Below are 57,671 nucleotides of genomic sequence, written 5' to 3'. Positions count from 1 at the left end.
CTGCCCACAAAAGGGTGGAGCACGGGGTGGGTTCGCGGGTGGGCAATGGGTGTGGCTGTTTTGGGTTTTTGGCACGTGGGCGGGGGTAGCTCAAATTTTTGGGAAAGGTCACAGCTCAAGGCCGGGCCTGGTTATGACCAGATGGGCTAGAGTGTCAGTATGCCTAAGGAAGCCCTCAACCAGGACGGAACCCCCACCGATTCCCATGGGGTTTCACACCATGATGCAACCGCAACCCCCACGGCGCAGTTGCCGCACCGCATCCTCAATGATCCGGACGTGCCCAAGCACCAGCAGCTGCGCGAAATCCTCGAGGAGCTATGCACCACCCAGCTACAACCTGGGGATATGTTGCCGGGCGAGCGCGTGCTGGAAGAAGAATATGGGGTTAGCCGCATCACCGTGCGCCGCGCCATCGGGGACCTCGTAGCCTCTGGTCGCCTGAAAAGAGCCCGAGGCAAAGGCACCTTTGTAGCGCACTCTCCCCTGGTTTCCCGCCTGCACCTGGCATCTTTTTCCGCCGAGATGGCCGCCCAAAATCTCAGCGCTACCAGCAAGATTCTAAGTTCTTCCCGCGGCCCTGCACCGGATGAAATTTCAGACTTTTTTGGCACCGAAAGAGGCACCCAGCACATCACCTTAAAGCGTTTGCGCCTGGGAAATGGTCGCCCCTATGCCATTGATAATGGCTGGTACAACTCGGTTTATGCACCAGACCTGCTGGAAAATGATGTGTATAACTCGGTCTATTCCATCCTGGACCGGATTTATGGGGTTCCAGTGACCCAGGCCGAGCAGACCGTCACGGCCGTAGCGGCCGACGAGGAGACGGCAAAGCTTCTCGACGTCACCCCCGGTGCCCCTTTATTGCAGATTTTGCGCCAATCCGTTTCCGGGGGAAAGCCCGTGGAATGGTGCGTTTCTTTATATAGAACTGACCGTTATTCTTTGAAAACCTTGGTCACACGCTCCGAAGATCTCTGACTTAAAGGCGAATGCGTGGCATGATGGTGTCAATCATGAGTACGTTCACTGACAATTCAAAGTCACCACAGGGTGAACCGCTGGCACCACAGAAACGTGCCCGGGGCAGCAGCTTCCGTACGGCAGCTGCTGCGAACACACTGCTCGTTGCTGCTTTGGCGGCCACGGCGGCAGTTGGCATGTACTCCTATAATTCTCAAGATTCTGGCTCTGGCCCCTCCACCAATGCCACCGCCACCGCCCCCTCAAGTGCTGCCACCACCACGGTAGTGGCCTCATTTACCACCGCTGATGTGGGACAATGTGCCACCTGGGAGGTCAATGATAATGGCCAGGTCACTGGCTTTGAGCAGGTCAGTTGCGATCAAGAACACCGCTTTGAAATCTCTGAGCGCGAAAACCTTGCCACCTACCCCAGCTCGGAATTTGGCCCGGATGCGCAGCCACCAAACCTAACCCGCCAGGCGCAATTGCGTGAAGAGCTCTGCCAGGCCCCCACCTTGGCTTATCTCAACGGCCGTTTTGATCCTTCCGGTCGCTACACCATCGCCCCAATTTTGCCACCGGCGGATGCCTGGGCTGCGGGCGATAGGACAATGTTGTGTGGACTCCAAGCAACTGATGCTTCTGGTACCCCACAAATTACGGTTGGACCTGTTGCTGCCAATGATCAAGCCCGAGTTTTTGCTGCTGGTGCCTGTATTCGAGTGGAGTCTTCTGCAGAGTTCAAGGAAGTTGATTGCGGCGAAGACCACCACCTGGAAGCTGTTTCCACGGTGAATCTCGGAGTGCCATTCCCCCAGGGCGTGCCCAGCACCGATGAGCAGAACAATTTCCTTGGCACCACCTGCACCCAGGCAGCCATTGACTACTTAGGCACCGAAGAGGCTGTGTACCAGTCCACCCTGCAGATGTTCTGGCCTACAATTACTTCCAACTCCTGGTTGGGTGGCTCGCATAGTGTGAACTGCTATTTGATGTCTCCATCTACCACCGGTGAGGACACCTTCAATACCCTTAATGGTTCTGCGCTGACGGGCTTTACCATTAATGGCGAGGTGCCACCGCCACAGCCAGCGCGTGATCCATTGCGCGATTCCTCCACTGATACTGCTGCAGCACCGGTAACAGTTGCAGCCCCGGTTGAGGCCAATACCCCATGATTGAGGTCAGCGATGAGCGCTTTGAGGAACTCGTCGATTTAGCACTAGACCAAATCCCGCAGAAGTTTTTGGATAATCTGCGCAATGTGGTCTTCCTCATTGAAGATTTCAACCCACGCTCCCCCTATATCCTGGGGCTTTATCATGGCGTGGCACTTCCGGAACGCACCTTTAACCACGATGGACTTCCTGATTCCATCACCATCTACCGCGGCGCTATTAAGAGCTACTGCAATTCTGAAGAGCAGCTCATTGAGCAGGTACGGGTGACGGTATTGCATGAGATCGGCCATTATTTTGGGCTGGATGAGGAGGACCTCCACCGCCTCGGCTACGCCTAAAACTCAGCCTAAAACTCAGTCTAAAGCCGAGCCAAAACCCTAAAGCCAAGCCCTAAAGCTGTGGCAGCGGGCTCCCAGTCCAGTGCACCACATCCCACTGGCCAAAACTCTTGCCATTGGGTTCTAGCACCACATATCGGCAATTGCCCAGGTAGGTGTTAAAAGCAAAGCTGGGATCAACACCAGAGGCATGGGTGGCCACAATGCGGATTACGGCGCCGTGGCTCACAATGGCCACATCGCGGTCTTCATCAAGATCATGGCTGTCCATAATCCGGTCCAGGGTGGGCTGGTAGCGGTTGAGCACGTCCTTATAGGTTTCGCCACCTGGCAGTGCAGCTGAAGGATCCCCGTGCAACCAGCCGTTGAGAGCGGAGGAATAGTGCATATGCGCTTGTTCATCACCACGCATCTCAAATTCGCCAACGTTGATCTCATGAATGCCTGAAACCACATCCAGGGGCACAGTTCCGGCAGGTAGCTCGCGGGCTTTTTCAAAGGTGGAGGTGGCAAGCACCGCGGTTTGCTGGGCGCGCAGCACAATAGAGCTATACACATGAGCCAGGCGTTCACCGGAGTAGTCGGCAAGTTCCGCGCCCACATCCAAGGCTTGTTGGCGGCCGAGTTCAGTAAGCTCCGCACCCGGCGGGCGAGTATCTAGCAGGTGCTTGACGTTGTTGTGGGTTTGCCCGTGCCTGAGCAAAATAATTCTTCCGGCCATGGCTTTTCTTAGAGCTCCTTTCCTGCGGTCGCTGCGCGCACCCATTCATCTGCTTTTCGCAGTCTAGCCAGTTGATCATCACCCGGCGCGCTATCTTCACTGCGGTTGGACGGCCAAGAACCCAAAAAGACGAGGTCTTCGGCGTGGAGATAAAGCGCGCGCAGAGCTTCGGCCACGGGGATGTCTTGAATATGGCCGGCGATATCCAGGTGGAAGCGGTAGGTGCCAAACACCTTGCGGGTGGGCCGGGATTCAATGCGGGTTAAGTCCACGCCGCGGATGGCAAATTCATTAAGTGCGGTTACCAAGCTGCCGGAAACATTGGGCAGGGAGAACACCACGGAGGTGCGGTCATGTCCGGTGGGGGCGGGTACCGCGGTGCGGGCTTGTACAGCTACAAAGCGGGTTCGTGCACCGCGCACATCGGCAACATCATCGGCTAGGCACTCGAGACCAAAAAGTGCAGCTGCTCTTTCTGGTGCCGCTGCTGCATCAACCTCACCCTCGGCCACCATTTGGGCGGCAGCCGCATTAGAACTTGCAGGTACATAATGTGCGGCGGGCAGATGCTGCGCCATCCAGTTTTTTACCTGCTGATAGCCGACCGGATGTGTTGCGAGCGTTTTTACGTCGAGAAGCGTTTTTCCTTTTTGCACCATGATGGAAAACGCAATGTCAAGCTCCTCTTCGGCAATGATTTGCACGGAAGAGCCCTGGTCAAGGGCGTCGAAGGTGGGGGTGACGGGGCCGTCCACAAAGTTTTCAATGGCCACCACAGCAAAGGCGGCGGTGCCTTCGCTCACGGCGTCGACAGCTTGTTGGGGGGAGTTGAGCGGCAGGGCGCTAATGGGGTGCGGGCCAAAAACGCCGGCGTCGGCAAATTTATATAGGGCAGCTTCGGTAAAGGTTCCTGCTGGCCCCAAATAGGCCACAACTGTCTGTGCGTCACTCATGGTTACACAGCTTAACCCGCGCCACTATGGTGGGTGTTCATGTCCGTTGCCCAACTTTCTGCCCGCCTGGCCACGCTCACCCCTGCCGAACACGGTTTTGCGTGGTTTGATCCGCATATTACTGCTGGCCACGGGGTTGGCCCGCTGCATGGGATGATTATTCCGGCCAAGGATCTCAATGATGTTGCCGGGATGCCCACCACTTTTGGTAATTCGGCGCGGCGCACGGTGGCGCAGACCACGGACCCTTTTATTCAGCAACTCATTGACCGCGGCGCCATTATTGCTGGTAAAACCCAGACCAGTGAGCTGGGCATGACAGCTTATTGTGAGCCAGTGGGCATGGCGGCCCCGGAAAATCCGCTGCTCCCTGGCCACACCCCGGGCGGTTCCTCAGGTGGGGCGGCGGTTGCGGTTGCTCGGACGCTTGTCGACGCGGCCCATGCCTCAGATGGTGGCGGTTCCATCCGGGTTCCGGCTGCAGCCTGTGGGCTGGTGGGTTTTAAACCCGCCCATGATTCCCGTGGCGGCAACCCTGCTACGCAGGGTTTTATCACCCGTGATGTAGCAACCCAGGCGCGGCTTTATGCCCTCCAACCCCGGCGACGCCGTTTAAGAATTGGCGTGCTGGGTGACCCTATTCATGCTGCATCCTCGGTGCACGGGGCGTTTATAGAGACCGTGGAAGCGGTGGCACATCTTTTGGAACGTGCTGGCCATGAGGTGGTTTCTGTGCCCCTTCCCTATGGCGCCTGGGCTTTTGAGGCTTATACGGAGGTGTTGATGATGAAGTCTGCGGCGATCACCCAGCCCAGAAGTGCGCTGGTGAATTGGCTGGTGGAACAGGGCCGTGGTTTATCCAGCGAGCAGCGCGGGAACTGTGTGCAGGCCTTTGATTCGGTGCGCGAGCATGTGCTGGAGGCCTGGGATATTGATGTATTACTCACACCCACCTTGGCTTTTATGCCACCACCGATTGGGTATTTTTCTGCGCTTGGCCCAGAACAGGATTTTTTGACCCAAACCCAGTGGACGCCCTGGGCCACACTTTTTAATATGACCGGCGGTGCAGCCATTAGCGTGCCGGTGGACGGGGTGGGTATTCATTTAGGCGCTATTCGTGCTGATAATGCCGATATTTTAGGCTTGGCCACGGTTCTTGAGGAGGCCGAAGGATGAGTATTCCTGCTGTTCCCGCTCTTCCCTCTGCTCCCGCAATGTCTGCTAAGCAGGTGCAGGTGGAGATTGCCATTGTTTTGGCCATCACCTTTGGCATGAGCGGATTGCGCTCTTTATTGCGGCTTATTGATGATCTCCTCTCCCCGGTAGCCCTTAATGAACAAACCGTGGCGCTTAATTCTTCTATGGCTGATTCCACCTGGTTGGACCTGGCCCTGCAGTTATGTTCCGCAGGTGTGCTCTTTGGCTGGGGAGCTTTAGCAATTTATCTATTGAGCCAGCCTTTTAAGATGGCGCAGCTTCGCGATGTCGGCTGGGGCGCAGGACTCGCCGCACTTATTGGAATACCTGGGCTAATCTTCTATGTCACAGCCGTGCACTTAGGGCTCTCCAAAGAGGTAGTCCCCACAACTTTAAGCAGTTGGTGGGAGATTCCAGTACTCTTGCTGTGGTCTGCTGCCAATGCTTTTGGTGAAGAAATTGTGGTGGTGTTGTGGCTATCCACACGTCTTAGACAACTGCACTGGGGTACCGTCGAGATCATTGCAGCTTCTGCCGTGTTGCGCGGTTCCTACCACCTTTACCAGGGAGTTTCCGCCGGTTTTGGCAATATCATCATGGGAATTGTCTTTGCCTATTTTTATTATCGAACCGAAAAAATTTGGCCCTTGGTTATTGCTCATTTCCTTATCGACGCCGTGGCCTTTGTGGGCTATTCCGCCATAGGTGGAAATTTAAGTTGGTTGGGTTTGTAAGCCTCACTTTATAAAGGTATATAAATAGGTTAAACCTCATAAAAATAACCTGCTAAATTTACAGGAAAACATGATCATTCCCAAAGGTAGTTAATCTGCGGATAATACGGCCAATGGTTGAATAATGTCGCTTTTCTCACTTTTTGGACACAAATTCACCAATATTTGGTGAAAACCGAGTTATTTACCCAGTTAAATCACCCCCATCACTAACCCCTTTTTCTTATTATTTACTCATAAACGCAGGTTGATACATTCGAAAAAGCTGAAAACTTAATAAAATAATTAATTATTGTCTGCGAATGTTTTCAATTAACGCAGAGCTGATAGCGTAACTTTTGTTCGTTAAAACGACGTGCCGATAGGTTTAGCCGATGTGAATGCATGAGCTATCACTTCTACGGAAATCCCAATGCGGCGCCATTCCCCTCGAACTTAGGAACGCCATGAAGAAGAATCACAAGCGGATTTCCGCAGCAGTCCTCAGCCTTGCTCTTGGTTTCACCGTCGCAGGAGCCCCCATCGTTGCACCAGTTGCTGGTGCTCAGGTTGCCATCTCTGCTGGAGATGCATCAACTGTTGATCTTGACGCAGATGTCTCCCTGACCATCAACAAGTTTGCTGGCGAGCCTGGTGCAACAACTGGTAACACACCCCTCCAGTCCATCTTCACAGTTAAAAAGATCACCCTCACCAATCAGCTAAACACTCTTGCTGGTTGGCAAGAAGTTGCAACAAAGCAGGCTGCGTTGCCTACCACCCTGCCTGCAGTTTCTACTGACATTGACGACGCATGGACCCTAACCACTATCAATGGCACTGCGACCATTTCTACAGCCATTGATGCAGATTTCACCGTCGGCGCTTACCTGGTTACTGAAACTGCACCTAGCGGTTACACTGTTTCCGCTCCATTCATCGTGACTGTGCCTTTCACCAATCAATCAGGTAATAACTGGGATTATGACCAGACTGTGCAGCCAAAGAACCAGACCGTCAGTGTAGAAAAGAACGTTACTGACTCCGGAGTAAGGCTCGGTACGGACCTCTCCTACACCATTTCTGCCTCGATTCCAGCCGAGGATCTCACCAGTCTTGTAATTGAGGATCCACTGCCAGCAGAGCTGAGCGCGGCAAAGAATATCGTCGTTACCACGACCAGTACCGGTGGTGCAAACGACCGTACATTGAGTGAAGATTTAGGAACTGGCTTGGGCGGGGATTACACCGTTACCCACACTGGTAATGACCTCAAGGTAACTCTCACAGGACAGGGCCTGAATGACCTCAATACCCTGCGAAACGGCGATTCTGGCCTGACACTAAATGTCTCTTTTGACGCCACTGTCATCGCTCTGCCAGGTGATGGTGTGATCTCCAACGACGCTATTGTCCGCTACCCTAATAGCACCATCAACACCGCAACTAGTCCCACCGATCCTTACCCAGGTACTGAAACCCGTCTCTCTTCACTCACCGTAACCAAGCAAGATTCTGCTGCTACTCCAGCAGCAATTACAGGTACCGATGGCCAAGCTTCAGCAACCTTCGAGCTCTGGCGCTGCTCCCTTGTAAGCGGAAAGTGGACCGTTACCGGCTCTGCACTCCCAGTGATCACCGACCCAGCTATAGACACCGCAGGTGAGCTGCCAACCACTCCTGTTACCAGCTTCAGCACTAACTTCAGCACTGGTATCGCAACTATCTACGGTGTGCAAACATTTAACTTCGAAAATGGTGCAGCAACTGCTGGAACCTCAACCACCTGCCTCGTTGAGACCAAAGCTCCTGCAGGCTACAACCTGAATCCTGAGCCAATTCCGGTTAACACCTACTCCAATGCAACCACTCCATCTGCAGCCAACTATGCAATGGTCGCCAACATCAAGAACATCAAGAATGACGACATCGTCAACCTCCCTGAGACCGGCGGTAACGGCACCATGTCTTTGATCGCTGCTGGTGTTGTCGTTGCAGCTGCCGGCGGTGCCGTCGCAGTTCGCGGAAACCGCGCACGCAAGACCAACTAATAATTTCCACCCCTGATTTAGTGCTCAACCTGCGGGAATAACACCAAATCAGCTTCGCGCGACCAGTCTCCAAGGCAGGTCGCGCGAAGACCGTTCAACAGTTAAGTAGCCACCATGGGCGTTCACACATTTCCAGCTCCCAGGCCTGCGTCTGCACAGACCAGCTCGCTTGGGTACAAGCTGCGCTTTGTTGTGGCGCCCATTGTGCTTGTTGTCATCGGACTCACCTTGCTGCTCGCTCCGGTGATGTCCACGCAGTACCACAATTGGCAGCAAACCCAAGCGGCTCGCGCGTATTCAGCTGAGATCCTCCAGCAGGAAGCAGCCGAGCGCACTGCCGAATGGGAAAGCGCCCAGGCGTGGAATGCCCTGGCACCGGCTCCACAGGCTCAAGATCCATGGAATAGCACCACCGATCACAACACTGCGGAATACCAAAGCTACCTCGAAGAACTAAATATTTTACCCACCATGGCCCGGGTGCGAGTGCCCGCGGTCGATATTGATCTTCCGGTGTATCACGGCACTGATGAGCTCACCCTCGCTCAAGGTGTTGGCCATCTTTATGGCACTGATCTTCCGGTTGGTGGTGTGGGAACCCATGCTGCGCTTACCGGCCACACGGGTATTAGCACCGCCAGTCTTTTTGACAACCTCATTGATGTTTCCCGAGGTGATCTGATTGCCGTGGATGTTCTCGGTGAAACCTTGACCTACCGCGTCACCAGCATCGCCACCGTTTTGCCTGATAACACCGAATCCCTCCGAGTTGATCCCAACAAGGATCTCCTCACCCTCATTACCTGCACTCCTTATGGCATCAATTCTCACCGCCTGGTGGTTACCGGCGAAAGAGTTTTTGGTGCCGAGCTCCCCGCAGAACCTGCTCTCAAAGTTCAACCCTGGATTCTCCTGGCAGTGGGCTTAAGCGCAGTGATCATCATTATCACCTTCGTGTGGATTCTTCGACGACTGAGAGGCCCCCAATGAAACGGGTTTTCCTGATTTTCATCGCCTTCATCGTGCTGCTTATGCCCACAGCCGCACATGCCCAAACCCGCGACTCCGGGGCAATTACGCTGTTCAAAGAGGCCAGCTCCTTTGACACCCCGGGGCAATCACTAAGCGGTATCGAGTTCCAAATCAACCGCCTCAGCGAGAGCCCGGACCTCAGTACGATCACCGTCGAACAAGCCATCAAAGGCGAGGTGCTTCTCGACGCGCCCCTGTTCGCGCGCACCACCGCCGAAGGCGAGCGCGGCGTTGCCCGCTTTACCAACCTTCCCCTTGGCTCCTACTTGGTTCGGGAAAACCCCAGCCGCGTAGGAGATATTTCCCGTTCTGTCACGGCCCCATTTTTTGTCACTATTCCTTATAACGGCTCCGAGGGCGCTGTTTATGATCTGGTGGGCCAGCCAAAGATTCAGCCCATCAACATCATCAAGAGTGCCAACACCAGCACGCTTCGCCCTGGTCAAAGCTTCAACTATGTTCTCGATGCCGTTGTTCCCATCCCAGATGCGGAAGGCAAGCTCTACCGCCTGGTAATCAAGGACCCCCTGCCAGCGGGACTTAGCTACAACGGTGAGCACCGCGTCGAAAAGCGTTCTTTAACGCTTAATTCCACGCTGCGCGAGGGTAATGATTACTCCATCTCTGTTTCTGCAGATCAGGAGGTTGTTTTGCGATTAACGGAGGCGGCGTTGGCGCAGTTGGCGGCCGATCACGCCCAGCACCTCGATCTGACGATTCGTTTCACCATCGGTGTCACAGCCTCGAATGACTTGGCTGATGGTGCAGAGCTGACCAACATCGGCTACTACTATCCCGATGGTTTCCCAGAGAACGCCGGAAACAATATTCCTTCCAACTCTGTCGCGCTGCGGGTGCGCTTGACAACCCCGGTGATAACGACCCCCCGAGATCCTTCCGATCCCACCAGCACCCGCGCATCTAGCGCACTTTCCCAGACCCCGACTCGACCCGACTCCACCACCGCCCTGGGTGCCGCAGGAGGCCCCGGCAGCGGTACCGATGCTTCAGGACGCTCCCTCGCCACCACCGGCGCCAGCGTCATCGCACTAACCATCCTCGGCGTCATTTTCGCAGCCCTTGGCATCTTCATCTTGTGGAGGAGACCTTCCAATGAAACCTAAATTTCCATCCCTTAGTTTCTTCTCACACAACGAGGTCAAAATGTTTAGAGCTAAAGTTTCGCGGATTATTGCACTGGTGTTGAGTATGGTTCTTATAGCTGGCGCAATTTCCCCTGCGCCGGCAAAGGCTCAGACTGCAAGCCCTTATGACCCGATTAAGAACTATCTACAAGATGCCTATTCCTATGGTTATGGCGGACTTTTGGATCTGCGCTTGCTTGCCGGATATCTCAAAGTTGGACAAAATGGCAGAGCACTTACCGTTGCAGAATTAAATGGAGCCAACCAGCAGTGGCAGACCCTTGTTAACGAAGGCCAGGCAGCAAAAACTTCCACTCTTGATCTCCAACTATTAGAGTCAATTTATCTTAACCTCGGAAGTATCCAGCTTCCCTTGGTCGGTAATGGTGGCCTACTTCAGTTCGTGCTTTCTGATGCTTCTTTGGGTGTAGCTCGAGAATTTGCCCATGCTCCATCTGCGAATAAAGCTATCGGCTCGGTTGGCGTTGTGAGCGATTCTGGTGCGCTTGGATTAACTCAGCCAGGTGCAGGTGCTAATGCCACGATTGATTTGCTTAGCTTGTTGAGCCTCAGCAATGGCAACATCACTCAAGGAATTATTGACGAAGCATCCATTTCCCTTGGGGCAGTGAGTTCTGCGGCAGAAAAGCCAAACTGGGGTGCAGGAGAAACATGTACGACTGGATACACTCAATTTGATAACCAAAATTTTCCTGCTTCCGATACATTAGTTGGCACAGAGATGGCTTCGCTTGCTGATGAAGAAAATGGAAAACTTTGCAGCAAATACCAAATTGCAGATGCAAAGGTTGTTATTGATGCACCGCTCGTGGGTGGTTTGGTTACTACGCTGCAGAGCACTCTGAATGGACTACTTGAAGGCGTAGAAACAACTCTAAACAGTACGCTGGGAGCCGGTGGTCTTTTAGAATTCCTCGAAGAGATTCCTCTCTTGGGAACTGTGCTGAGTCTACTAGGCACAGTAAATGCGACTGTCGACGTTCCCACCGCAAGTATTACAAGTGCGTTAGTTTCAGCGCCTTTATCAGATTCCACAGGATTAGTTTCAATCAATCTTGGAACTGGAGAAATTTCAATTGATGTAGAAAAACTTCATGCCGGAAACCTGAATAATCTTGCTCCAAACACCTCTTTGCTCACAGCAGGTGAGATATCAGAAATTACCGATACTATTACGAACTTGCTCACAGCTTCAAAAGAAGAAGAGCCCAATGGACTGAATGCCCGCCTCGATAAAGTCTTAAGAGGAGAAAATAAAAGAGGTGGCTTGTATGGAACTAAAGTGGATCTTACTCTCTGTGCACTTACCTGCACCTCGCTTACTGAAGTCACAATAAAAACTACTCTAGGCGGACTACTTAATCCCAACATCCAGAAAGCTTCAACTGAGGCTATCTACCTTGCAGCTCCCTATGACTACTACTTCAGTAAGGGCTCCATACTTGGACTTACAGGACCATTGATCGTCCAATTGCTAGGTGACGTCGGAACTCTAATTGAAGGTCTGCTTTTCGGTACTGGAACTAATCCCGGAGGTCTCCTCGGAGGAGTTCTCGGTAACTTGCAAACTGTGGTTGTCGAGCCACTCTTAGATACGCTTGATCCAGTGCTCGATGGTGTGTTGGCACCGCTCGCCAATTTGGTTGTCAACCGACAGTTTCTCACCAAAGTAGCCCACGGAAATGTCTTTACGGTCTCCGCGCTCGAAGTAAATGTCGTTGATCTGAATACCCCAAGCTCCGATGTGGTGCATCTTCCTTTAGCCACATCTTCGGTTATGGCTCAGCATTGGGTTCAGCAAAAGCTCACTTTCAATGTCGCCAAAACTGGTGACGGTAGAAACCTCCACAGCGGTGGATATTCCTATAATCTCAGCTGCAAGGTTGATAATCTGACAATTCTGGAGAAGATAAACGCTAACAAGATCAGCTACCCTTCGGGGAATGTTGGAACGAATTTCACTTACAACTCCAACTCTCTAGCCCTAGTAGGTGCCACAACCTCCACCGAAATCAACATTGAGGCTCAGCTACCGGTAGGAGCGGTTTGTGAGGTCTCTACCAACCCGTCACTTACTACTGAAGAGTATGCAGGTCTCCGTCCAACTGGCGATACGGCTACCCGTACTCCTTATACCTATTTCTTGGATACGGATAGTAATGGGCTTTACGTCTCTGATGTCTTAAACAATGCCCAATACCCCATCAACACCTGGGCAACGCTGACAAATCTCGGTGGATTGAGCACTACCGCCGTAGGTGATAAGTGGAAACAACACTCGCTGAAATTTGCTATCCGGGGAGATTCTGGCACGAGAGCAGACATCACTGTAGATACTGACCCGCAAAAGATTAATATCGTCCATGCTTACGAGATTGACACCCGCGACATTGTGGTGACCAAAGAAGTTGTTAACGGCGGACCAACAGGTCCTTATGAGTTTGAATATTCCACTGATGGCACTAACTGGAAAACAGCCACGATCGACAATGGCCAATCCTTCACGATTGAAAATGTTCCGCTCATTGCTATTAATGAAGCTACCGTAACAAACACTTCTATCCAGATTCGTGAAAAAGCTGCAGCACCGGCTAATGGCGGACCAGTAGTTTCCTGGGCTATTGCCAGCCCAGCAACTGCCCTGACCAATACAAATGATGGAACCTATTCAACTGCAGGTGATTTTCTTGCAAATCTCGGTTTGACGGTAGATAGCGCCACTACCCCGGCAATCCAGCTGAAGGTCACCAATACCTTCCCTGATCCAGTGAATGTCGATTTTGAGGCAATGCTTCCAGAAACTGGTCGCACCACCTTGGTATGGGTTTTGGGGCTGGGCGTGCTGGCGGCTATTGGTGCTGTGATCTTGTTTGTCCGCAGCCGGAGGCAGTAGGAAATGTCCAGGCATCGTAAAGAAGCTCCTCGAAGTAGTGCGGGTAAAGGTTCCCGCATTGCTTCCCTGATCCTGCTTATTATTAGTTTGCTAATTCTGTTTTATCCGATTGTGGCGACAGTCTTGGCGGACTATCAAAATAGTGAAGCAGCGCGCAGGTATGAGGAAGAGATTAATCAGGCTGCTACTCCGGAAATTATTGAGGAGCTTCGCCAACGAGCTGAGGATTATAACGCCAATTTGTGGGCCACTGATCATCCGGTAAAGAAGGAAGATCCGGCAGATCCTGCCTATCAGGACTATAAGCAGCAGATTCTAACCAGTGATCAGGCCTCGACTATGTCTCGCATTCAGATCCCTGATATTGGTGTGGATTTGCCTGTTTATCACGGCACTACTGATGGTGTGCTCTACCGTGGCGCAGGCCATATGTATAACTCTGATCTGCCCATTGGTGATGAGAGTTCTACCTCGGTGATTACCGCTCATACCGGCATGGTTAATGCGAGTATGTTCGATAACCTGGGCAAATTAAAAGAAGGCCAGCCGGTCTACATCAGTGTGCTGGGTGAAAAACTTCGTTACCGCATGACTGGTTCGCAGGTGGTAAAGCCGGAAAACTACGATGCTGTTACCTATGAAGCGGGTGTGGATAAACTCATCTTGATTACCTGCACCCCTTATGGCATCAACTCCGATCGTTTGCTGGTTACTGCTGTGCGTGACTACACCCCGATTGCTGAGGATGAGGTTTCCCCGGGCTGGACCCTGCAGTTGTCCTGGTGGATGAAGCTGGACCTGGCGATTATTGGTCTGATTATTTTGATCGCACTGTGGTCATCACTGCGCGGCCGCAAACGCCGAAAAGAAGAGGCTGCTGCAGAGCTTGTTAATGCCTAGCCCCTTGTTAAGGCACTACTGTATTAAGCATGGATTCACCAGGACAAGGCGATTTCGCCCGGGATAGTCAGGGCCGCCCCATTCTCGACCGCTTTGGTCGACCGGTTCGAGCGCGTCAACCACAGCGCCCGAACCCCCAGCGGGCACCCCGCCAACAACCGCCACCACCGGTTAATGAAACCCGCGTTTTCAAGCAGGGTACGCCTCGGCAAACACCGCCGAGGCAAACTCCCCCACCGCGCCAGACCCCACCCCGGCAGCAGTATGTACCGCAGCAGCCTGGGCAAATTGGGCATGTGCGCCCCCAGACACCGATTATCGCCAACCCACCGGTGCCACCTACGGGTGGCGGGCGGCGTCGAAAAGCGCTGAACTTTAAGCCCCGTGGCTGCCTGGGCTCAATTGGGCTGCTGCTTGCTGCGGTGTTGGTGCTGAGTCTGGTGGTGGCGCTGTGGGCGGATTCGCAGCTCAACCGCGTGGACGCCACTCCGGCGGAGCAGATTGGCAATACCGCCGGCACCAACTGGCTGCTGGTGGGTTCGGATTCCCGTCAAGGTTTGAGCGAAGAGGACATTGCGCGGCTGGGCACCGGTGGTGATATTGGTGTGGGACGCACCGATACGATCATGCTGCTGCATATTCCCACCACCGGGCAGTCCACGTTGATGTCTATTCCGCGCGACTCTTATGTAAATATCCCTGGTTGGGGCATGGATAAGGTCAATGCGGCCTTTAGCATCGGCGGGCCTGCGCTACTGGCGCAAACCGTGGAGGAATCTACTGGGCTGCGCATTGATCACTATGCGGAAATCGGCATGGGTGGTCTGGCCAATATGGTTGATTCCGTGGGCGGCGTGGAAATGTGCCCGGCGGAACCGATTCAAGATCCGCTGGCCAACCTGGATATTCAAGCCGGTTGTCAGGAATTTGATGGGGCGACGGCGCTGGGTTATGTGCGTACCCGCGCCACTGCCATGGGCGATTTGGATCGCGTGGTGCGTCAGCGCGAGTTCTTTGCGGCACTGCTAAGTACTGCAACTTCGCCTGCTACCCTGCTGAATCCTTTCCGACTCTTCCCCATGATCAGCAATGCGGTGAGCACTTTTAGCGTGGGCAAAGGCGATCACGTGTGGCACATGGTTCGACTGGTGATGGCCATGCGCGGAGTGAAAACAGAGACCATTCCCATTGCTTACTTTGAGGACTATGACGTGGGCAATGTGGCTATTTGGGATGATGCTGGTTCTGAGGCGCTGTTTGAGCAGATGAGGTAGTTGGCTCTTGGGGCTCGGTGGGCGCCTACGGCGGTTGAGGCGGAGCGCCGCTTAATCCCCCAGCTCAACGCTCACAGGAAGTGGCCAGTTAGCTTCTAGGGAACAGTATTCACTTCCCTAGAAGCTTGAAAACTACCGCCCACGTTCCACTAAAGTTGGCGCTTTATTGTAGTTCTCATGCGTCAGAAGAAACTTATCCCCTCCGCGATCGCCGGCATCTTGCTCGGCTCGGTCGCCCTTGTTGGTTGTTCCACCTCTACTGCAACCTCCGCACCTACGGTCTCCTCAATGATGACCTCGGCCCCGACCTACACCTCATCAGAAGGTGACTCCGATTACGCAACTGAAATAGAGGTCAACCCCGCCGCCCCTGAGGATGCGGAATCCTCCGCCACTGCTTTAGATGTAGCAAAGCAGAACACTTTGCTTTATGACTTCAAGGCAGAAGATGAAGCGAGCGCCGAGGCGAGCCTTAGCCTTTTTAACACCTAGGTTTTAGTGCACTTGCCCTGAATCGGGCAGTACTAGATACTTCTAGGGCGCGTCGCTTACCTCCGCCAGCCCCATTTAGGCCCACTCAACTCAAAACAATTTAAAACCTTGGCGCATAGCTTTTAAGCCTGCGGTGCAGTTCAGTACAGAACTACACCGCAGGCTTTTTAATGTGCTGCTTATTCCAATGGGCGCTCGTTCCGCGGATGGAAACAGTATCACCGCAGCTCAACGCTAACAGGAAGTATTCAGTAAGTATCTAGCAAGCTTTCTGGAATTGCATAGTTACTACTCTACAAGCTTCCAATTTCCACCCATAGAAGCGCTTTAAAGTATTGCTCATGCGCCAGAAATTCATTCCCACCGTGATTGCCAGCTTCCTGCTCGGCTCCGTTGCCCTCGTTGGTTGTTCCTCCACTGCAGATACCGCAGCAGCGACCTCTTCAACCACCGCAACCTCCGTATCCACCGCCTCCGATGCTTCGACAAGCACCTCGGATTCTGACACCACCGTCGGCACCATTGCCGATACCACCGCAGCAGCTGAAGCGTTCATCGCCACCTTGAGCACCGAGCAGCAAGAAACCCTGCTCTATGACTACGATGATGAAAATAAGTCCGTAACCTGGTCCAACTTCCCAGTCACTTTCGTCGAGCGCGCGGGCCTGAACCTCAACGACCTCACCGAAGAACAGCAAGCCGCAGCCCTCAACGTGCTCAAGTCCCTACTCAACGAGGACGCCTACCAGCAGATCGAGGACATCATGGCCGGCGATCAGTACCTCAATGACGCCAGTACCTCCTCTGAGGATTCCCTAGGCCAGTACTACATCGCCTTCTATGGAACCCCTTCCACCTCTGACGATTGGACCCTACAGTTCGGTGGCCACCACATCGGCATCAACGCCACCTTCTCCGGCGGTGACATCACCTTCGCCCCGACCCACCTCGGCGTCCAGCCAGCTGAATGGGTAAATAGTGACGGCGAAACTGTAAGCGCCTTCGACGATACCTACGAAGATGCCTTCAACTTCTACAACAGTCTCACTGAAGAGCAGATCGCCTCCCTCTACCAGGGCGAAGAAGTGGCAACAATGGTCTGTGCCCCAGGTGGCACCTGTGATTACCCAACCGGCACTGGTCTCAAGGGATCTGACCTCACCGATGAGCAAAAGGATCTACTGTTGGAGCTGATTTCCAACTGGGCTGGTCTCGCCGATACTGAAACCACCACCGAAGAACTTGCTGCCATCAGCGAAACTTTGGATGACACCTACATCAACTGGTCTGGTGCAACCACCTATGACATGACCACCGGTGAAGGCATCTACTTCCAAATCAGTGGTCCAAAGGTCTACATCGAGTTTGCCAACCAGAATGGTTCTGCCGGTGCTGACATCAGTGGTGTTGTAACCGCAGGTTGGGGCCATATCCATACCATCTACCGCGACCCCACCAATGACTACGCCAACTCTGTTACCCAGGGTGAAGCCAGCATGAGTGGCGGCCCCGGCGCCGGCGATATGACCGGTGGCGCCCCAGCTGCCTAAAGGCACAATAAAGGCCTGTGTGTGGTTCAGTATTGATGAACCGCACACAGGCCTTTGGGCTTTTCTTAGCGAATAGTCACCTGACGGGACTTAATGTTCTCCAGCTGGCGACGCTCATCAGCATTAAGCTGCGCATCATTGTCCAGCTCAGCGGTGATCTTCTGGTTGAGTGCTTCCACATCAGTCTTGTAGTCAGTGTATGGACGCTCGGTGTCGAGATCCCACACAGGAACCACAATGCCGTGGGTGCGGAAAGCACCGGCGAACTTGGTTTCTGCACCCAACTTCAGCTCATCACGAGCTGCGATGCGGGCCAAAGCGTTAAGCAATGCGCCCTCGTCCTCAGTGCGGACCCAACGGATATGAGCCTTGCCTCCTGGGTTAACCCACCACACAGCACCTGGAACATCTGCTTCAACCTCGAAGGAAGGCAAGATGGACTCATTAGCTGCCTGCATGTGCTGGGCAACCTCGGGGGAGACATTGTCATTTTCAGCCAACCACCAGTTGAAGTCTTGGTGAGCGGCAATGTCCAGGGTGAGGGAGGCGTCGAGAAGCTCGGACAATGCGGGCTGGGAACCGTCAGCCGTCGCGGTGGCCAAGGACTGACCGGCCTCGGCGTTTTTAACCCAGTTGAGGGCAAAGGCCAGGTCTTTGCCTGGATTGTTGGAGCGTACGGCCTGCTGCAAAGCCACAAAAGCCTCGCCGCCGTAGGCCTCATCGCGGACCAGCGCGGCAGCGGCGCCCGGCAGCACGGTGCACAGGGTTACCTTGCGGTCGGTGCCAGCAAGGGTGATGGGGGCGGTTGCGGAAGGAATGAATTCCTGCAGTGCAACCAGCTGTGCTTCCATCTCAAGGCCCGCAAATGGGCGAGGTTCGCGGTCCAGGGCGGCGCGCTCAGCAGCACGGGCTGCCAGTTTTGCTTGCCGACGACTCATGCCGTCGGGCAGTTGTTCATTCTTCTTATTCTTCTTTGCCATGCGCATTAGCGTACATGGGAGACTGTGGTGCTGCCTTCAAAAGCTCCACGGCACGCTCAGGATAATTGGTGGCCAGCGTATCCACCCCATGATCCAGCGCCCACTGCATATCTTTTTGCTTATCCACCGTAAACAAATAAGTGGGCAAACCCTTGGCCCCAATTAATTTGGGATCCATCTTGGCGCGCTCAATAGATATGCCCAGGCCGGTGGGGGTGCTGCAGCGCAGGTCACGCGGATTGCCCCAGCGTTCCCAGGACCTGCGCAAATGAATGCGGTTCAGCTCAGGGGCCAGGCGAGACATGCGGTGAATGGCGGGCAGGGCAAAAGAAATAATGTGAATCCGCGGATCTTTTTCCAGGCCGCGGTAGCGCAGAATCTTGGTGACTTCCTCTTCCAGCATGATGGCATAACGCAACGGGTGTTTGGTCTCAATATAGAGGTGCTTATCGGGATATTCTTCGAGGATATCCAGCAGATTATTGAGGGTAAGCACCTTTTGCGGAGCCTCTTTGCTGCCGAAGTTAAGCTCTAGCAGCTGCTCGAGGGTGAGCTTGGAGACCCGGCCAAAACCATCCGATACGCGGTCCACGATGGGATCATGAATATTGACAACCTCGCCACATTTACTGAGCCGGACATCCGTCTCAATGCCGTGAATGGGCAGTTCCAGAGCAGCCCGAAATGCTGATTCCGTCAATTCCGGGAAGCGAGATGACAATCCTCGGTGCGCGATGATTTTCATGGGTCACGTCTCTCCTACGCCTTGGGCCGATACGGTCCGAGTTTGGCCAGCGAGGTTTTCCTCCCCTTAAGTATTCACCCAATTGCTATCTTTTGCAGGTTGGGGTGGAAAGTGCACTTTCCTTGGGTTTTTGTGGTGGGTATCACAGTGATGAGTGCGGTTATTTGATGGTTTCCCTGACCGATTATGGGGAGCTCTTGGCTTGAACAACTTCAGTTGTGGCATTGGCTACTGACGTGCTGTGAGCTGGTAGAACCTCGAATTCAGTAATTCGAAAAGACTACTGAATTCGGGGTTTTTCGCATGAATTCGGATTGCTGAATTCGGAATCTTTGAAAGGGGCGGAGGAGTGGCAGGTTATTGAGGTTCTCGAAATCACGCACTCGAAAGAACTAGTGAATTCGAGAACTTTTGACCCCTTTCGAGTGTGTGATCGCGAGACCTGCAGGGAGGGTGGACTGGCGGCCATTCCTCCCAGCTACAAACGTTGCAGAGCAGAAGGTTTACCTAGAAAAGACCCACAAGCTGATTAATGCAAAGATATAGGAAAGCTGCGGAAATTATGGCCATAAAGGTATTGCTCAACCATCCATTACGCCATTCCTTGGGAGTGCGATCCGTATTCAACAAAAGCAGCAAGGTTAAGCCCAAAAAGGGCATAAAAAGCGCGCCAAGAACGCCATAAGTAATAATTAACCCGGTGGGCTGACCCAATAACAGCAAAAGCATGGGCGGGAAAGTTAACCAAATTAGATATGCACGGTAATACTTTCCACCGGAACGAATATCTGGATGGTCCGATGGAAGTTTCTTGAGGTGTCCGACATAGTCTGCAAACATCAGCGAAACACCATTCCACACACCGAGCACCGACGAAACTGCTGCCGCCAAGAAGCCAACAAGGAATACCTTCGACATAACGATCCCATAGCGATCTTGAAGGACATAGGCCAAATCTACAAGACCCTGATCATTGGAAGATACCGAGAGATTGGCGGTGTACAGCATTTCTGCACCCAGGATCAGCATCGCAATAACAAAGATGCCGGTGATGGCATAAGCAACGTTATTATCGAGGCGCATAACCTTCATCCACTTGGGGGAATACCACCCCTTTTCCCGCAGCCAATAACCATATGCAGCCAGGGTGATTGTGCCGCCAACGCCACCAGCAATTGAAAGAACATAAACGAAGGATCCATCTGGAACAGTGGGGACAAGGCCTTTAAGAATCTCAGGAATATTCGGAACCGAGATGAGAGCAATTCCCACGACGGTTACAAACATGATTCCCACCAAGACTGCAATGAGGTTTTCGAATATCTGATAACGTCCGAGCCACATTAGGGCAAAACACAACAAACCAGTACAGATGGCCCACATGGTAAGGCTTGTGCCCGGAAAAAGAGCTGCCATGGCAAGCCCTGCACCTGACATGCCTGCAGCACCATAGACCAAACCCCAAATAACGATGTAGGGAGCGAAATACCAGGAGGTCCACTTACCCAACTGGCTCCACCCGTGGAAAATCGTATTCCCAGTAGCAAGGGTGTACCTACCAGCCCCCTCTACCAACACGATCTTCATGAGCGTTCCAGCGATGACAGCCCACAACAGTGCATATCCATAGCGCTGTCCGGCAATCATTGTTGCCACCATATCTGCTGCACCCACTGCAGTTGCTGCTGCGACAAGGCCCGGTCCGACCAAAGTCCATTTGACCTTTCCTGGTGAATCTACTTGCACTTCTTTCGAGACCAAGATATCGCCTTCCATATTAATAAATACTTAAATAACCCTTAAAGGGTATGGCCTAAAGCATAGTTTCACCTCACCATGACGCAAATCTCCCCCTATGTAGGTGTGGAGCTAAACCCTTAGCAATTATTTTGTACTTAAGTTTTTGAAGACCGCAGAGCCTGCCCCTCTTGACTACAACCCCCACAAAACGACCCTCTCACACCATGGCCCCAACCCTTTCCCGCCAGCCCGTTCACTGCCAGAACTAGCCCCCCAACCAAAATTTTGCCAGCAGTATCATAATTACTCCTTGACGTAAGCGAGATCACACTGCAAAATGTTCTTTATGAACCTGTCTGACAGCTGGACACCTAGACAGCAAGTGGTCTCAAGGATCAGCGCTGCCGAGGAAGTCTTTAATGCCATCCGCCAAGGAATCCTCAATGGGGAGATCCCGCTGGGTACCAAACTCAGCTCCGAAGCCACCCTTGCCTCATCTTTTGGAGTTAGCCGCTCGGTAATTCGCGAAGCGCTGCGCTCCACGGCCACCTTGGGCCTGACCAAAACTGAAACTGGACGCGGAACTTTTGTCATTTCCGCCCAACCCACCAATGACCTCATGCTGGGCACTTACTCTGCTGTTGATCTTTATGAGGCCCGTCCGCACATTGAAATCCCCGCTGCAGGCCTCGCAGCCACCCGTCGCACTGCCGATGACCTGCTGCAACTCCAAGGAATCATCGCAGAGATGGAGTCTGAGGATGATCACCTGGCGTGGGTAGAGCTGGATACGGAATTCCATGCGGCTATCGCAAAAGCCAGCAAAAACTCACTTTTTGCCCGCATCGTGGGAGATATCCGCGGCTCTTTGGCCCGCCAATCAGAAACTGTGAATGTGGTTTCGGGCCGTCGTGAACCCTCAAATAAGGAACACCGCGCCATTGTGGAAGCCATCTCAGCTCAGGACAAAGCGGCAGCTGAAGCTGCAATGGCTCACCACCTGCGTGCGGTTCAAACTGCCGTTGACTCCATCCTGGGTAAAAACTCATGAGCACCCACACCCTGCCACGCCACCAACCCTTGGTTGCCCAAACCCGCGGAGAAATCATTGAGTCCATCCACTACGGCTCTGCAGCTGTTCTCAATGCAGATGGTTCCCTAGCATTTTCCATTGGCGATCCCGAAGCACTGTTTTATCCACGCTCTGCCCTCAAGCCCCTTTTTGCCGTCGGCATGCTGCGCGCAGGATTGAAGCTTAGCTCCGAGCAATTGGCACTCGCAGCAGCTAGCCATTCAGGCTCCACCCGGCATCAAGACATTGCATTATCAACCCTCACCAATGCCGGATTAACCGCAGCTGACCTGGGCAACTCCAGTGATCTGCCCTATGGAGCAGCAGAGCGCCAAGCTCACCTCCAAGCTGCTAAAGGCCCCGCCCAGCTGGCACAAAATTGCTCTGGCAAACATGCCGCTCTCCTGGCATTATGCCGCCTCAAGGGCTGGGACACCGCCACTTATCTGGCGCCGGAGCATCCCATCGCCCAGCTGTTGCATGAGACCATCACCGAGCTCTGCGATACGGAAATCACCAGCGTCAGCGTGGATGGCTGTGGCACACCCGTCTACCCTATTAGCCTCAAAGCGCTGGCCCGCGGCTATTCCCGCCTGCAAACCGCAGCGCCAGGAAGCCCAGAAGCGCAGGTCGCCCACGCTATGTCCAGCCATCCGGAGCTGGTGGCGGGAATTGGCCGCGATGTCACAACCTTCATGCAGGTCCTACCCGGCGCGATTGCCAAGGACGGATTTGAAGGTATCCAAGCTGTGGCCTTGCCCGATGGTCGCGCAGTGGCCATCAAAATTGCTGATGGCAGCGATCGCGCTCGCCTTCCCATTACCGCTTCCCTACTTTGCCAGATTCTCCAAACAGCAGCGCCGATGGCTTTGGAATCCCTGCGCACCCTGCCGGTAACGGCGGGCGTGCGGGAGGAAAACGTCGGCAAGCTAAGTGCTTTTTAAAAAGGAAATTTTATGACCACCACCCTTAATGTCCGTTCCGAACACGATCTCATTGGTGACCGCGATGTCCCAGCAGAGGCTTACTGGGGTGTGCATACTTTGCGCGCCGCCGAGAATTTCCGCATCACCGGGCACACCCTGGCGGATAATCCGCACCTTATTGAGGCTTTTGCGCGGGTAAAACAGGCCGCAGCGCGCACCAATAATCAGCTCGGGCTGCTCGATGACACCCGCGCCGTCGCCATCGACGCTGCCTGTGAGCGAGTGGCCGCCGGCGAGTTTAATGAGCAGTTCATTCTGGACCCGGTTCAGGGCGGCGCCGGTACCAGTACCAATATGAATGCCAATGAGGTAATTGCCAATGTGGCCCTGGAGATTTTGGGCCACCACAAGGGCGAATACCAGTACCTGCACCCCAATGACCACGTCAATCTCTCCCAGTCCACCAATGACGCCTACCCCACCGCGGTAAAGATCGCCACCTGTTTTGCCGCTCGGCCGCTGCTGGCGGCCATGGGTGAGCTGGAGGACGCTTGTCGACGAAAAGCTGTGGAGTTCCGTGATGTGGTGAAAATGGGAAGGACCCAACTCCAAGATGCCGTTCCAATGACAGTGGGACAGGAATTTGAAGGCTGGGCAGTGACCCTGCGTGAGGATCATGACCGCCTCTCGGAATCCCTCAAGCTGGTTACGGAAATCAACCTCGGCGCCACAGCTATCGGCACCGGTCTTAATGCCCCGGTGGGATATGCCGAAGCAGTGTGCGAACATTTGGCACAACTTACCGGCTTACCACTTAGCACCAGCCCCAATCTGGTGGAAGCAACCAGCGATGTTGGATCCTTTGTCCACCTCTCCGGAGTGCTCAAGCGTGTGGCCCTTAAGCTTTCAAAAATCTGCAATGACCTGCGTCTTCTCTCCTCCGGACCGCGCGCTGGCCTTAATGATATCCAGCTGCCGGCCGTGCAATCAGGATCATCGATTATGCCCGGCAAGGTCAATCCTGTGATACCCGAGGTAGTAAACCAAATTGCCTACCAAGTAGTGGGTTATGACGCCACCGTCACCATGGCTGCAGAAGGCGGACAGCTGCAACTTAATGCCTTTGAACCCGTGATCATGCACTCCATCAGCCTGTCCATGAAGCACCTGGCCAATGGCTGCACCACCCTCGCCCAAAAGTGCATTGTGGGCATCACCGTTGATGAAGATGCCCTGCGCCGCCAGGTGGAACAGTCCATCGGCCTGGTCACCGCGCTTAATCCAGTACTGGGATATGCCCAGTCCACGATGATCGCCATGGAAGCTCTGCATTCCGGGCGTGGCGTTGCCGAGCTTGTGCTTGAGCGCAAACTGCTCACCGGCGCCGAACTTGCTGAACTCTTGCGCCCCGAGCGCCTAGCCAACCTCCAAAAATAACCCAGATTGTTGAGAATCCCATGACCCAAACACTTCCTGATTCCGCCTTGACCGCTGGCGATCATGACTACCACAAGGGACTAAGCACCCGCCAAGTAAATATGATCGCCATCGGCGGCGCGATCGGCACCGGCCTCTTTATGGGGGCCGGCGGACGATTAGCCCAGGCAGGCCCTGGCATCGTCATCAGCTACGCCATCTGCGGCGTCATCGCCTTCTTGATTCTCCGCGCGCTTGGCGAACTTGTCATGCACCGCCCCAGCTCCGGATCATTTGTCTCCTATGCCCGCGAGTTCTACGGCGAAAAAGCAGCCTTTGCTACCGGCTGGCTCTATTGGCTGAACTGGTCCATGACAGCCATTGTGGACATCACCGCCGCTGCCCTCTACATGAACTTCTTCGGCCGCTACCTCCCATGGATTTCCGCGGTACCGCAGTGGATTTGGGCATTGGGTGCATTGGTCCTGGTCCTGGGCATGAACATGATCTCCGTGAAGGTCTTCGGAGAACTAGAGTTCTGGTTCGCGCTGATCAAGGTTGTCGCCCTTTCAGCCTTCCTGATCGTGGGCTGCTACTTTGTCATCTTCGGCACTCCGATTGAAGGACACGATACTGGCTGGTCAATAATCAGCGATAATGGAGGCTTGCTGCCAAATGGTGTCCTCCCCGTTCTGGTTCTTATGCAGGGTGTGGTTTTTGCCTACGCTTCCATTGAGCTTTTGGGCACTGCAGCTGGCGAGGTGGAAAATCCAGAAAAGGTTATGCCTAAAGCCATCAACACCGTGATCGTCCGCATCGCTGTCTTCTACGTCGGCTCCCTGGTTCTGCTGTCCATGCTGCTGCCATATACCGCATATCATGCAGGTGAAAGCCCATTTGTTACCTTCTTCGGAACAATTGGAATCCCGGGTATGGACGTAGTGATGAACCTGGTTGTACTGACCGCGGCAATGTCTTCCCTCAACGCTGGCCTCTACTCCACCGGACGCATTCTGCGCAGCATGTCCCTCAATGGCAGCGCACCAAAGTTCGCCGGACGTATTAATGCTGCTGGTGTTCCCTACGGCGGAATCCTCATCACCGGTGTGGTTGCAGCAGCAGGTGTTGTGCTTAACGCTGTTGTGCCTGCTCAAGCCTTTGAAATTGTGCTGAACTTTGCAGCCATTGGCATCATCGCCTCCTGGGGCATGATCGTTTTGTGCCACATCGCGCTGGTTCGCAAGGCTAAGCGTGGCGAATTGCAACGACCCAGCTTCCAAATGCCATTTGCTCCCTATTCCAGCTGGGCGGTCCTGGTTGCGCTGGTGCTCATTGTGATCCTCATGGCCTTTGATAATCCTGTCGGTACCTGGACGGTTGCAGGGCTGCTTGTTATCATCCCGATTTTGATAGCTGGATGGTATGCCTGCCGTGGCCGGATCAATGAAATCGCGGCTGCTCGCGCCGCCGGAGAAAATGTTGAAGAAGTTTCTCTGATCTAGTGCTGTGAGCTGGCAAAAACCCGAATTCACAAAGTCGGAAAGACTAGTGAATCCGGGCTCGTGAATCCGGAGTCTGCGAGGGCGAGCAGATTGTGGAAGGTCTCGAGATCACGCACTCGAAAGAACTAGTGAATTCGAGAACTTTTGACCTCTTTCGAGGGTGTGATTTCGAGACCTGCAGGGGCTATTCCTCCCAGCTGCGGACCTTGCGGAGGAGGAGGCGGCTCTTGCGCTGGGAGGCGCCGAGCTTTTTGCTCATCAGGGCGAGGACCTTGATGGCGTCGTTAATATGGGGTCCCTTGTTGAGCATGACGCATTCGGCACGCAGCGCCATGGCAGCATCGGTGATCTCGGCGCGGGAGGGCAGGCCGTTTTTGGCCATGTTTTCCAGTACCTGGGTCGCCAAGATGGTGGGGATGTGAGCAGCTTCGGCCATGGCCATGATGAGCTGTGGTACCTCGGCCATGCGCTCAAAGCCCAGCTCAACGGCCAAATCGCCACGGGCGATCATGATGCCGAAGTTCTCATGCTGCATACCGGCCATCAGCAGGTGAGGCAGGTTTTCATAGCCCGGGATGGTCTCGATTTTGAGAACCAAGCCGAGGCGCTCGGCGTCGGATGGGCTGGCAACGTCCTTGAGGGTTTTGAGTACATATTCGACGTCGGCAACATCGCGAATGAAGGAGATGGCGGCGATATCGGCATGTGCAGCCACAAACTTGAGGTGCTGGACATCTTCTTCAGTCAAGCTAGGCAGTGGCAGGTGAGAATCGGGAAGGTTGATTCCCTTGTAGGCAGCCAGATTTACACCTTGGGGACGCGCGCGAGTGACCTCCAAGTCCACGTCAACAATGTCACCCGTGACATTTTTGGAACGGCACACTGCGGCGATGGAGCCATCATCAAAGAGCACGCGGTGGCCAACTTCAATAGCAGCAACTGCCTGTGGCAGGGTGCAGCTAATACGTGGAGTGGTCTCTGGATTGGCCTGTGGATCATAAATGGTTTCCTCGGAGGTGAGGATTAGGTGATCCCCGACTTTGAGGTTAATGCGCTGGGTACCTGCAGGAATTCCATAAACCGGGGAACGCTCATAATCATGTTCCAAAAGGGTTCCGTTGGAGATATAGGCCTTTTGCTCGCCCTCGGCCAGCAGGCCGTCGTCGAAAAGCGCAGTAACGGTGAAGGTGCGGCGGGCGCCGCGGGTGTCGTGGAGGTTGATTACGCTGCCGACCTGCAGTTTTGCGTACCACGCTGGGTCGACCTGGATGGGTAAGGTTGGGCGGCCGGGTAGGCCGGCTGGTGGTTGGCTGGCGTTGGGCGCGGGGGTGACCCAGATTTTTGCTGGGGTGAGGACGGTGCCGATGTCATCGCGGGTGACTCGTGCGACGCCGACTTCGGGGCCCGGCGCGATGGCTCCGGTGCGGACCTTGGGGCCAGCGAGGTCCATGTTGATGCGGATTTCGCGGCCGAGTTCGGAGGCCACCAGGTGCACATTGTCAATCATCTGCTGCCACACGGTTTCATCATCGTGGGCGCAGTTAATGCGGGCGAGGTCCATGCCGCTCTCGGCGAAACCGCGCACTAGCTCAATGTCGGTGGCGGCCTCGGTGGGCAGGGTCACCATGATGCAGGATGGGGTGGCTGGCTGTGGTGCGCCGAGCAGAACCTCTGCGTGCTCGTCGAGGATTTCATCGGCATCCTCAAAAGCGTGGACTACTTCTTCAGGGGTATAAAGTGGGCCTTCACCAGCGAAAGCGCCGATAACATTGCGGGCTGCTTTGAGGCGAGCCTGGACTGCAGGTTCGGTGGTGGTTAGGCGGGTAGCTCCCACAGCAGACAGCTTTTGCTGCAATACGCGCAGGTCACGGGTGCGCAGATGAGCGTAGTGCATAAGGTTGCGGGCACCGACAAAGTGAGTCGGGGCAACCTTAGAGATGTCCTCGCGGTTGGCCTCAGTTACCTCATCTAATTCCAGGATTAAAGCATCAAGCTCTGTTTTGATCTCCTGCAAAATAGTCTGATCAAACTGATTCATGTGTGCTCCTTTAGTAGCCACTTAAAAACACTTCGAAGTCCAAATAACTGAGCCAAAGGTAGAAACCACCGACCGCGATACTTTTCCTACAAAGTTTCTGCAGAGGTTCTGCAGGGTTTCTGCAAAGTTTGTGCAAAGTTTGTGCAAAGTTTGTGCAAAGTTTGTGCAAAGTGGTGCCTGGTGCAAAGTAGGTAACCCGCAAAGTGGTGCTACCAGGGCAATTTCTTAATCCGCCTTTTAACTCACATTCATTTTGCACCCAAAAAGCCGATCCGGCAGCGCAACTATAAGCGGCAACTACCGGATCGGCTTAAGGGTTCTAAAGAAGACTCTGGGCGGAGGCGTTCCCTAGCTGAAAATCTGTTCCTGAATAGCGCGCAAGGTTGCAGCGGAATGCTGAAAGCGCTCCATTTCGTGATCGCTGATTTCAAGCTCAACCACGCGGCGAATGCCGTGGCGGTTAATCACAGCAGGGGTGCCGATGTAGATATCTTCTTGTCCATATTCACCGTTGAGCAGCGCAGATACTGGAAGCGCAACATCTTGGTTTTGCAGAACTGCGCGGGTGATGCGAGCCAGTCCCATGCCGATGCCATAGGAAGTAGAGCCCTTGGCGTCGATGATGTGATAGGCGGCGTCGCGAGTATCTTCAAAGACCTTTTCCAGGCGGGAGCCCAGCTCAGGGTCCTTTTCCAGAAGCTTGCGCAGGGATACACCGGCGATGGTGGCAGAGGACAGCACTGGGAGTTCGGTATCTCCGTGTTCGCCAATGATGTAGGCGTGGATGGAGCTTGGGGCTACCTCATAAAGTTCGCCCAGCATATAGCGGAAACGGGCGGAGTCGAGGACGGTGCCGGAACCGATGACGCGGCTGTGATCCAGGCCTGAGAATTTCCAGACGGCGTAGGTCAAGATATCAACTGGGTTGCTGGCCACCAGGAAGATTCCATCAAATCCGCTGGCCATAACATCGCCAACGATGGACTTCATAATGTTGACGTTTTTATCCACCAGTTGCAGGCGGGTTTCACCGGGCTTTTGGGCGGCACCAGCGCAAATGACCACCATGGCAGCGTCGGCGCAGTCGGCATAGGTTCCCTTGGTGATGCGGGTGCGTGATTCTGCCCAGACAACGCCGTGGTTAAGGTCCATGACATTGCCTTCGAGCTTCTTTTCATCAATGTCGATGATAGCCAGGTGATCGCTGTATCCTTGGTTGACCAGTGCGTATGCATAGGCAACTCCGACGTCGCCAGCACCAATAAGAACGATCTTGTTTCCGACTGTCTCTTTCATATTTAACCCAAATCCTCACTTGCCTTGGCCGGGCAGGCTCAGAGTTTTCGATGGAGCTAATGCCCGGAAATCTTCTTACATGTTTAATTATGCCTGATTTTCAGGCCAGGAACTGCCCGAACGGATATTTCTTTAGAGTTGAAAACATCACATATTTTCTCCGACAATTCACCAGAAAATTCGTCAGCTGCGAGACTACAATGCTTGCACTGCAGGCCATCAGAACTTCTGCCATCATGCCAAGTATGGTTTCGCTCCCTAGACTAGCGTCACTGCTGCGTCCGCGCCGTACTTCCGGGCCACAACCTTCCAGGTCCCTCCTTAAACCAGGCACCGCTCAACCCGGCGGAAAACCAGGTAAGCCCGCAACTGTCGCCCCCAAAGCCCTAAGCAGAGCCACCAGCAAAGCCCTCAGCAGAACCGCAAGCAAAGCCCTCATCTTTGGCCTCCGCCTCAGCGCAGAGCTGATTCCGGGCATTCGGATGTCGCCCACCCAGCATAAAATCCTGCCCGCCAATATGGGCGCAGGTTTTTTGGGAGCGGAAATCGCCACTTGGTGGGCACTTTCGCCTTCGCTTTTGCCCCGCCCTTGGTGGGTGCAGGCTTCCAACCTGGCAGTGCTACAAACTGTGGGACACGCTTCGGCCACGGCCATTCATTCCCTATTGCCCCATCCCCGGCGCGGTCCTTTAAAACACCTTAACCGCGGCTTTTATACTGCTTCCCACCTTGTTATCGGAGCTACCACGGCGATCACCACCATTGTGGGCTTGCGGCGCCAAAACACCCAGAACAAATTATTGGGTGTGCCCCACACCACTTTGCTAAAAACCGCGGGCGCCATCATGCTCGGCACCGCCGGTTATGGGATCGCCCTGCTCAGTGGCGAGGTCCTGCAACTCACCATTTACCGCCTCCGCATTCTCAGCAGGCACATTTTGCCGTCTTGGGTGCGCTGGCTCAGCTGGCCACTATCGGTCGTAGGACTCACCGCTGCCCTGGTTTTGCTGAGTAATCGCGTATTCCTCCGCCGCATGCTCAACAAAGCTGCACGTCAAGCGGCATATTTGAATCAACTCATCTTCCCCGGCACCGAACAACCCTGGGAGCCAGAGCGCTCGGGCAGCCCCTGGTCCTATGAGAGCTGGAGTGCGGTGGGCTCGCAAGGCCGCGCCGTCCTTTCGGGCGGGCCCCGGCGTACAGATATAGCCAGCACCATGGGATTTTTGCCCACTGAAGTCCATGAGCCGATCCGCGTTTTTGCAGGTCTAGTACCCGGCCGCTCCCCACAGGAACAAGTCCGTCTCATCATCGCCGAGCTTCATCGCACTGGCGCCTTCCGTCGCGATATTTTTGTCATTCACACCTCCACCGGCACCGGCTGGATCACCGACTGGTCAGTCGACACCGTGGAATTCCTCAGCGCTGGCAATTGCGTGAACATCTCCATGCAATATTCCTACCTCCCCAGCGCGCTGAGCTGGTACAAAAACAACGAGGCCCCCATCAATGCAGCGCGTTTGCTTATCGACGCCGTCCGCGCCGAGCTGGCACAGCTCCCCACCGGGGCGGGAGCGCCCCGGTTGTATCTGGCGGGTGAGTCCCTTGGGGCATATGGCACTGCGGCGGCATATGGGCGCGTCGAAAAGCTGCTTGAGGTGGCAGATGGTGTTTTGTTGTCTGGCACCCCGCGGTTTTCGGATGCCATGCAGGAGTTGGTGGCGGCGCGCGATGCTGAATCCTCGCAGCGTATGCCGGTTTTTGCGAGCGGCAAACATATTCGTTTTGTCGCCACCCCGAAGCATTTGCACACGGCAAATGAGTGGGAATTTCCGCGCATGATCGTGGCGCACCACATTTCCGATCCCATTGTGTGGTGGGATTTGGAGCTTTTTATCCGTCAGCCGGAATGGCTCAAACACCCAGCTCAAGACCATGTTGATGTGTTTCCGCGGCTGCGCTGGCTGCCTTTTGTCACCGGTTGGCAGGTGGCTTTGGACATGGCGAGCTCAGTGACGGTTCCCGGTGGTCACGGCCATAATTACCATGCCGAGTTCATCGATTATTGGGCCGCGATGCTGGGAGACCTGACTGTGACTGAGCAACAGCGGGAGAAAATTGTCGACTGGATCCGCAGCAATTCCATTAAGCGCTAGTCTGAGAAACCATGACCCACGCAATTATTTTTGATCTTGATGGCACCCTCGTTGACCACCATTCCGCAGCCCAAGCGGCCTTGGAGGTGTGGTCACCAACCTTGGGCATTGAGCCCGATTTTCCGCTGTGGGCGGAATTGGATAAGTGGGGTTTTGGGCGTTTCGAAAGGGGCGAAACCACCCAAATGGGCCAGCGCCGCGACCGCATTCGGGCCTATACCAAGCGGGAGCTTAGCGACGCAGAATGTGATGAAATCTATTCCGGATATCTGCGCGCCTATGAGCAGAATTGGACTGCCTACCCCGATTCTCAAGAAGCCTTAGAAAAAGCAATTGCGACCGGCTGCCCGGTAGGAATTTTGACCAATGGTGCCCAAGCAATGCAGCAGGACAAATTAGATCGCACTGGTTTAGCTCGCCCGGAGTTGGTGATGCTCGCTGCCAGCACCTTGGATTCCGCTAAACCACGGCCTGAAATGTATAGCCGCGCCTTGGAATTCCTCAACGCCACCTCCGCCACCATCATTGGCGATGACTGGGTTAACGACGTCGAAAAGCCCCGTGAGCTGGGCTGGACCGCAATCTATATTGACCGCAGTGGCACGGACCCCCGCGCCGATATTCAGTCTTTGGGTGAGTTGGACTTTTAGTGGCATAAACTTGTACAAGATGTACAATTGCAGTATGCGTGTCAAAGCCACCACAAGCCAATTTCGCAATGAACAAAGTCGCTATCTTGATATCGCCCAACGCGTACCTGTTGCAATTCTAAGTCGAGGTACCCGACCTCGTGCTGTTGTCGTTTCACCAGAATTCTATGAACGTGCCATGCGGGCGCTGGAGCATTTTGAGAACATCCAGGCAGCTGAGGCAGCCCGTACCGAATCCGGAGAAATTTCCAACGCAGAGCTTAAAGCAGAACTCGGGATCGACTAAGACACATTGAAATGCCTTCATACTCGATCAGTTATAAAAATTCTGCCGCTAAAATTTTACGCAAGTTAGAGCCCTAAGATCAGCGACGAATTATAAACGCAATCGAAACACTAGCTTCAAACCCACGTCCAGCAGGGGCAAAAATGCTCCAAGGTGGCGCTGGGGAATTACGTATCCGAGTAGGTGCATTCCGAGTCATTTATGAAATTCACGATGAAAAACTAATAGTTTTAGTACTTCATCTGGGGCACCGTAAAAAGTCTATCGACATTTTTGATTACGCTTAAGGGAGAGTTGCTGACATATCAGCACTCACCCGCATTATTTTGCGCAGACAAAGGAGAAATACATGAAAATTGGTGTCGTTCTAGGCAGCATCCGTGAAGGCCGTTTTGGTGCAGGAGTTGCTGAGTGGGTCATGGGCCAGCTCGCTACCCGCAACGATGAGGGCGTTGAGTACGAGCTCATCGACCTCAAGGAATTCAACGTTCCACTGCTAGAGAGCGCAGTTGTCCCAGGTGCTGCCAACAAGCAGTACGACGATGAGAATGTCACCAAGTGGTCCCAGGCAATTGATGCTTGCGATGCTTTCATCTTCATCACCCCTGAGTACAACCACGGTGTTCCAGGTGCTTTCAAGAACGCTTTTGACGTTCTGGGCTCCGAGTGGTTCAACAAGCCAGTCGGCTTTGTATCCTATGGTGCAGCCGAAGGTATCCGCGCAGTTGAGCAGTGGCGCCAGATTGTTGCCAACTTCAACATGTTCAATGTCCGCGCACAGGTTTCCTTCTCCATCTTCACCGAGGCAAATGAGAACGGTTTCGCTCCAAACGAGCGTCGCGCAGGCGAATTCGCCGGTGTTGTTGACTCCCTCCTGCAGGCATTGAATAAGTAGTGCACATGCCATACTGGGTGATGTGAAAGCACATGAAATTGTGATGGACTGGGTCACCGCTGAACTTCAAAGCGGTCAACTCAGCATCGGCGATCACCTGCCCAGTGAGCGCGCACTTGCCGAAACCCTCGGGGTTTCTCGCAGCTCTTTGCGGGAAGCCCTGCGGGTATTGGAAGCGCTTGGCACCATCACCACCAGTACCGGTTCCGGACCCCGTTCAGGAACCATCATTAACGCCGCTCCAAGTCAGGCACTTTCTTTGTCGCTAACCTTGCAGCTGGCCACCAGCCAAGTTGGCCATGGCGATATTTATGAAACCAGGCAGCTTTTAGAAGGCTGGTCTGTGCAACATTCCAATCCCGCCCAAGTGGAATGGGAAAAGGCCGAGGCCCTCCTCGATGCCATGGATGATCCCGAGCTCCCACTGGAGGAATTCCTCCGCAAGGATGCCGAGTTCCATATTTTGCTCTCCAAGTCTGCATCCAACCGCCTGATCAGCACACTAATGGATGCCCTACGTATTTCCATTGCAGAACATACTGTTACCCGCGCCAAGGCACTGCCCAATTGGCCGGAAACTGCGGCTCGTCTCCAGCAACAGCATCGCGCTATTTTGGCTGCTTATAAAGCTGGCGAGCGCAGCACCGCAGCAGAACTTATCCAGCGCCATATTGCTGGTTACTATGAGGAAACTGCAGATGCGAGTGCCGCATGACCAAAACACTCTGGGCTACCAGTGATTTGCATGTGACGTTTAAAGAGAACCAAGCAACCGTCGACAAGCTCTCCTCCAGGGACCCGGGGGACTGGCTGATTGTCGCCGGCGACGTTGCCGAGCACATCCCCGATGTGGTGCGCACAATGGCGCAGCTGGTCAAGCGTTTCCACACGGTTATTTGGGTGCCCGGAAACCACGAGCTTTTTAATCGCAAAACTGACCGCATTAACGGCAAAGCGCGCTATCGTTCGCTGGTGGGGCAGCTGCGCGCGCTCGGTGTGATTACCCCGGAGGATCCTTTTCCCACCTTCGGCGGCGTGACTATTTGCCCGCTTTTTACCCTTTATGATTATTCCTTCCGGCCGGTGGGGTTGAGCGCAAAACAGGCCATTGCGCAGGCCAAGGTCAAGCTTGATGATGAGCTCGCCATCGCGCCCTATGTGGATATCCAGCAGTGGTGTGCAGAACGCCTGGAATACTCCACTACCAGGCTTAATGAGGTCAAAGGCCCCAAAATTTTAGTCAATCACTGGCCCTTGGTTATTGAGCCCACGCACCGTTTAATCAACCGCGATATTGCCCTGTGGTCTGGAACCACCGCCACCCGTGATTGGACCCTAAAATACAACGCGCTCATGGCCATTCACGGTCACCTGCACATTCCAGCGGAAACGCGGGTTGATGGCATTAGCCATGTGGAAGTCTCACTTGGTTATCCCTTTGAAAAACATCCGCCGCATGTGCAGCGACCCTGGCCTTTCCCTGTGATGGAAATTCCCTAAACTTTTTGGCGTTCCGCGGGAACTTTTGGCAGGGGCATTTTGGGGGTTTTGGCCACAATTTTGGCGGGAACCGTGGCACAAGCTTGCTCGACTACTAAGCCATGACCAATACACTTCGGGATTCCGCGGCAGCGCACAACGCCGCGCCCAAGAACATCGGCGGGCTCGGGAGCGCCACCGCCATGGTGCACCGTTTGCACACCATAGCGGGCATTTTTGTGGCACCGCTGTTGCTTATTGCAGCTTTGAGCGGCTTCTTCTACGCCCTCGCCCCATCCCTTGAAAACGTTGTTTACCAGCGCGAACTCAGCGCCACCTCAGGTTTGCCCGCGCACCCCCTCGCCGCGCAAATCGAGGCCGCGCAGTCAGCGCGCCCAGACCTCACATTCAGCTCCGTCCAGGTATCAGACGACTCCACCGCAACCACCCGGGTGCTTTTCGACGACCCCACGCTGCCGAGTTCCAGCTATAGGCAGGCAGTTTTTGTTGATCCTGGCTCTTTGGAAGTAACTGGTGAGCTGGTCCAATATGGTTCCTCACGCGCTTTGCCTTTAAGGTCTTGGATTTCCGAAGGCCATCGCCGCCTATGGCTCGGTGAACCCGGACGCATTTACTCCGAAATGGCCGCCTCCTGGTTGGGTATTTTGGCACTAGCTGGCGCATGGATGTGGTGGACTCAGCGCCGCAAGAAGTCTGGCAGCTCTGCACGCGCTCGTGCAAAGAAGTGGCATTCAACGGTGGGAATTTGGTTGCTACCGGGCTTTTTATTTCTCACCATTAGTGGTTTGACCTGGTCCATGTTTGCTGGCACCAACATTGGTGAGCTTCGCGCCCAATTAGGCTGGGTAACTCCCAAACCGGAAGTTGCCATTAGCACCGCCATGCCGGAAATGGCAGATATGGCGAGCATGGCTGGAATGTCGGCAAATCATCATATGGAGGCAATGGCCTGGTCAGGCGCGGATATCTCGCAGGCAGATACGGTGTATTCAACGGCGCGGGAGGCGGGACTCACCGGAGTTCTGGAACTCACCGGCCCAGCTGATGCCAATAGTGCATGGGTGGCAAGTGAAATGCGCCAAGCCTGGAAAATGGAAAACGATGCCGTCTCCATTAATGGAGCTACCGGCGTAATTGTGGATACCGTGAATTTTGCCGATTGGCCCTTGGCTGCACAACTAACAGCGTGGATTATTCAGCTCCACATGGGCACGCTATTTGGGTTGCTCAATCAGATTGTGATGACGCTTATTGCCCTCGGGCTCTTTGCGATCATCTGTTGGGGCTACCTCATGTGGTGGCGCCGCGGTAAGGCGGGCAAACCCGGGCGCCTGCCAGCAGCCGGACAGTGGCGTAAAGCCTCGCCTTTTGCCCTGGCAGCGGTTGGTATTTTCACCTTGGCCTATGCCATTATGGCTCCGCTTTTTGGCATTAGTTTGATTGTCTTTGTGGTACTCGATGCCATCATTCAGCGAGTTCGTTCCCTCAGCTAGCTCAGCACAGCCCCAGCGCAACCCCAAAACCTCCGCTTATGCAGGAGGTTTTCTGCGTTTACACCCCTGCCACCATACCCCCGCCATTACCCCTATTTTCTGCATCTCATTGACTTTAAAAGGTGACTTGCCTTACATTTTTGTGGTCAGACCACATGGTTTGGCCACACTGCCGGCGACCACACCCAACCCCTGCATCGAGATGAGGTCACTTTGACAACCACAACCCCCACTCAGACCCCCGGGTCTGAACAAACTCCCAAGCTCAACAAGCGCGTCTTGCTGGGCAGCTTGAGCGGTAGCGTTATCGAATGGTTCGACTTCCTGGTGTATGGAACCGTCGCTGCGCTGGTGTTTAACAAGATGTATTTCCCCAATGACAATGCCTTTGTCTCCACCATCTTGGCCTATGCCTCATTTTCCTTAACCTTCTTCTTCCGTCCCCTCGGCGGCGTCATCTTCTCCCACATCGGCGACCGCATCGGACGTAAGAAAACCCTGTTTATCACCCTCATGCTCATGGGTGGCGGCACCGTGGCCATTGGCTTGCTCCCGGATTACAACACCATCGGCATCTGGGCCCCAATTTTGCTGGTCTTCCTGCGCATCCTGCAGGGCATCGGCATCGGCGGCGAATGGGGCGGCGCACTCCTACTGGCCTATGAATACGCACCCAAGAAGCAGCGCGGACTTTATGGCGCAGTACCCCAAATGGGCATTTCCCTCGGCATGCTGCTGGCAGCCGGCGCGATCTCTGCACTGACCCTCATGCCTGAAGAAGACTTCCTCACCTGGGGTTGGCGTATTCCTTTCATCGGCTCCATCGTGCTGGTCTTTATCGGCCTAGCCATTCGAAACGGCCTGGATGAAACCCCTGAGTTCAAGCGCATCCGTGAATCCGGCAACCAGGTAAAGCTGCCAATTAAGGAAGTTGTTACCAAGTACTGGCCAGCAGTGTTGGTCTCTATCGGTGCCAAGGCTGCAGAAACCGGACCGTTTTATATCTTCGGCACCTATGTGGTTGCCTATGCCACCAACTTCCTTAATATCCGCGATAACCTGGTGCTTTTGGCCGTGGCTTGTGCAGCACTGGTGGCCACCATCTGGATGCCACTTTTTGGAGCTTTCTCCGATCGGGTCAACCGCGCAGCCCTGTACCGCGCCTCGGCAATTGCCACCATCATCTGCATCGTGCCTTATTACCTGATCCTCAACACCGGCCAGCTGTGGGCACTTTTCCTCACTACTATCGTCGGCTTCGGAATCCTCTGGGGCAGTGTTAATGCAATCCTGGGCACCGTTATTGCAGAAAACTTCGCTCCTGAGGTCCGCTACACCGGCGCTTCCCTGGGTTATCAGCTAGGAGCTGCCATCTTCGGCGGCACGGCACCGATTATCGCAGCGTGGCTGTTCGAGGTTTCCGGTGGTCAGTGGTGGCCAATCGCCCTCTACGTCACCGGCTGCTGCCTGATCTCTGTGATCGCATCATTTTTCATTAAGCGCGTGGCCCACCAAGAAGCCTAAGCTGGAATTATCACCCCAAAAACCTAGAAAGGACCTCCCCACATGGTTCAGCGTCAGCTCCCCCACCCAACAGAACTTCTAGAACTTATGAAGTTTAAAAAGCCTGAGCTAAATGGCAAAAAGCGCCGCCTTGATTCCGCACTGACCATTTATGATCTGCGCAAAATCGCTAAGCGCCGCACCCCAGCAGCTGCTTTTGATTACACCGATGGCGCTGCCGAAGGTGAAATCTCCATCAAGCGCGCCCGCGAAGCCTTTGAAAATATCGAATTCCACCCCGATATTTTGAAGCCAGCCACCAATGTGGATACCTCCACCGAAATCCTGGGCGGCAACTCCGCGCTGCCTTTTGCCATCGCTCCCACCGGCTTTACCCGCCTCATGCAGACCGAGGGCGAAATTGCAGGTGCTGGCGCAGCAGGAGCAGCAGGTATTCCTTTTACCCTCTCAACCTTGGGCACCACCTCTATTGAGGATGTCAAAGCCACCAACCCCAATGGCCGCAACTGGTTCCAGCTCTACGTTATGCGCGAGCGCGAAATCTCCTATGGCCTGGTGGAACGCGCTGCAGCTGCCGGTTTTGATACCTTGATGTTCACCGTGGACACCCCAGTTGCTGGCTACCGCATCCGCGATACTCGCAATGGTTTCTCCATTCCACCGCAGCTCACCCCAGGTACTGTGCTTAATGCCATTCCACGTCCTTGGTGGTGGATCGACTTCCTCACCACCCCAACCCTGGAATTCGCATCTCTTTCCACCACTGGCGGTACCGTTGGTGACCTACTCAATAGCGCCATGGACCCCACCATTTCCTATGAGGACCTAAAAATCATCCGCGAAATGTGGCCCGGCAAGTTGGTGGTTAAGGGCGTGCAAAATGTCCCCGACGCCGTCAAGCTTATCGACGAAGGCGTCGATGGCCTCATCCTTTCCAACCATGGTGGACGTCAGCTGGATAGGGCTCCGGTTCCATTCCAGCTGCTGCCACAGGTCCGCCGCGAAGTTGGTGCAGATCCCACCATCATGATCGATACCGGCATTATGAATGGTGCCGATATTGTGGCCTCGATTGCTATGGGCGCAGATTTCACACTCATTGGCCGCGCTTACCTCTATGGACTCATGGCTGGTGGACGCGCCGGTGTTGATCGCACCATCGCAATCCTACGTTCTGAGATCACCCGCACCATGGCACTGCTGGGAGTGTCTTCCATCGAGGAGCTGGAGCCACGCCACGTCACCCAGCTCACCAAGTTGGTACCAGTGTCAAATAATGTAAAAAACCTTAGTGACCTGGTCTAACCAAGGCGAGCGGGGTTGCGTCGAAAAGCGCTTTATTTAAGCAGCCACGGCGCGGCTGCCACAATGAGTGCTGCGGTCCCGCGGTCCAGGGTGGGCTGCAGGTCCGGCACAAACGCCGGCGAGTGGTTGCCCGGCGCGTTGACCTGATCGGCAAAACCGCCGAGGCCCCAGAAGGTATAGGGCGTGCCAAAGGCATCGGGGATGATAGAAAAATCCTCCGAGGCCGGCACCGGCGCCAGCTCCACCGAATCCGCGCCGAAGTACTCATCAACTGCCGCCCGCACCCGCAGGGTGGCATTTTCCTCATTCTGAGTCAGCGGGAAGAGGTCATAATAACGGAACTCCGGAGGCTGCGGACAGCGCGCGGCCTCGCATTCATTAATGATGATGCGCTCGATCGCCTCATGCAGGTGGGCTGCAACTTCCTTGTTAAACGCGCGAGTATTTAGCTGCAGCACCGCGGTTTCCGGAATGATATTGGACTTGGTGCCCGCATGAAAACTGCCCACCGTCAGCACCGCAGTCTCCGCCGGCGCAATTTCCCGGGCCACCACCGACTGCAAACGCGAAATAATTGACGCGCCCAGCACAATCGGGTCCACGCTCAAATGCGGCATCGACCCATGACTACCTTTGCCATGCAGCGTGACCTCAATCGACGCGGCCTCAGACATCACCGCACCCACCCGGGTGCCCACCGCCCCGCCGGGCAAGCTGGACAGCACATGCTGACCCAGGTACACCTCAGGCTTAGGGAGCTTGTCGACGATTCCCTGCTCGACCAGCAATTGGGCGCCAGCGGCGATTTCCTCAGCAGGTTGAAACACCGCCATAAACGTTCCCGACCACGCTGCGCGCTGATTGAGTAACGCCTGGGTAGCACCCAAAAGCGCGGTGATGTGAAAATCATGCCCACAAGAGTGTGCAACTGGAGTTTCTTGGCCAGTGTTTTTATCAATTTGGGTGGCACCAGTGGCTGCGTAATCCTTATCGCAGCGCTCAGCCATCGGGAGTGCATCAATATCACCCCTAGCTGCAACAACAGGGCCTTCACCATTTTCGATCAGCGCCACCACACCGGTTTCGCCCAGGCGGTAGATGGTTTCTACGCCATAGCTTTTGAGCTCTTGTTCAATGCGCGCGGAAGTTTCAAACTCCTGCAGCGATAGTTCAGGGTGCTGATGAAAATGCTTGTAGAGCTCTTCGCGCTCGGCACGATTATGCTCTAGTTCTGCCAAAATGACGTCTAGCTGGGGGTGCGCCATCGGTGGGCTCCTTGCTTATTAAAGGAAGAGGTTGGAGCCCAAAATAGTGGTTTTAGCCCTGCTGCGCATCCACCCCACAAGGAATGCCTGTTGAGTGATGAGGGCAGTAGCCGTCAGGGTTCTTGTCCAGGTACTGCTGGTGGTAATCCTCAGCCAGGTAATAGTCCTCTGGCTTAATCACTGCGATCTCAGTGGTGATCTCGCCAAAACCGTGCTGTTTGAGGGTCTCACCATAGGATTTGACCAAGGCGCGGACGCGTTCGGCTTCTTCTTCAGTTTCGGTGTAATACGCGGAGCGGTACTGCGTTCCTACGTCATTGCCCTGGCGGAAACCCTGGGTGGGATCGTGGGCTTCGAGTCCACGCGCTACCAGCTGCTCTAATGAGATCTTTTCTGGATCATAAACAACCTCAACGATCTCGGTGTGGCCGGTGCGACCAGAACACACCTCACGATAAGTGGGGTTGGGGGTATAACCGCCGGCATAACCTACTGAGGTGGAATCCACGCCTTCCATCTTCCAGTACATCTGCTCCACACCCCAGAAACAGCCCAAGCCGATCCAGATGCGTTTTTGTCCCTCTTTCCAAGGGCCAGTAACAGGGGTTCCTAAAACAGTATGTGGTTGGGGATCTTTTAAGACCGGGTGGCGGCCACCTTTAAGAGCTTCTTCGGGGGAGACCATCACAGGTTCTGGGGCAAAAAACCATGCCATTGCGCGCTAATCCTTTCAAACTGAATTAAAGCTTTAAATTCTAATTTTTGCTTTTGAGTTCGACTTTGAGGCCGACTCTACTCCCCTTTTTAACACCGCTGGTCAGCGATATATTTCCACAAGATTCAGCCTGTTTACCTGGAATGATGTGATTTTGGGGAGGATCAATAGGAATTTTTAACAAGTTGTTGCATTATCAACAAAAAGGCCTATCATTGTTTATAGCGCTTCCGAGTGACTCCCAAAGATGGTCATGGATGTCCCCTGTGAACTGGACTTCTGAAGATTATCCAAAAGATGTATATGCTCGGTTCCGTACCCTACGAAAGGAAAATCACATGGCTGTTTATGAACTACCAGAACTTGATTACGCATACGACGCTCTTGAGCCTCACATTGCTGCAGAGATCATGGAGCTTCACCACTCCAAGCACCACGCAACCTACGTTGCTGGCGCTAACGCTGCACTCGAGGCACTAGAGAAGGCACGCGAAGAGGGCACCAACCCTGACCAGATCCGTGCACTGTCCAAGAACCTTGCCTTTAACCTTGGTGGACACACCAACCACTCCATCTTCTGGAAGAACCTTTCCCCAAATGGTGGCGGCGAGCCTACCGGTGAGCTGGCTGAGGCTATCAACCGCGACTTCGGTTCTTTTGCTAAGTTCCAGGATCACTTCAACTCCGCAGCTCTTGGCCTTCAGGGCTCCGGCTGGGCAGTTTTGGGTTATGACCACATCGCAGGCCGCCTCGTTATCGAGCAGCTGACCGACCAGCAGGGCAATGTCTCCGCTGACCTCACCCCACTGCTTATGCTCGATATGTGGGAGCACGCTTTCTACCTGCAGTACAAGAACGTAAAGGCTGATTACGTCAAGGCTGTATGGAACGTCTTCAACTGGGATGACGTAGCAGAGCGTTTCGCAGCTGCTTCCAAGTAAGCACCTTCCCTTGAAGCTCCTTTAGAGCTTGGGGAAATATTTAAGCCGCTGCCTTTTGGCAGTGGCTTTTTGCATGGCTTAGTCCAGCTTCCGCGCCACATAGAGCTCGGATTCACGGTCTCGGAAGGACTAGTGAATCCGAGAAATTTAGGGTCCTTCCCAGGGTCGTGAATCCGAGAGATTTTCCCTGGCCTAGTTCCTTTAGTTCCGGCCCTCGCCAAACACTTCCAGATCCTCCGGGGCTCCAGCAACAATAATCTGGTCGCCTTCAGACAGCACACTGGCATTATCAATCGGCTGCCACATGCCTAGAGCTGGGCGGATAGAAACTACGCGCACACGATAACGCTGCCACAGTTTCTGGGAATCAATCGGCTTACCCACCATCGCTGCTGGTGGTGAGAGCTTGATCATTCCATAATCTTCATCAAACTGCGCGAAGTCTTTAAAGCGGCCACCAATAAGGTGGGCTACTCGGCGTCCGGTATCGCGTTCGGGGCGCACCACATTATGCACACCCACCTGGGTCAAAATTTTGGCGTGAGCATCGGAGTCAGCCTTGGCCCAAATATTCGGGATTTCCAGGTCAACCAGGTTTGAGGCCGTGAGCACGGAAGACTCCAAATCAGAGCCAATGCCCAGCACCACTCTTTCCACCTCATGCACACCAAATTGAATAAGGGTTTCGCGGTCGGTGGTATCGCCAGTGGCAGCATCCGCCAAGAAGGAAGAGCACTCCTGCACCAGGCGCGCATCAGAATCCATGCCGAGTACTTCTACGCCATGGCTGGAAAGCTCCTCTGCCAGCGAGGCACCAAAACGGCCCAGGCCTAAAACCACTACTGGTGGGATGTCGATGCGAGCGCGATTGCGATTGTGGCGAATCGGATTAACCAATGAAAGGCCTTTCTTCGGGGTATTCAAAACGTCGGGTGTTGTTTCTAGCGGCTAGGGCAACCACCAGGGTGACAGGACCAATGCGTCCCAGGTACATAACAACGCAGAGGATGATTTGGGAAAGATCGCTCAGCGAAGCAGTAATTCCAGTAGAAAGCCCCACGGTGGCAAAGGCGGAAATGACCTCAAAGATTACTTGATCACCTGTCATCTCGGGGTTCAAAATTCTTAGGGCGCCCACGGCCAGGGTAACCAGTGTGAGGCTGGTTGCAGCCACTGCAAAAGCCTGGCGCACCACTGGTTGACCGATGGTGCGGTGACTAATGGTGGCATGACGATCACCACGAACCTCGGCCATAATCACAGCAAAAAGCACCACTGCGGTGGTGATTTTGATACCACCTGCAGTACCTGCGGAGCCACCACCAATAAACATCAAAAGATCCGTGCCCATGAGGGTCACCGGATGAAATTGGGCATAGTCAAGAGAGTTAAAACCCGCAGTACGTGGGGTCACACCCTGGAAAAACGCCGCCAGCATTTTGGGGCCAAAGGGTAGTCCTGCGAGGGTGTTGCGCCATTCAAAAATCAGCATCATCAAGAACCCGACCACAATCAGCACTGCGGAGCCGACCACAGTAATGCGGGTGGTAACGGATAGGCGACGGTCACGCTGGCGTCCACGCCCACGCACAATATCCATGCCACGACCCCAGAGTTCAGCAACTACCGGAAAGCCCAAACCGCCGACAATGAGCGATGCTGCCAGCGGCAGGATAATCCAGGCATCGCCCACATAGGACATGAGGTTGTCACTGCGCAGGCCAAAGCCAGCGTTATTAAAGGAGGAGACTGCGTGGAAGAAGCCATTCCAAAGAGCTAATCCAAAACTCATGTCATAGCTCAGCCACAGTCTCAAGCTCAAAATGGCTGTCACAATCGCCTCGCACACCACCAAAATAAGCAGGGTGACCAGCAGTGTTTTGCCAATATCACCGGTGTTCAGTGAGCGGTTTTCTGCCAGGGTATTGCGGCGAGCTCTCAAACCAATGCGTCCGCTAACTAGCATGCCAGCCAGCGCGGTCAGGCTCATAATGCCAAAACCACCAGCTTGGATAAGCCCGGCAACAATGGCTTGGCCAAGTCCATTCCAATAACTTCCGGTATCAACCACCACCAAGCCGGTCAGGGTGACTGCGGAGGTAGCTGTAAAAAACGCAGTCAGCAGGTCTGCACGTTCGGCACTCACCGTGGCAGTCGGCAGGCTCAACAGCCCGGTTCCCACCGCGATAAGAACAATAAATCCGATCACCACCGTTTGGGGTGGGGAAAAATTAAAACGTCTTTGCCGTCTAAAACGGTCTAAGAGTCGAGTTTGGCTAAGGTGCACCGCGCTGATCGTAGTCCCCTAAATGACCCCTGCCAATAGTTATTGCAGATTATTTACCAATCTTGTTATTTCTGAGCGCAAAACGAGAATCCGCCACAAAATCTCTAAACACCTCCACTGCTGGCGCTGGTCCTGAATCAAGCCTCCACACCAGGCCCAAATCCCTAAAAGCGGCTGGCTCCAAAGGCCTCAAAACGATGCCTACGGTGGGCAAATAGGGATCATCCAAGGGCACAATTCCCACCCCTAAACCGGCGCTGACCAGACCGGCAACGGTGGTGAGCTCCATGGATTCAAACACCACCTGGGGTGAAAACGCGGCACGCGCTGCCAACTCGTCCATAAGCAGGCGAGTACCAAAACCCACCCGCATCGCCACAAAAGGTTCATCCTTGGCTTCCCGCAAATCAATAGCACCGTTCCCAGCAAGCCGGTGTCCTTCCGGAACCGCCAGCGCCAAACGCTGACGCAAAAGCGGAACCCACCCCAATTTCTCCCCAACTTCCGCAGGTCGCGGCCCCACCAAAGCTAAATCAGTGGCATCTGACAGCACCCGATCTACCAAATAGGTAGCCGCTGCCTGGTGTAATTGAAACTCCACTTGCGGGTGCTCGCTGCGGAAATGTCGAATCAGCTCTGGCACCATCCAGGTGCCCAAAGAGTGCATAAAATCAAGGCGGATTGTGCCCCGCTCCGGGTCCATCAGTCGCTTGATCTCAGTGTGAGCTGCCTCCACCTGCGCCACAATGCTGCGCGCATGCGCATAAAAAGCATGTCCGCGCTGGTTGAGCACCAGGGTGCGCCCAGCGCGGTCAAAAAGTGCGGTCCCTAAGTGCTTTTCGACGCGCCCGATGCGCCTCGACAAAGTCGGTTGTGGAATGCCCATCCGGTCAGCACTTTCACTTAAATGACCAGAAGCTGCCACCTCAATAAAGCTGCGGATATCCACAATTCTTAGGTCTTGGCCGTCATTGTCCATGCCCACAGCCTATATGCGCAAAACGCATGAAAAACAGTGATTTCACACATTTTACTAATGCATCAACCAAGCGCATGATGGTCACCATGAGCCAGGTGCGGGAAGAAACACAAACGCAGTACCGCGGAATTAGCCGTGGTACCCCTACCTATACGCGCGCTGTATTAGCGATCCTCGCTGCAGGCCTCGCCACTTTTAATGCGCTTTATTGCACCCAGGCCCTGCTGCCCACCATCACCGAAGAACTCAACATCAGCCCCAGCCAATCAGCTCTCACCGTCTCTGCAGGCACCGGCATGCTGGCGCTGTGCATCGTCCCAGCATCGATCCTCTCAGAGAAATTTGGGCGTTCTAAAGTACTGATCACATCTTTAAGCTTGGCCATTATTGTGGGTCTGATCCTGCCCTTTGTTCCCAATATCGCCCTACTAATCGCTTTGAGGGGACTCCAAGGCGCACTTTTGGCAGGTACCCCGGCAGTGGCCATGACCTGGCTTTCTGAGGAGATTAATCCCAAGGATCTCGGCCACGCCATGGGTATTTATATCGCTGGAAATACCGTGGGCGGGCTCATGGGACGCATGATTCCGGCCGGACTTTTGGAAATCACCCACTGGCAAAATGCCCTCTTGGGCAGTTCTTTGGCTGCGCTCATTTTTGGCATCATCATGGTTGCGCTGCTGCCCGCACAAAAGCTATTCCAGCCCAAGAAAATCACGCTGCGCCATGAACTCGCAGCGATGACAGCCCATTGGACCAACCCACGTTTAGCACTGCTTTTTGCGGTGGCTTTTATGGCCATTGGCTGCTTTGTTTCCCTTTATAACTACTTAGGGTTTCGCATGATTAAGGAATTTGGGTTAAGCGAGGTGCTGGTTGGAGCAGTATTTTTGATGTATCTCTCCGGCACCTGGAGTTCCATTCAAGCAGGAAAACTACGCCAAAAATTAGGCAATGGACCGGCTGCAATTTTCCTCGCCATCATCATGCTGCTGAGTGTGGTGGGTTTGAGTATTAATAATCTTTGGACCACCATCATTTCCCTCTTTGCTTTTACGGCAGCATTTTTTGCCCTGCACTCCAGTGCTTCCGGATGGATTGGCCTTATTGCCACCACCAACCGCGCCGAAGCCTCCAGCATGTATCTTTTTTGTTATTACTTAGGCTCCTCGGTGATTGGTTGGGCCTCTGGTTTTATCTTTACCCATATGTCTTGGACTATTTTTATGGCCTGGCTGGGCGCGCTCATCCTGGGTCTACTGGGCATCACCATTACCCTGGCAGCATTAGAAAAACGACGCCTCGATGCCTCAAGCACCAAGTAGTGGCGCAGACAGCGCACCCCGGCGCAGCCAGTGTCTTACCGCTGCAGTGGCCCGGCAATCATCGCCGTTATAACTGAGCAATTGCGCCCGCGCTGCCTCTGCTTCTGCTACCGGAGCGGTTGCTGCAATGAGGAAAGCATGCAGGCTGTCCTCACCGGCAAAATCTTCTTCCTCCCAGTGAAATCCCGCAGCAGGAGCTAGCTGTTTAAGGCCGAGACCTCCCGGTCCAACCAGTTGGGAGCGGGCCACGGCAAACATGTCATTCCAGCGGTCGGAGCTGATGAAGTCGCGGATTTCAGCCTCGCTGGGCACACCTTTGACCTTGCCGTGGAAGCGGCGCGCAGTGGATAACATCCAGTGGTTTTCACCATTGCTGGCATAACAAAAAACGCCAAAGGTTTGGCCCTCTTGCTGGGCTTTATCTCGGCGGGCTTTAAGCCAGGCCCAAAAGGCTGCAAAGTTTTCACCCTCGGCGGCTTCACCCAAACCGGACCAAATAACAAAAGGACGGTATTCTTCACCATCAAAAGCGCCCCATAGATAGGCACCTAAGTCCAAATAGGCTTCCACGTCCACATCAATTTCCACGTCGAAGCGTGGGGCTGCGGTGCGTTCCACGCGGCGCAGCACTGGGATTTCGGCGCGCCAAGCCTTCGCAATGTAGGAGATATCGCCCAGGGAGGCGTCGATAAGCGCCTGGGTGGTTAAGATTCCGCGCTCGCGGTAGGTATTGGCGCGGTCGCCGGAGAGGAAAAGGCTAATGTCATCGCTGGCGCGTAGTTCGGGTTCGCAGGTGGGCCAAAAACGGCAGGTGGAGCATTCTTTGACCCGGCGCGGGCCGGTGGGTGGTGGTTTGAGCAGCGCGTTCATGGTCGCCTGCGCATAACGGCTGACATCAATGAGGTAGGCCCACTCGCGGTCTTGGCCGATGAGCCCGCCCAGCTGTGATTCCGGTGCGCAGCCGGCAGCCTCCAGTCCCATCATTGCAAGGGTCAGGCGGTAGCCGTCGATGGTGTGGTGACGCGGGGCGGCGTGTACTTCCAGGGGTTGGCCCATCCCTAAACGGCCAGTGGCCAGCGCCTTCATGCTGCGGTGGGGGTTGGGGCGGGCAACTCGGTGGTTGCTCACCATAATTGGGGTATAACTACCGTCGGGATTGCGCACCAAAAGATCGGCAGTAACCTCCCACTCCACGCCATCAACAATGCCGCTAAAAACGGCACCGCTAATAACTGTCGCCTGCACAGCCAGGGCTTCGAGGGTGTCAAATTCTGCCAAATCAGCCCGCGGATCTAGGTCAATTCGCACAAAGGGAACTCGTCCGCGCTTTGCTGGTTGTGCAGGAACGCGGGCTAAAACCTCAGCTAGGCCAACCGCGCGGCGCTCCCTACGCTGCACAGTTGCCTCCAAAGGCTGCACCTCAGGGAAGCGTCGGCGCTGGATCTGACGGTATCTACAGCCCACCAGATCACTGGGCGTTAACCGCTGCGTATTTTCCGCTGCTGACCTTGAAGAGTGCATTGTTCCCACAGTGACATGAGCTTATTGCAATATCGTGGGTAAAGTTGAATCGAGAAGTCGAGAATAAGCCGACAGTAGAAAGAGTTGAATCAAAACATGGGCATTTTGGAAAAGGTTCGGGCCGCCAGGGCCAAGACCAAGGCAGAGATCAAAGCAGCTGAGCTGAAGGTTAAAACCGAGGCTAAAAATAAGGCAAAACTCGATCTTAAGCGCGAAAAGTTGCTGGTACAGGCAGAGAAGAATCTGCTGAAGGCTGAGGAAAAAGGCCTGAAGAAGCGCAATAAGCATGAGCTGAAGCTGGCTAAGAATATCCTCGAGCAAAAGCGCCAGGGCCGTCTTAATAAGGATAAGGTCAAGCGTTGGACCGGCACCGCGCGTTTGCTGGCACCTTTGCTGCTGCCTGTTTTTTATCGGGTTTCCACCGAGGCGCGCAACCAGATTGTGAAGACCAAGGCCAACCGCGCCGGCGTTACCCCAGAGCAGCTCAGCCAATTTGGCGGCCACTCCGCAGCACTCAAGGCCCGTATCCAGGGCGTGCGCGAGACCATTCAGACCTCTGGCCTGCCTTATGAATTCATCGAAGATGTCAAGGAGCGCCTCAATGAGCTCGAGGCTGCTGCTGCCAACTCCGATTTCATGACCCCGCAGCAGCGAGGCCGCGCCCACGAGTCCATTAATCGCGATCTGGCACAGGTTTCTGACCAGATCCAAGAGCGCTTGCTCGCCAAATAAAAAAATAACGCTTTTCGACGCCACCCCTCACCGTCTGTCTTAAGGGGCAGGGCGTGGGCGTCGAGAAGCGTTTTTAAAGTAGTCCCTGCTCGCGTGCGGAGGCGACTGCGGAGGTGCGGGAGCGCACACCCAACTTGTCATAAATGTGGACAAGGTGGGATTTGACGGTGGCCTCAGAGAGAAAGAGAATCCGGCCGATATCGCGGTTGGAGGATCCGCCGGCCACCAATTTCAGCACCTCAAGTTCGCGCGGGGTAAGTGAGGTTTTGGGGGTGCGCACGCGCGTCATCAGGCGGTTGGCCACAATCGGCGAGAGTGTGGAATCGCCTTCTGCGGCGGAGCGCACGGCTGCCAAAAGTTCTGCTGGAGGTGCGTCTTTGAGCAGGTAGCCCAAGGCTCCTGCTTCAATGGCACCCAAAATATCGGCATCGGTGTCATAGTTGGTGACAACCAGCACCCGCGGCGGATTTTCAATATTGCGCTTAATGGCAGCCGTAGCATCGGCACCGGTAGATACCTGCGTGCCCTGAACACCAGGACCAAAACGCAGGTCCATCAAAATCACGTCAATGCCGCCTTCATGGGCTGCTTGAACAGCGCCTTCGGCGGTGGAGACCTCGCCCACAACTTCGATGTCAGCTGCGCTTTCTAGAACGGCGCGAAGGCCGAGCCGGACAATCTCATGGTCATCAGCGAGCAAGACACGGATCATGGTGTGAACAAAGTCCTTCCCAATGGATTATTACCCTGGCGCGAGAGCCGAGGCTTTATCTTCAAGAGTGTAGGTGGGTAGATCAGTAGTACTTTAGTCTAGCCATAGCCTTCAACAGTTGGAGAATTCACTCGATTATTAGTTGGGTTCAACCGGCAGCGCTACCGACACCGCAGTGCCCTGTCCATAAGCTGATTCCACAATCACTTCACCATTGAGTTCGCGGGCGCGTTGATGCAGGGCGCTTAGTCCAATATGGCCTAAACCTGCAGGTTGAGCGCGTACCTGCTCGGGCTCAAAACCAACGCCATCATCCACCACGTCCAAGCGCACCTCATTGTCCTCATAGGTTAGGGTGACATGGCAATTTTTAGCCTCTGAGTGTTTGGCCACATTGGCAATCGCACCCTGGGCAATACGCAGCAAGGTGGCCTCAGTTTTCATAGGCAGTTGGCGTACATCGCCATCCACATTGATCACAAATTTAATGCCCAAAAGTGGCTGGGTAATTCGGTGCAAGGCATCACCCAAGGAGGTCTGCGCCAAGGCTGCTGGTTGTAGCGCTGCGATCATGGCGCGGGCTTCACTGAGATTATCCGAGGCAGTGGTGCGCGCCAGGCGGATTTTCTCCAGCGCTGCTGCATGGGGATCATGGGCTTCAGTCGTGGCCTGAATTTCCTGCTCTGCCACGTGTAACAACATCTGAATAGAGGAAAGCCCCTGGGCTACCGTGTCATGGATTTCATGGGCAATTCTTTGACGCTCGGCGGCGATGCCGGCATTTCTTTCCGTCTCAGCCAGCTGCGAACGGGTTTCAATCAGCTGATCAATGAGCTCTTGTTTTTCATTATTTACCCGCCACAGGGTGCGGAAAGCATAGTCAATGGCAATGGACACAACGGCCGATACCGCCGGCCCCATCACGCCACCCACCGTCAAACCATGGGGATACTGGCTGGCAATCGCGATGGCGGTGGCGCCAATGACCGCAATAATGCCACGCACATCCGGCATAACCTGCAGATATAGGAAAAACAGCGGGAAGAGCATATAGATGGAAATCGGCACGATCGGCACCATTATCACCCACACCAGGGTCAGCACAAAAAGCCATGCCAATTGCAGCGGATGGCTCATATCCACCCGTTTGGAGGAGCCCCAAAAATATAAAAATCCCCAGGCTAAAAGCAGCACACAGGCCAGCGCAAATAATGGCAGCGATAGGCGTGCGGAGGCGCCCAACCCCACGACCAGCAAGGTTGCCGTCATAATGTGGATGGAATTGCGATAACTCATCGCGCCCGGCTGGCCGCCGCGCTTGGCCAAATTTTCCACATCAAGTTCATTGCGCATGGATACCCGCTCAGGATCTAGGCTTGACTGCATGCGTCGTACATTACCTATTTCTGTGCTCAGCTCCATCATGGCGGCCACCATGGTGGCCGGTTGTTCCAGCCCCGCGCCGGCTCCCGAAGCCACCACCACACCTGCAGCACCCGCAGCCCCCGTGACTCCGGCGGAGGTTACGGACGGGGTGGGCGTCGATAAGCTGCCTTTTGATGCGCTGCCCGCCGTGGCGCGCACAGATCAGGTTGCCTGCCCCTACCTGGACACCGAGTGGGTGGCCGAAACTAACGGCCAGCGGGTCACGGGTTACGGCATCGACGAGCGCTTTTCGACGCCGTCCTGTGTGTTTTATTCTTTCCCCGAAGAGCCCCAGCTCACCGTAATTGTCCGTGAGATGGACTCGGTTGCCGAAGCAACCCAGGTTGTGGACTGGGCAGCGCCCATCGATTCCACCGAACCTGCCGAAGAACCCGCTGGCTGGTCAGGTGGACGTGGCGGTGGACAAGGCAATGGTGCGCTTTATGCCGTGGCCAAAGACAACACCGCAGTGGTGGTTTTTAGCAATCAGGAACAATCCCTCAAAGCCCAATTAGTGGCCGAGGAAGTCATTCAAAATCTAGGACTTTAAACCGCGACATCGTTGTAGGGCATCATCCCGGAGAGCCAGGGAAAAACAAATTCCATCAGCACAAAAAATACCGCTGCCAGCAGGGCCAAAACAGTAATGAGCTTGACGATCCAAGGGCCTGGCAAATAGTGCCATAACAGGGAATACATTTAGTTACTCTCCAATACTGCTGGGGTGGTGCCTTCAGTCTTTGGGATTTCCTCCACCAACATGCCGTGCACAATCATGCGCTGCGCATTTGAAAACTGCGGATGGCAGGTGGTCAGCGTAATCAGTGCTTCCGCGCCTTCAGCCACAGTGGTTTCCAAAAATCCCGGATTCGGATAAGTGGTATCAATGCTATCCGGGGTGGTGATGGAACGGCCCAGCACAGTGGAATAATCCCCGGTGCTCATCCTTTGTACCTGGGTCTCATTAAAACAGGGTGCTGCTTCTGCTTGACGAGACTGCGCATCCGTACTCATCGGCATCACGCGGTAGACATCCCAGGAATCATAGGTCTCAATAACAATGGCATCGCAGACATTAAGATTGCCGAGATCATTAAAGGGCGCGCCCTTGCCCACGCGGTGACCAGCTACTGCAAAGTTTCCAGCCTCGCCTGGCATTTGGGAATTTACATAGCGGCCAGGGCCTGCCAGCAGATCTTCCTCCGAGGTGCCCTCCACCACGGCGAAATTAAAATCCGAACCGAAGCTAGGGATATACAACCGCGCAAAAGCCTCTCCGAGCTGTGGAGTGAGCTGCTGACGAGGGTTGGCACGGAGATCATTCCACGTCTCATCAAGCTGCGCGCCAGCTACTTCTTGCTTCTGACTTGCTTCGAGATTGGTCCAATAAGCCTCATAAAAAGCAAAAAGAAGAGCCAGAACACCGATGGTTAGCAGGAGCTCTCCCAGGATGTGAGAAAAGCTAATCCGTGGCCTTTTCCCACGTCGGGGGCCCTGGGTGGCGGGTTGATCAGAAGTTTTGGTCATCTTCACAATATCTTTTTAAGGGGCTGAAGCATTTAGGTACCCAATGAATACTGCACGTACCATGAATAAGGTGCAATAGAAACGACACTTACGTGGGAAATTGTACCCCCTCACTAAGTATTTTCTCCTGTGATTTCCGGGCCTTTGAGGCCGTCCAGAAAGGCGAACACAATAGTGCTCGATATTTTGATTTATCCGGTGTCCGGTGTGATGAAGCTGTGGCACCTTTTGCTTCACAATGTCTTCGGTATGGATGATTCACTGGCGTGGGTTATTTCCCTCTTTGGTTTGGTCATCACCATTCGAGCCATCATCGCGCCCTTTACCTGGACCATGCTAAAAACAGGGCGTAAAACCAGCCAGCTCCGCCCCAAGCGCAAGGCCATTGAAGCAGAATACGCCGGCAAGCATGACGAGGCCTCTATTCGTGAGATGCAAAAGCGCCTTAGAGACCTCAACAAAGAAGAGGGCGTTAATCCCTTTGCCGGTTGTGTACCTATTCTGATTCAAACCCCGGTGATTATTGGCCTTTACTCGGCACTGCTACAAATGGCCCGCCCTGCAGGCGGTCTAGAAAACCCAGTGCTGCAACCGGTGGGATTCTTATCCACCGCTGAGGTGCAGTCCTTCCTCGAAGGACGTATTAACAATGTGCCCCTGCCTGCCTATGTTTCCATGCCGGCAGAACAATTAGCTTATTTGGGAACCACCAAGTCCGAGGTTTTGGACTTTGTGCTGCCACTTTTCATTGCCGCAGCGATCTTCACCGCCATTAATATGGTGATCTCGCTTTCCCGCAGCTACCAGACCAATAACTTTGGCTCCGGTTTTTCCAATGGCCTTTTTAAGGTCATGGTGGTGCTCTCTATTATCTCCCCGATTTTCCCACTTTCTTTGGGACTCACCGGGCCTTTCCCCATGGCTATCGCCCTGTACTGGGTGAGCAATAACCTGTGGACCTTCACCCAAAATGCGGTGATGACGCTCATCCTGCACAAGAAGCACCCCCTCACGGAGGAGTTCAAGGCACATCAGCGAGAGCAGCGAGAAGAATACCGCGCTGCCACCAAGGAGAAGCGGGAGTTCTTAGGCACCCGCCGCAAAAACCGCTTAATGATGGTGCTGCAGCCTTGGAAGGCCGCTGAGCTGCATGCTGTAAATGTGGCGTTGACCTCCGAACGCAATGAAAAGATCAAAGCTGAAAAAGCGGCCCGCAAGGAAATTGTGGAAAAGCGCCGGGAAACCCAGCGCCAGATGAACCGTGAGTCCATGGAAAAGCTAAAGCAGCGCCGTGCGCAGGTTCGCGCACAGAAGGCCAAGGCCCAAAAAGCTGGGCCGCGGAATACTGCCAGCGACGCCGGTCCGACTGACTTCCCCAATGATTCAAATGACACTGGGGACTCCGGGTCCTCTAGCTCAGACTCTGGGTCTGCTGGAGGTTCCGACGGTGGCAGCAGCGGTGGTGGAGATTAGATGGAGTAATCGGCTGGCGGGGCCGAAAGCAGCTGCCTAGCAAGGTCCCGCGCAGTTTCCAGCGGTCCAATATTTTGCACCAAGCGGGAACCTGCTAGCCCACCATCGAGGAACACCAGCAATTGATTCGCCTGAGTAGTTCCGGGATAACCATTCTTTTCGGTGAGAAGATTGGTGAGGGTTTGGTGACACCAGTGGCGGTGCTCCATTACAGCTGCCACAATGCCCTTTTCACTATCGCTTTCGGGGCGAGGATACTCATTGGCAGCGTTTTGGAAGTGGGAACCGCGGAAGCCTTTTTTAGGTTCTTCATCAATACACTGGTCAAAGAAGGCGATGATCTTATCTTCTGGATCCCGGAGACCATCGGTGCGTTCATGCCAGTGCTGGCGCCATTCTTGGTCGAGGTTTTCCAAATATGCAATGACGAGGGCGTCTTTAGAACCGAAAAGAGAATAGAGACTAGCTTTAGCCACGTCTGCTTCCCGCAGGATTCGGTCGATACCGATGACTCGGATTCCCTCGGTGGTAAACAAATTGGTTGCGCTATCGAGTAGTCTCTGTCGGGGGCTTGGTCGATTGCGACGACGACTTGCCCCAGCACTCGTTTTGCTCTTGCTTGAAGCGCTGGCAGCCAAGGTTGGCCACGTCCTTTCGGTTGTTAAGACACTGTGGTTGAGGAAGATATTTGGGCTTTAAACTCTTGCCTTATACCAATATAGACAAACTGGTTTGTATAGTTTTAATCTACAGGCTAGTTTGGCTATTTTTCTACTTCTTTAACACTTACTTTCAACATGAAAAAGTGGCTGTTGAACTCCCAATTTTCTGAAAGTTCAACAGCCACTTTTATGTACTACTAAAAGCTAGATATTTCTAGCTTTCCCTTTACTTACGACGAGTAAAGAACTGCACGATGGTCAGCAAAATAACTGCACCAACCAAACAGGTGATGAAGCTGAAGATGAGGCCTGCACCTGCAACGTCTACGCCGAAGAGTCCGAGCAGGAAGCCACCGAGCAAGCCGCCGATGATACCGACAACAATGTTTAGAAAAATTCCCTGCTGTGCATCAGTGCCCTTGATTTTGGAGGCGATCCAGCCTGCAAGTCCACCGATGATGATCCAAGCAATCCAACCAAGTCCGAGTGTCATAATGTTTCTCCTTCGTAAGATACTGCGATTTTCAGGTGAAGATTTTTCACACAACACTAATTATTTTAATCGCTAATAATTTATTACGCGAGCTAGTAGATAGGCCAAAGCAATATTGTTATAAAAAAGAATCAAATAGTTAATGCTCTATTAATCCTATCGCTAGGAATTAAAAGAGCATTAAAGTGCGGATTGAAACGTCGAAAAGCACAGGCGTTGGTGGCTGACCAGCTAGTGCCGGCCAGCCAACGCTGAGCCGCTGTTTACTTGCCGCTTTGTGGACGAACCACCATCAAAGGGCAAGGAGCGGACTGCAGCAGCGCACGGGAGGTGGAACCAAGGAGCATGCCCTTGAAGCCACCGCGACCATGGGAACCAACAACCAGCAACTGCGCGCCCTCAGAAGCGTCAGCCAGCGCACGTACTGGACGGTCGCGGGTGATCACCTTCTTAACCTTGACATCTGGGTACTGCTCAACCAGTGGAGCCAAGCGTTCGATGAGGAGGTTAGTCTGCTCACGCTCGACCTCATCCCACTGCTGCTGCGCTGCAGCCAGTCCAGCCAAGGAAGCCTGAACCTGCATATCCATCCAGGTATGGACAGCTACCAGCTCTGCGCCACGGGCGGAAGCCTCGGCGAAAGCGTATTCCGTTGCCTGCTGGGAGACATCGGAACCGTCAACACCGACGACAACTGGGCCATACTTGGTGGACTCATCAACAGCACTATCGGCGCGCACAACCACAACTGGGCAGTTAGCGTGGCTAACAACAGCTCCAGAAACGGAACCCATCACCATTCCGGATAGTCCGCCGAGACCGCGGGAGCCCATAACAATCATGGTGACGTCATTGGACATTTCCAGCAGCATATCAATTGGGCTACCTTCGGCAATGGTGTGGCCGATCTTGATCTCTGGAGCTACCTCATGGGCAATTTCACGAGCCTCATTGACCTTCTCCAGGGACTCTGCCTGTAGATCTTCAAAAAGCTCCTGTGGGGGAACCATTCCCTCTGCGTAAAGGAACTGTGGCATGGTGTAGCTGGAAGCCAAACGGAGCGGAATTCCACGCTTGTTGGCGGTATTTGCAGCCCACCGAACGGCTTGCTTGGAAGCATCCGAACCATCTACTGCGACTACTACGATGTCTTCTTTGCTCATCTCGGTCGACCTTCCTCGACTTGTGAATCGCAGTTAACATATAGCCACGATTCATGATCTCTGACACCACTTATTGTAGCGCTTATGCCCGGCACATTCTTCCGGTTAGTACCAGTTTCGGGGGTGAAAACTATGAGTTCTACGACTCACTTCCCCCTTTTAGCCATCAGCGCAGTGAAAAGGCCATGTACTAAGCCGGAAGGTTTTAGTACATGGCCTTTTCTAATGATCCACGGTGCGTGCGGGCGCTGGTGTGGCGCCCGCCGGTAGGTAGGCGCGCGCAATCGTGATTTGTGCACCTCAGCCCTTAAACTAAAAGGACTTAAACAAGTTCCTATTCGGTAGCCGCTTCGGCAACTACACCAGGAGCGTCAGCGTTAGCTGGGAACAAGAAATCAAATAGCGCACGACCGATTTGGGCGAAGATCGCACCAAGGTCAGTAGCAAAAAATTCAATGATTGGGTTGATGAGAAGATTGAAGTCCATGTCCAATAGGGTAGTACAAAAACCTAAGGCAACGGCACCCCTCCCCATTCGCGAGGGCCTCAACCCCTCCCGAGTGCGACTTCCCCTGGAAGTAAACCCTTTAAAGGCGATTGACTTCGTGGAATACCTCATTTCCACCCAGCGCCACCGCAACCCCCTAGACAACGACGCCGCGCTCAAAGCGCGTTTCGACGAAAAACTGGTGGTTAATGCTTTAGGAGAGCCTTTTGCTCCCGAGGACATCATCACTCCCGGCACTGATATTTGGTTCTACCGCATGCCGGCCTATGAACGTCCCATTCCTTATAAGATCCACATCATCCATGAAGACGATGACATCCTGGTCATCGATAAACCACCCTATTTAGCGACAATGCCACGTGGACGCCACATCACCGAAACTGCCTTGGTGAAAATGCGCGTACAAACCGGGAAGAATGATCTCACCCCGGCACACCGACTGGACCGACTTACCTCTGGCGTTTTAGTCATGGTAAAAAACCCAGCCTTGCGTGGAGCCTTCCAAACGATCTTTGCCCGCCGCGAAGCAACCAAGACCTATGAAGCGATTGCCGATTATGTCCCTGACCTCATTCACGAAGATGAACCCACGATCTGGGAATCGCGCATTGAAAAGCAACGCGGTGTGGTTCAAGCCTTTGTGGTGGATGGTCCGGTAAATACCAAAACTCGACTGGTTTCAGTAACTCCTGTCTCTGCAGCAGAACAGGCCGAATTAGAAGCCTTACATGGAGCATTAGCGCCCCAGGCTCGATATGTGCTGGCACCGGCAACAGGTAAGACCCATCAGCTTCGCATTCACATGCGTGACTTTGCGGCACCTATCCTTGGCGATCCTCTCTATCCAGTGCTTCACGATGTTGACGACGAGGATTACACCACTCCCATGCACCTCATCGCCCGCACACTCACCTTTGTTGATCCCCGCACCAACGAAGAAACCACCTATACCAGCACGCGACCTACCGGCAGCCTCTAAAAATACA

Annotated in this window: 54 protein-coding genes; 33 read left to right on the top strand and 21 right to left on the bottom strand. The window is 54.2% G+C overall.

Annotated elements, in window-relative coordinates; all coding sequences use genetic code 11:
• Positions 1-159 precede the first annotated feature (159 nt).
• The 3 genes from SFC07_RS12745 to SFC07_RS12735 are packed head-to-tail and all read left to right on the top strand — an operon-like array spanning position 160 to position 2,488.
• Positions 160-984, top strand: coding sequence for a GntR family transcriptional regulator (locus SFC07_RS12745; RefSeq protein WP_411208688.1), 825 nt, complete (start codon positions 160-162; stop codon positions 982-984).
• 35 nt (positions 985-1,019) lie between these two features.
• A complete protein-coding gene (locus SFC07_RS12740; protein WP_411208687.1) occupies positions 1,020-2,147 on the top strand; it encodes a septum formation family protein in 1,128 nt (375 codons plus the stop codon).
• Positions 2,144-2,488, top strand: a complete 345-nt coding sequence (locus tag SFC07_RS12735) for a metallopeptidase family protein (protein ID WP_411208686.1) — start codon at positions 2,144-2,146, stop codon at positions 2,486-2,488. The genes SFC07_RS12740 and SFC07_RS12735 overlap by 4 nt, the downstream gene beginning before the upstream one ends.
• 52 nt (positions 2,489-2,540) lie before the next feature.
• Here the strand turns inward: SFC07_RS12735 and SFC07_RS12730 are convergent, their stop codons facing one another.
• The gene (locus SFC07_RS12730; protein WP_411208685.1) at positions 2,541-3,209 is read right to left on the bottom strand and encodes a histidine phosphatase family protein; all 669 of its coding nucleotides are present in this window, start codon (positions 3,207-3,209) and stop codon (positions 2,541-2,543) included.
• 8 nt (positions 3,210-3,217) lie between these two features.
• Positions 3,218-4,162, bottom strand: coding sequence for a prephenate dehydratase (pheA, locus tag SFC07_RS12725; protein WP_411208684.1), 945 nt, complete (start codon positions 4,160-4,162; stop codon positions 3,218-3,220).
• A 39-nt stretch (positions 4,163-4,201) separates the two neighbouring features.
• On the opposite strand from pheA, the gene SFC07_RS12720 reads away from it, so the two are divergent.
• The 10 genes from SFC07_RS12720 (at position 4,202) to SFC07_RS12675 (ending at position 17,433) form a co-directional block, all read left to right on the top strand.
• Positions 4,202-5,341 carry an amidase gene (locus tag SFC07_RS12720; protein ID WP_411208683.1) on the top strand — a complete coding sequence of 380 codons (1,140 nt, stop codon included), beginning with the start codon at positions 4,202-4,204 and terminating at the stop codon, positions 5,339-5,341.
• 38 nt (positions 5,342-5,379) lie between these two features.
• Positions 5,380-6,096 carry a CPBP family intramembrane glutamic endopeptidase gene (locus SFC07_RS12715; RefSeq protein WP_411208700.1) on the top strand — a complete coding sequence of 239 codons (717 nt, stop codon included), beginning with the start codon at positions 5,380-5,382 and terminating at the stop codon, positions 6,094-6,096.
• Positions 6,097-6,542: 446 nt separating this feature from the next.
• Complete coding sequence (locus SFC07_RS12710) at positions 6,543-8,126, top strand: SpaH/EbpB family LPXTG-anchored major pilin (protein WP_411208682.1); 1,584 nt, start codon at positions 6,543-6,545, stop codon at positions 8,124-8,126.
• A gap of 114 nt (positions 8,127-8,240) precedes the next feature.
• Positions 8,241-9,116 carry a class C sortase gene (locus SFC07_RS12705; protein ID WP_411208681.1) on the top strand — a complete coding sequence of 292 codons (876 nt, stop codon included), beginning with the start codon at positions 8,241-8,243 and terminating at the stop codon, positions 9,114-9,116.
• Positions 9,113-10,282, top strand: coding sequence for an isopeptide-forming domain-containing fimbrial protein (locus SFC07_RS12700; RefSeq protein ID WP_411208680.1), 1,170 nt, complete (start codon positions 9,113-9,115; stop codon positions 10,280-10,282). The genes SFC07_RS12705 and SFC07_RS12700 overlap by 4 nt, the downstream gene beginning before the upstream one ends.
• Positions 10,272-13,217 carry a choice-of-anchor G family protein gene (locus tag SFC07_RS12695; RefSeq protein ID WP_411208679.1) on the top strand — a complete coding sequence of 982 codons (2,946 nt, stop codon included), beginning with the start codon at positions 10,272-10,274 and terminating at the stop codon, positions 13,215-13,217. Before SFC07_RS12700 ends, SFC07_RS12695 begins: the two co-directional genes overlap by 11 nt.
• A 3-nt stretch (positions 13,218-13,220) precedes the next feature.
• Entirely contained in the window at positions 13,221-14,117 is an 897-nt protein-coding gene (locus tag SFC07_RS12690; RefSeq protein ID WP_411208678.1) for a class C sortase, read from the top strand.
• A 29-nt stretch (positions 14,118-14,146) separates the two neighbouring features.
• Positions 14,147-15,391, top strand: a complete 1,245-nt coding sequence (locus SFC07_RS12685) for an LCP family protein (protein ID WP_411208677.1) — start codon at positions 14,147-14,149, stop codon at positions 15,389-15,391.
• Positions 15,392-15,568: 177 nt separating this feature from the next.
• Entirely contained in the window at positions 15,569-15,883 is a 315-nt protein-coding gene (locus SFC07_RS12680; protein ID WP_411208676.1) for a hypothetical protein, read from the top strand.
• A gap of 341 nt (positions 15,884-16,224) precedes the next feature.
• The gene (locus SFC07_RS12675) at positions 16,225-17,433 is read left to right on the top strand and encodes a DUF3500 domain-containing protein (protein WP_411208675.1); all 1,209 of its coding nucleotides are present in this window, start codon (positions 16,225-16,227) and stop codon (positions 17,431-17,433) included.
• Between the two features lie 65 nt (positions 17,434-17,498).
• Here SFC07_RS12675 and SFC07_RS12670 read toward each other — a convergent pair whose 3' ends face one another.
• From SFC07_RS12670 to SFC07_RS12660, 3 genes are all read right to left on the bottom strand, one after another.
• Positions 17,499-18,413 (bottom strand): DUF5926 family protein, encoded by a 915-nt coding sequence (locus SFC07_RS12670; protein ID WP_411208674.1) that lies wholly within the window; start codon positions 18,411-18,413, stop codon positions 17,499-17,501.
• On the bottom strand, positions 18,397-19,158 hold the full coding sequence (locus SFC07_RS12665; RefSeq protein WP_411208673.1) for a glycerophosphodiester phosphodiesterase: 762 nt from the start codon (positions 19,156-19,158) through the stop codon (positions 18,397-18,399). Before SFC07_RS12665 ends, SFC07_RS12670 begins: the two co-directional genes overlap by 17 nt.
• A 507-nt stretch (positions 19,159-19,665) precedes the next feature.
• Entirely contained in the window at positions 19,666-20,934 is a 1,269-nt protein-coding gene (locus tag SFC07_RS12660; RefSeq protein ID WP_411208672.1) for an Nramp family divalent metal transporter, read from the bottom strand.
• Between the two features lie 310 nt (positions 20,935-21,244).
• On the opposite strand from SFC07_RS12660, the gene SFC07_RS12655 reads away from it, so the two are divergent.
• The 4 genes from SFC07_RS12655 to SFC07_RS12640 are packed head-to-tail and all read left to right on the top strand — an operon-like array spanning position 21,245 to position 25,814.
• Positions 21,245-21,949, top strand: coding sequence for a FadR/GntR family transcriptional regulator (locus tag SFC07_RS12655; protein ID WP_411208671.1), 705 nt, complete (start codon positions 21,245-21,247; stop codon positions 21,947-21,949).
• Positions 21,946-22,914: an asparaginase gene (locus tag SFC07_RS12650; RefSeq protein ID WP_411208670.1), complete on the top strand. Its 969-nt coding sequence runs from the start codon at positions 21,946-21,948 to the stop codon at positions 22,912-22,914. The genes SFC07_RS12655 and SFC07_RS12650 overlap by 4 nt, the downstream gene beginning before the upstream one ends.
• 12 nt (positions 22,915-22,926) lie before the next feature.
• Complete coding sequence (locus tag SFC07_RS12645) at positions 22,927-24,333, top strand: aspartate ammonia-lyase (RefSeq protein WP_411208669.1); 1,407 nt, start codon at positions 22,927-22,929, stop codon at positions 24,331-24,333.
• Between the two features lie 20 nt (positions 24,334-24,353).
• Positions 24,354-25,814: an amino acid permease gene (locus tag SFC07_RS12640; protein WP_411208668.1), complete on the top strand. Its 1,461-nt coding sequence runs from the start codon at positions 24,354-24,356 to the stop codon at positions 25,812-25,814.
• A gap of 184 nt (positions 25,815-25,998) precedes the next feature.
• On the opposite strand, the gene SFC07_RS12635 is transcribed toward SFC07_RS12640, so the two are convergent.
• Positions 25,999-27,852 carry a pyruvate kinase gene (locus tag SFC07_RS12635; protein ID WP_411208667.1) on the bottom strand — a complete coding sequence of 618 codons (1,854 nt, stop codon included), beginning with the start codon at positions 27,850-27,852 and terminating at the stop codon, positions 25,999-26,001.
• Between the two features lie 348 nt (positions 27,853-28,200).
• The gene (locus SFC07_RS12630) at positions 28,201-29,148 is read right to left on the bottom strand and encodes an L-lactate dehydrogenase (RefSeq protein WP_411208666.1); all 948 of its coding nucleotides are present in this window, start codon (positions 29,146-29,148) and stop codon (positions 28,201-28,203) included.
• 245 nt (positions 29,149-29,393) lie between these two features.
• Here SFC07_RS12630 and SFC07_RS12625 point away from each other — a divergent pair, with 245 nt between their 5' ends.
• The 10 genes from SFC07_RS12625 (at position 29,394) to SFC07_RS12580 (ending at position 38,957) form a co-directional block, all read left to right on the top strand.
• Complete coding sequence (locus tag SFC07_RS12625) at positions 29,394-31,304, top strand: alpha/beta-hydrolase family protein (RefSeq protein WP_411208665.1); 1,911 nt, start codon at positions 29,394-29,396, stop codon at positions 31,302-31,304.
• Positions 31,305-31,315: 11 nt separating this feature from the next.
• Positions 31,316-31,954, top strand: coding sequence for an HAD family hydrolase (locus SFC07_RS12620; RefSeq protein ID WP_411208664.1), 639 nt, complete (start codon positions 31,316-31,318; stop codon positions 31,952-31,954).
• Between the two features lie 34 nt (positions 31,955-31,988).
• A complete protein-coding gene (locus SFC07_RS12615; protein ID WP_411208663.1) occupies positions 31,989-32,240 on the top strand; it encodes a type II toxin-antitoxin system Phd/YefM family antitoxin in 252 nt (83 codons plus the stop codon).
• 89 nt (positions 32,241-32,329) lie between these two features.
• Positions 32,330-32,527 (top strand): type II toxin-antitoxin system RelE family toxin, encoded by a 198-nt coding sequence (locus SFC07_RS12610; protein WP_411208699.1) that lies wholly within the window; start codon positions 32,330-32,332, stop codon positions 32,525-32,527.
• Positions 32,528-32,589: 62 nt separating this feature from the next.
• On the top strand, positions 32,590-33,135 hold the full coding sequence (locus SFC07_RS12605; protein ID WP_411208662.1) for an NADPH-dependent FMN reductase: 546 nt from the start codon (positions 32,590-32,592) through the stop codon (positions 33,133-33,135).
• A gap of 22 nt (positions 33,136-33,157) precedes the next feature.
• The gene (locus SFC07_RS12600; protein WP_411208661.1) at positions 33,158-33,850 is read left to right on the top strand and encodes a FadR/GntR family transcriptional regulator; all 693 of its coding nucleotides are present in this window, start codon (positions 33,158-33,160) and stop codon (positions 33,848-33,850) included.
• Positions 33,847-34,635: a metallophosphoesterase family protein gene (locus SFC07_RS12595; RefSeq protein ID WP_411208660.1), complete on the top strand. Its 789-nt coding sequence runs from the start codon at positions 33,847-33,849 to the stop codon at positions 34,633-34,635. The genes SFC07_RS12600 and SFC07_RS12595 overlap by 4 nt, the downstream gene beginning before the upstream one ends.
• Before the next feature lie 101 nt (positions 34,636-34,736).
• A complete protein-coding gene (locus SFC07_RS12590) occupies positions 34,737-36,128 on the top strand; it encodes a PepSY-associated TM helix domain-containing protein (protein ID WP_411208659.1) in 1,392 nt (463 codons plus the stop codon).
• A 213-nt stretch (positions 36,129-36,341) separates the two neighbouring features.
• Entirely contained in the window at positions 36,342-37,652 is a 1,311-nt protein-coding gene (locus SFC07_RS12585) for an MFS transporter (protein WP_411208658.1), read from the top strand.
• Positions 37,653-37,694: 42 nt separating this feature from the next.
• Complete coding sequence (locus tag SFC07_RS12580; RefSeq protein WP_411208657.1) at positions 37,695-38,957, top strand: alpha-hydroxy-acid oxidizing protein; 1,263 nt, start codon at positions 37,695-37,697, stop codon at positions 38,955-38,957.
• Between the two features lie 32 nt (positions 38,958-38,989).
• Here SFC07_RS12580 and SFC07_RS12575 read toward each other — a convergent pair whose 3' ends face one another.
• The gene (locus SFC07_RS12575; protein ID WP_411208656.1) at positions 38,990-40,222 is read right to left on the bottom strand and encodes an amidohydrolase; all 1,233 of its coding nucleotides are present in this window, start codon (positions 40,220-40,222) and stop codon (positions 38,990-38,992) included.
• Positions 40,223-40,274: 52 nt separating this feature from the next.
• Positions 40,275-40,937, bottom strand: a complete 663-nt coding sequence (gene msrA, locus SFC07_RS12570) for a peptide-methionine (S)-S-oxide reductase MsrA (RefSeq protein ID WP_411208655.1) — start codon at positions 40,935-40,937, stop codon at positions 40,275-40,277.
• A gap of 338 nt (positions 40,938-41,275) precedes the next feature.
• Here msrA and SFC07_RS12565 point away from each other — a divergent pair, with 338 nt between their 5' ends.
• The gene (locus SFC07_RS12565; RefSeq protein WP_411208654.1) at positions 41,276-41,878 is read left to right on the top strand and encodes a superoxide dismutase; all 603 of its coding nucleotides are present in this window, start codon (positions 41,276-41,278) and stop codon (positions 41,876-41,878) included.
• 201 nt (positions 41,879-42,079) lie between these two features.
• Here the strand turns inward: SFC07_RS12565 and SFC07_RS12560 are convergent, their stop codons facing one another.
• The 3 genes from SFC07_RS12560 to SFC07_RS12550 form a co-directional block, all read right to left on the bottom strand.
• Positions 42,080-42,775 carry a potassium channel family protein gene (locus SFC07_RS12560; RefSeq protein ID WP_411208653.1) on the bottom strand — a complete coding sequence of 232 codons (696 nt, stop codon included), beginning with the start codon at positions 42,773-42,775 and terminating at the stop codon, positions 42,080-42,082.
• A complete protein-coding gene (locus tag SFC07_RS12555) occupies positions 42,768-44,087 on the bottom strand; it encodes a TrkH family potassium uptake protein (protein WP_411208652.1) in 1,320 nt (439 codons plus the stop codon). Before SFC07_RS12555 ends, SFC07_RS12560 begins: the two co-directional genes overlap by 8 nt.
• A gap of 127 nt (positions 44,088-44,214) precedes the next feature.
• The gene (locus tag SFC07_RS12550; RefSeq protein ID WP_411208651.1) at positions 44,215-45,144 is read right to left on the bottom strand and encodes a LysR family transcriptional regulator; all 930 of its coding nucleotides are present in this window, start codon (positions 45,142-45,144) and stop codon (positions 44,215-44,217) included.
• Between the two features lie 74 nt (positions 45,145-45,218).
• On the opposite strand from SFC07_RS12550, the gene SFC07_RS12545 reads away from it, so the two are divergent.
• Complete coding sequence (locus SFC07_RS12545; RefSeq protein ID WP_411208698.1) at positions 45,219-46,469, top strand: MFS transporter; 1,251 nt, start codon at positions 45,219-45,221, stop codon at positions 46,467-46,469.
• Here SFC07_RS12545 and SFC07_RS12540 read toward each other — a convergent pair.
• Positions 46,455-47,867, bottom strand: coding sequence for a TM0106 family RecB-like putative nuclease (locus tag SFC07_RS12540; RefSeq protein WP_411208697.1), 1,413 nt, complete (start codon positions 47,865-47,867; stop codon positions 46,455-46,457). The two genes, SFC07_RS12545 and SFC07_RS12540, sit on opposite strands and share 15 nt — an antisense overlap.
• 219 nt (positions 47,868-48,086) lie before the next feature.
• On the opposite strand from SFC07_RS12540, the gene SFC07_RS12535 reads away from it, so the two are divergent.
• Positions 48,087-48,722: a DUF6474 family protein gene (locus SFC07_RS12535; RefSeq protein WP_411208650.1), complete on the top strand. Its 636-nt coding sequence runs from the start codon at positions 48,087-48,089 to the stop codon at positions 48,720-48,722.
• Positions 48,723-48,795: 73 nt separating this feature from the next.
• Here SFC07_RS12535 and SFC07_RS12530 read toward each other — a convergent pair whose 3' ends face one another.
• A complete protein-coding gene (locus SFC07_RS12530; protein WP_411208649.1) occupies positions 48,796-49,434 on the bottom strand; it encodes a LuxR C-terminal-related transcriptional regulator in 639 nt (212 codons plus the stop codon).
• Between the two features lie 138 nt (positions 49,435-49,572).
• A complete protein-coding gene (locus SFC07_RS12525; RefSeq protein ID WP_411208648.1) occupies positions 49,573-50,820 on the bottom strand; it encodes a sensor histidine kinase in 1,248 nt (415 codons plus the stop codon).
• On the opposite strand from SFC07_RS12525, the gene SFC07_RS12520 reads away from it, so the two are divergent.
• Entirely contained in the window at positions 50,819-51,409 is a 591-nt protein-coding gene (locus SFC07_RS12520; RefSeq protein WP_411208647.1) for a DUF2020 domain-containing protein, read from the top strand. The genes SFC07_RS12525 and SFC07_RS12520 overlap by 2 nt on opposite strands.
• On the opposite strand, the gene SFC07_RS12515 is transcribed toward SFC07_RS12520, so the two are convergent.
• Positions 51,406-51,558, bottom strand: a complete 153-nt coding sequence (locus tag SFC07_RS12515) for a hypothetical protein (protein WP_411208646.1) — start codon at positions 51,556-51,558, stop codon at positions 51,406-51,408. The genes SFC07_RS12520 and SFC07_RS12515 overlap by 4 nt on opposite strands.
• Complete coding sequence (locus SFC07_RS12510) at positions 51,559-52,386, bottom strand: class E sortase (RefSeq protein WP_411208645.1); 828 nt, start codon at positions 52,384-52,386, stop codon at positions 51,559-51,561.
• Positions 52,387-52,560: 174 nt separating this feature from the next.
• Here SFC07_RS12510 and yidC point away from each other — a divergent pair, with 174 nt between their 5' ends.
• A complete protein-coding gene (gene yidC, locus SFC07_RS12505; protein ID WP_411208644.1) occupies positions 52,561-53,859 on the top strand; it encodes a membrane protein insertase YidC in 1,299 nt (432 codons plus the stop codon).
• On the opposite strand, the gene SFC07_RS12500 is transcribed toward yidC, so the two are convergent.
• The 4 genes from SFC07_RS12500 to SFC07_RS12485 all read right to left on the bottom strand — a co-directional run bounded on the left by SFC07_RS12500 (position 53,856) and on the right by SFC07_RS12485 (position 56,664).
• Complete coding sequence (locus SFC07_RS12500; RefSeq protein WP_411208643.1) at positions 53,856-54,497, bottom strand: TetR/AcrR family transcriptional regulator; 642 nt, start codon at positions 54,495-54,497, stop codon at positions 53,856-53,858. The two genes, yidC and SFC07_RS12500, sit on opposite strands and share 4 nt — an antisense overlap.
• 250 nt (positions 54,498-54,747) lie before the next feature.
• Positions 54,748-55,014 carry a GlsB/YeaQ/YmgE family stress response membrane protein gene (locus SFC07_RS12495; RefSeq protein WP_411208642.1) on the bottom strand — a complete coding sequence of 89 codons (267 nt, stop codon included), beginning with the start codon at positions 55,012-55,014 and terminating at the stop codon, positions 54,748-54,750.
• Between the two features lie 263 nt (positions 55,015-55,277).
• Positions 55,278-56,177: a universal stress protein gene (locus SFC07_RS12490; RefSeq protein ID WP_411208641.1), complete on the bottom strand. Its 900-nt coding sequence runs from the start codon at positions 56,175-56,177 to the stop codon at positions 55,278-55,280.
• 334 nt (positions 56,178-56,511) lie between these two features.
• Entirely contained in the window at positions 56,512-56,664 is a 153-nt protein-coding gene (locus SFC07_RS12485; protein ID WP_411208640.1) for a hypothetical protein, read from the bottom strand.
• On the opposite strand from SFC07_RS12485, the gene SFC07_RS12480 reads away from it, so the two are divergent.
• Positions 56,663-57,664, top strand: a complete 1,002-nt coding sequence (locus SFC07_RS12480) for a pseudouridine synthase (RefSeq protein WP_411208639.1) — start codon at positions 56,663-56,665, stop codon at positions 57,662-57,664. The two genes, SFC07_RS12485 and SFC07_RS12480, sit on opposite strands and share 2 nt — an antisense overlap.
• Positions 57,665-57,671: the final 7 nt, after the last annotated feature.

This window comes from Corynebacterium callunae, from assembly GCF_046592015.1.
Classification (GTDB): Bacteria; Actinomycetota; Actinomycetes; order Mycobacteriales; family Mycobacteriaceae; genus Corynebacterium; species Corynebacterium callunae_A.
This window is presented reverse-complemented; position numbering and strand designations above follow the sequence as displayed.

What these genes read in the sequence shown, in the direction of transcription:
- msrA (WP_411208655.1), bottom strand. Translation starts at nt 40,937, where the DNA reads ATGGCATGGTTTTTTGCCCCAGAACCTGTGATGGTCTCCCCCGAAGAA.
- SFC07_RS12550 (WP_411208651.1), bottom strand. Translation starts at nt 45,144, where the DNA reads ATGGACAATGACGGCCAAGACCTAAGAATTGTGGATATCCGCAGCTTT.
- SFC07_RS12510 (WP_411208645.1), bottom strand. Translation starts at nt 52,386, where the DNA reads ATGACCAAAACTTCTGATCAACCCGCCACCCAGGGCCCCCGACGTGGG.
- SFC07_RS12615 (WP_411208663.1), top strand. Translation starts at nt 31,989, where the DNA reads ATGCGTGTCAAAGCCACCACAAGCCAATTTCGCAATGAACAAAGTCGC.
- SFC07_RS12625 (WP_411208665.1), top strand. Translation starts at nt 29,394, where the DNA reads ATGGTTTCGCTCCCTAGACTAGCGTCACTGCTGCGTCCGCGCCGTACT.
- SFC07_RS12715 (WP_411208700.1), top strand. Translation starts at nt 5,380, where the DNA reads ATGTCTGCTAAGCAGGTGCAGGTGGAGATTGCCATTGTTTTGGCCATC.
- SFC07_RS12650 (WP_411208670.1), top strand. Translation starts at nt 21,946, where the DNA reads ATGAGCACCCACACCCTGCCACGCCACCAACCCTTGGTTGCCCAAACC.
- SFC07_RS12495 (WP_411208642.1), bottom strand. Translation starts at nt 55,014, where the DNA reads ATGACACTCGGACTTGGTTGGATTGCTTGGATCATCATCGGTGGACTT.
- SFC07_RS12575 (WP_411208656.1), bottom strand. Translation starts at nt 40,222, where the DNA reads ATGGCGCACCCCCAGCTAGACGTCATTTTGGCAGAACTAGAGCATAAT.
- SFC07_RS12565 (WP_411208654.1), top strand. Translation starts at nt 41,276, where the DNA reads ATGGCTGTTTATGAACTACCAGAACTTGATTACGCATACGACGCTCTT.
- SFC07_RS12730 (WP_411208685.1), bottom strand. Translation starts at nt 3,209, where the DNA reads ATGGCCGGAAGAATTATTTTGCTCAGGCACGGGCAAACCCACAACAAC.
- SFC07_RS12535 (WP_411208650.1), top strand. Translation starts at nt 48,087, where the DNA reads ATGGGCATTTTGGAAAAGGTTCGGGCCGCCAGGGCCAAGACCAAGGCA.
- SFC07_RS12605 (WP_411208662.1), top strand. Translation starts at nt 32,590, where the DNA reads ATGAAAATTGGTGTCGTTCTAGGCAGCATCCGTGAAGGCCGTTTTGGT.
- SFC07_RS12640 (WP_411208668.1), top strand. Translation starts at nt 24,354, where the DNA reads ATGACCCAAACACTTCCTGATTCCGCCTTGACCGCTGGCGATCATGAC.
- SFC07_RS12655 (WP_411208671.1), top strand. Translation starts at nt 21,245, where the DNA reads ATGAACCTGTCTGACAGCTGGACACCTAGACAGCAAGTGGTCTCAAGG.
- SFC07_RS12490 (WP_411208641.1), bottom strand. Translation starts at nt 56,177, where the DNA reads ATGAGCAAAGAAGACATCGTAGTAGTCGCAGTAGATGGTTCGGATGCT.
- SFC07_RS12590 (WP_411208659.1), top strand. Translation starts at nt 34,737, where the DNA reads ATGACCAATACACTTCGGGATTCCGCGGCAGCGCACAACGCCGCGCCC.
- SFC07_RS12680 (WP_411208676.1), top strand. Translation starts at nt 15,569, where the DNA reads ATGCGTCAGAAGAAACTTATCCCCTCCGCGATCGCCGGCATCTTGCTC.
- SFC07_RS12545 (WP_411208698.1), top strand. Translation starts at nt 45,219, where the DNA reads ATGATGGTCACCATGAGCCAGGTGCGGGAAGAAACACAAACGCAGTAC.
- SFC07_RS12645 (WP_411208669.1), top strand. Translation starts at nt 22,927, where the DNA reads ATGACCACCACCCTTAATGTCCGTTCCGAACACGATCTCATTGGTGAC.
- SFC07_RS12525 (WP_411208648.1), bottom strand. Translation starts at nt 50,820, where the DNA reads ATGCAGTCAAGCCTAGATCCTGAGCGGGTATCCATGCGCAATGAACTT.
- SFC07_RS12690 (WP_411208678.1), top strand. Translation starts at nt 13,221, where the DNA reads ATGTCCAGGCATCGTAAAGAAGCTCCTCGAAGTAGTGCGGGTAAAGGT.
- SFC07_RS12520 (WP_411208647.1), top strand. Translation starts at nt 50,819, where the DNA reads ATGCGTCGTACATTACCTATTTCTGTGCTCAGCTCCATCATGGCGGCC.
- SFC07_RS12665 (WP_411208673.1), bottom strand. Translation starts at nt 19,158, where the DNA reads ATGAAAATCATCGCGCACCGAGGATTGTCATCTCGCTTCCCGGAATTG.
- SFC07_RS12595 (WP_411208660.1), top strand. Translation starts at nt 33,847, where the DNA reads ATGACCAAAACACTCTGGGCTACCAGTGATTTGCATGTGACGTTTAAA.
- SFC07_RS12700 (WP_411208680.1), top strand. Translation starts at nt 9,113, where the DNA reads ATGAAACGGGTTTTCCTGATTTTCATCGCCTTCATCGTGCTGCTTATG.
- SFC07_RS12695 (WP_411208679.1), top strand. Translation starts at nt 10,272, where the DNA reads ATGAAACCTAAATTTCCATCCCTTAGTTTCTTCTCACACAACGAGGTC.
- SFC07_RS12745 (WP_411208688.1), top strand. Translation starts at nt 160, where the DNA reads ATGCCTAAGGAAGCCCTCAACCAGGACGGAACCCCCACCGATTCCCAT.
- SFC07_RS12485 (WP_411208640.1), bottom strand. Translation starts at nt 56,664, where the DNA reads ATGGACTTCAATCTTCTCATCAACCCAATCATTGAATTTTTTGCTACT.
- SFC07_RS12630 (WP_411208666.1), bottom strand. Translation starts at nt 29,148, where the DNA reads ATGAAAGAGACAGTCGGAAACAAGATCGTTCTTATTGGTGCTGGCGAC.
- SFC07_RS12580 (WP_411208657.1), top strand. Translation starts at nt 37,695, where the DNA reads ATGGTTCAGCGTCAGCTCCCCCACCCAACAGAACTTCTAGAACTTATG.
- SFC07_RS12620 (WP_411208664.1), top strand. Translation starts at nt 31,316, where the DNA reads ATGACCCACGCAATTATTTTTGATCTTGATGGCACCCTCGTTGACCAC.
- SFC07_RS12710 (WP_411208682.1), top strand. Translation starts at nt 6,543, where the DNA reads ATGAAGAAGAATCACAAGCGGATTTCCGCAGCAGTCCTCAGCCTTGCT.
- SFC07_RS12635 (WP_411208667.1), bottom strand. Translation starts at nt 27,852, where the DNA reads ATGAATCAGTTTGATCAGACTATTTTGCAGGAGATCAAAACAGAGCTT.
- SFC07_RS12705 (WP_411208681.1), top strand. Translation starts at nt 8,241, where the DNA reads ATGGGCGTTCACACATTTCCAGCTCCCAGGCCTGCGTCTGCACAGACC.
- SFC07_RS12740 (WP_411208687.1), top strand. Translation starts at nt 1,020, where the DNA reads ATGAGTACGTTCACTGACAATTCAAAGTCACCACAGGGTGAACCGCTG.
- SFC07_RS12720 (WP_411208683.1), top strand. Translation starts at nt 4,202, where the DNA reads ATGTCCGTTGCCCAACTTTCTGCCCGCCTGGCCACGCTCACCCCTGCC.
- pheA (WP_411208684.1), bottom strand. Translation starts at nt 4,162, where the DNA reads ATGAGTGACGCACAGACAGTTGTGGCCTATTTGGGGCCAGCAGGAACC.
- SFC07_RS12685 (WP_411208677.1), top strand. Translation starts at nt 14,147, where the DNA reads ATGGATTCACCAGGACAAGGCGATTTCGCCCGGGATAGTCAGGGCCGC.
- SFC07_RS12480 (WP_411208639.1), top strand. Translation starts at nt 56,663, where the DNA reads ATGTCCAATAGGGTAGTACAAAAACCTAAGGCAACGGCACCCCTCCCC.
- SFC07_RS12735 (WP_411208686.1), top strand. Translation starts at nt 2,144, where the DNA reads ATGATTGAGGTCAGCGATGAGCGCTTTGAGGAACTCGTCGATTTAGCA.
- SFC07_RS12660 (WP_411208672.1), bottom strand. Translation starts at nt 20,934, where the DNA reads ATGGAAGGCGATATCTTGGTCTCGAAAGAAGTGCAAGTAGATTCACCA.
- SFC07_RS12530 (WP_411208649.1), bottom strand. Translation starts at nt 49,434, where the DNA reads ATGATCCGTGTCTTGCTCGCTGATGACCATGAGATTGTCCGGCTCGGC.
- SFC07_RS12675 (WP_411208675.1), top strand. Translation starts at nt 16,225, where the DNA reads ATGCGCCAGAAATTCATTCCCACCGTGATTGCCAGCTTCCTGCTCGGC.
- SFC07_RS12670 (WP_411208674.1), bottom strand. Translation starts at nt 18,413, where the DNA reads ATGGCAAAGAAGAATAAGAAGAATGAACAACTGCCCGACGGCATGAGT.
- SFC07_RS12515 (WP_411208646.1), bottom strand. Translation starts at nt 51,558, where the DNA reads ATGTATTCCCTGTTATGGCACTATTTGCCAGGCCCTTGGATCGTCAAG.